The sequence below is a fragment of the Burkholderia sp. MSHR3999 genome, from assembly GCF_000833595.1.
Classification (GTDB): domain Bacteria; phylum Pseudomonadota; class Gammaproteobacteria; order Burkholderiales; family Burkholderiaceae; genus Burkholderia; species Burkholderia ubonensis.
Genome location: NZ_JRFO01000006.1, coordinates 564879 through 622549, shown reverse-complemented (window position 1 = coordinate 622549; position 57671 = coordinate 564879). Strand labels below are relative to the sequence as shown.

At 68.6% G+C, this 57671-nt stretch carries 51 protein-coding genes (2 of these 51 cut by a window edge); 38 read left to right on the top strand and 13 right to left on the bottom strand.

Annotation, left to right across the window (positions count from 1 at the left end; genetic code table 11):
- The 4 genes in view from KY49_RS20085 to KY49_RS20070 are tightly spaced (at most 58 nt apart) and all read right to left on the bottom strand, a layout consistent with a single transcriptional unit that may run on beyond the window.
- On the bottom strand, positions 1-470 hold the 5' portion of the coding sequence (locus KY49_RS20085) for a LolA-related protein (RefSeq protein ID WP_042586311.1). 139 nt of this gene lie to the left of the window's left edge; only the first 470 of its 609 coding nucleotides appear in the window; the start codon lies at positions 468-470; its stop codon lies off the left edge, out of view.
- Positions 471-473: 3 nt separating this feature from the next.
- The gene (locus KY49_RS20080) at positions 474-1448 is read right to left on the bottom strand and encodes an LpxL/LpxP family acyltransferase (protein WP_042586310.1); all 975 of its coding nucleotides are present in this window, start codon (positions 1446-1448) and stop codon (positions 474-476) included.
- Positions 1445-3193, bottom strand: coding sequence for an AMP-binding protein (locus KY49_RS20075; RefSeq protein WP_042586309.1), 1749 nt, complete (start codon positions 3191-3193; stop codon positions 1445-1447). The genes KY49_RS20080 and KY49_RS20075 overlap by 4 nt, the downstream gene beginning before the upstream one ends.
- 58 nt (positions 3194-3251) lie before the next feature.
- Positions 3252-3908, bottom strand: coding sequence for a membrane protein (locus KY49_RS20070; protein ID WP_042586308.1), 657 nt, complete (start codon positions 3906-3908; stop codon positions 3252-3254).
- Positions 3909-4477: 569 nt separating this feature from the next.
- Here KY49_RS20070 and KY49_RS20065 point away from each other — a divergent pair.
- The 8 genes from KY49_RS20065 (at position 4478) to KY49_RS20030 (ending at position 11642) form a co-directional block, all read left to right on the top strand.
- Positions 4478-4762 (top strand): phosphopantetheine-binding protein, encoded by a 285-nt coding sequence (locus KY49_RS20065; RefSeq protein WP_197083591.1) that lies wholly within the window; start codon positions 4478-4480, stop codon positions 4760-4762.
- A gap of 116 nt (positions 4763-4878) precedes the next feature.
- Positions 4879-5595 carry a 3-oxoacyl-ACP reductase FabG gene (fabG, locus tag KY49_RS20060; RefSeq protein WP_042586307.1) on the top strand — a complete coding sequence of 239 codons (717 nt, stop codon included), beginning with the start codon at positions 4879-4881 and terminating at the stop codon, positions 5593-5595.
- Positions 5596-5684: 89 nt separating this feature from the next.
- A complete protein-coding gene (locus tag KY49_RS20055; RefSeq protein ID WP_042586306.1) occupies positions 5685-6470 on the top strand; it encodes a glycosyltransferase family 2 protein in 786 nt (261 codons plus the stop codon).
- Between the two features lie 143 nt (positions 6471-6613).
- Positions 6614-6904 (top strand): GYD domain-containing protein, encoded by a 291-nt coding sequence (locus KY49_RS20050; RefSeq protein ID WP_010090063.1) that lies wholly within the window; start codon positions 6614-6616, stop codon positions 6902-6904.
- A gap of 321 nt (positions 6905-7225) precedes the next feature.
- Entirely contained in the window at positions 7226-8314 is a 1089-nt protein-coding gene (gene pdhA, locus KY49_RS20045) for a pyruvate dehydrogenase (acetyl-transferring) E1 component subunit alpha (RefSeq protein ID WP_042586305.1), read from the top strand.
- Positions 8307-9287 (top strand): alpha-ketoacid dehydrogenase subunit beta, encoded by a 981-nt coding sequence (locus KY49_RS20040; RefSeq protein WP_042586304.1) that lies wholly within the window; start codon positions 8307-8309, stop codon positions 9285-9287. The genes pdhA and KY49_RS20040 overlap by 8 nt, the downstream gene beginning before the upstream one ends.
- Positions 9288-9289: 2 nt before the next feature.
- Positions 9290-10414, top strand: a complete 1125-nt coding sequence (locus KY49_RS20035) for a dihydrolipoamide acetyltransferase family protein (protein WP_042586303.1) — start codon at positions 9290-9292, stop codon at positions 10412-10414.
- 466 nt (positions 10415-10880) lie between these two features.
- Entirely contained in the window at positions 10881-11642 is a 762-nt protein-coding gene (locus KY49_RS20030) for a M48 family metallopeptidase (RefSeq protein ID WP_042586302.1), read from the top strand.
- Positions 11643-11722: 80 nt separating this feature from the next.
- Here KY49_RS20030 and KY49_RS20025 read toward each other — a convergent pair whose 3' ends face one another.
- Genes KY49_RS20025 through KY49_RS20010 form a run of 4 tightly spaced genes read right to left on the bottom strand, consistent with a single transcriptional unit; the run spans position 11723 to position 16459 of the window.
- On the bottom strand, positions 11723-13432 hold the full coding sequence (locus KY49_RS20025; protein WP_042586878.1) for a lactate permease LctP family transporter: 1710 nt from the start codon (positions 13430-13432) through the stop codon (positions 11723-11725).
- A 56-nt stretch (positions 13433-13488) separates the two neighbouring features.
- Positions 13489-14934 carry a LutB/LldF family L-lactate oxidation iron-sulfur protein gene (locus KY49_RS20020; protein ID WP_042586301.1) on the bottom strand — a complete coding sequence of 482 codons (1446 nt, stop codon included), beginning with the start codon at positions 14932-14934 and terminating at the stop codon, positions 13489-13491.
- The gene (locus KY49_RS20015; protein WP_042586300.1) at positions 14931-15662 is read right to left on the bottom strand and encodes a LutC/YkgG family protein; all 732 of its coding nucleotides are present in this window, start codon (positions 15660-15662) and stop codon (positions 14931-14933) included. The genes KY49_RS20020 and KY49_RS20015 overlap by 4 nt, the downstream gene beginning before the upstream one ends.
- Entirely contained in the window at positions 15659-16459 is an 801-nt protein-coding gene (locus tag KY49_RS20010) for a (Fe-S)-binding protein (protein ID WP_042586299.1), read from the bottom strand. The genes KY49_RS20015 and KY49_RS20010 overlap by 4 nt, the downstream gene beginning before the upstream one ends.
- 123 nt (positions 16460-16582) lie before the next feature.
- On the opposite strand from KY49_RS20010, the gene KY49_RS20005 reads away from it, so the two are divergent.
- The 4 genes from KY49_RS20005 to KY49_RS19990 all read left to right on the top strand — a co-directional run bounded on the left by KY49_RS20005 (position 16583) and on the right by KY49_RS19990 (position 20758).
- The gene (locus KY49_RS20005; RefSeq protein ID WP_042586298.1) at positions 16583-17299 is read left to right on the top strand and encodes a FadR/GntR family transcriptional regulator; all 717 of its coding nucleotides are present in this window, start codon (positions 16583-16585) and stop codon (positions 17297-17299) included.
- A gap of 180 nt (positions 17300-17479) precedes the next feature.
- On the top strand, positions 17480-19099 hold the full coding sequence (locus KY49_RS20000) for a phospholipase D family protein (protein WP_042586297.1): 1620 nt from the start codon (positions 17480-17482) through the stop codon (positions 19097-19099).
- Positions 19100-19243: 144 nt separating this feature from the next.
- On the top strand, positions 19244-20017 hold the full coding sequence (locus tag KY49_RS19995; protein ID WP_042586296.1) for a class II aldolase/adducin family protein: 774 nt from the start codon (positions 19244-19246) through the stop codon (positions 20015-20017).
- Positions 20018-20323: 306 nt separating this feature from the next.
- On the top strand, positions 20324-20758 hold the full coding sequence (locus KY49_RS19990) for a CHRD domain-containing protein (protein WP_042586877.1): 435 nt from the start codon (positions 20324-20326) through the stop codon (positions 20756-20758).
- Positions 20759-20897: 139 nt separating this feature from the next.
- Here KY49_RS19990 and KY49_RS19985 read toward each other — a convergent pair whose 3' ends face one another.
- Positions 20898-21752, bottom strand: a complete 855-nt coding sequence (locus tag KY49_RS19985) for an EcsC family protein (RefSeq protein ID WP_042586295.1) — start codon at positions 21750-21752, stop codon at positions 20898-20900.
- Between the two features lie 106 nt (positions 21753-21858).
- On the opposite strand from KY49_RS19985, the gene KY49_RS19980 reads away from it, so the two are divergent.
- Together KY49_RS19980 and KY49_RS19975 are read left to right on the top strand one after the other, a co-directional pair.
- Positions 21859-23454, top strand: coding sequence for an MDR family MFS transporter (locus KY49_RS19980; protein ID WP_042586294.1), 1596 nt, complete (start codon positions 21859-21861; stop codon positions 23452-23454).
- A 36-nt stretch (positions 23455-23490) separates the two neighbouring features.
- The gene (locus tag KY49_RS19975; RefSeq protein WP_042586293.1) at positions 23491-23937 is read left to right on the top strand and encodes a MarR family winged helix-turn-helix transcriptional regulator; all 447 of its coding nucleotides are present in this window, start codon (positions 23491-23493) and stop codon (positions 23935-23937) included.
- 31 nt (positions 23938-23968) lie between these two features.
- Here the strand turns inward: KY49_RS19975 and KY49_RS19970 are convergent, their stop codons facing one another.
- Together KY49_RS19970 and KY49_RS19965 are read right to left on the bottom strand one after the other, a co-directional pair.
- Positions 23969-24550, bottom strand: coding sequence for a DJ-1/PfpI family protein (locus tag KY49_RS19970; protein ID WP_042586292.1), 582 nt, complete (start codon positions 24548-24550; stop codon positions 23969-23971).
- Positions 24551-24697: 147 nt separating this feature from the next.
- Positions 24698-25978, bottom strand: coding sequence for an amino acid deaminase (locus KY49_RS19965; protein ID WP_042586291.1), 1281 nt, complete (start codon positions 25976-25978; stop codon positions 24698-24700).
- A 119-nt stretch (positions 25979-26097) separates the two neighbouring features.
- On the opposite strand from KY49_RS19965, the gene KY49_RS19960 reads away from it, so the two are divergent.
- The 3 genes from KY49_RS19960 (at position 26098) to KY49_RS19950 (ending at position 28964) form a co-directional block, all read left to right on the top strand.
- Positions 26098-27027, top strand: a complete 930-nt coding sequence (locus KY49_RS19960; protein WP_042586290.1) for a MurR/RpiR family transcriptional regulator — start codon at positions 26098-26100, stop codon at positions 27025-27027.
- 2 nt (positions 27028-27029) lie between these two features.
- Positions 27030-28511, top strand: coding sequence for an N-acyl-D-amino-acid deacylase family protein (locus tag KY49_RS19955; RefSeq protein WP_042586289.1), 1482 nt, complete (start codon positions 27030-27032; stop codon positions 28509-28511).
- Between the two features lie 66 nt (positions 28512-28577).
- Positions 28578-28964, top strand: coding sequence for a RidA family protein (locus tag KY49_RS19950; RefSeq protein WP_010090694.1), 387 nt, complete (start codon positions 28578-28580; stop codon positions 28962-28964).
- 108 nt (positions 28965-29072) lie between these two features.
- Here the strand turns inward: KY49_RS19950 and queF are convergent, their stop codons facing one another.
- Positions 29073-29897 (bottom strand): NADPH-dependent 7-cyano-7-deazaguanine reductase QueF, encoded by an 825-nt coding sequence (queF, locus tag KY49_RS19945; protein ID WP_042586288.1) that lies wholly within the window; start codon positions 29895-29897, stop codon positions 29073-29075.
- An 11-nt stretch (positions 29898-29908) separates the two neighbouring features.
- Positions 29909-31432, bottom strand: coding sequence for a threonine ammonia-lyase, biosynthetic (ilvA, locus tag KY49_RS19940; protein ID WP_042586287.1), 1524 nt, complete (start codon positions 31430-31432; stop codon positions 29909-29911).
- A 500-nt stretch (positions 31433-31932) separates the two neighbouring features.
- On the opposite strand from ilvA, the gene KY49_RS19935 reads away from it, so the two are divergent.
- The 21 genes from KY49_RS19935 to cyoC form a co-directional block, all read left to right on the top strand.
- Positions 31933-35952, top strand: coding sequence for a DUF3683 domain-containing protein (locus KY49_RS19935; protein WP_042586286.1), 4020 nt, complete (start codon positions 31933-31935; stop codon positions 35950-35952).
- A gap of 34 nt (positions 35953-35986) precedes the next feature.
- On the top strand, positions 35987-36430 hold the full coding sequence (locus KY49_RS19930; RefSeq protein WP_042586876.1) for an HIT family protein: 444 nt from the start codon (positions 35987-35989) through the stop codon (positions 36428-36430).
- Positions 36427-36840, top strand: coding sequence for a gamma-butyrobetaine hydroxylase-like domain-containing protein (locus tag KY49_RS19925; RefSeq protein ID WP_010090705.1), 414 nt, complete (start codon positions 36427-36429; stop codon positions 36838-36840). The genes KY49_RS19930 and KY49_RS19925 overlap by 4 nt, the downstream gene beginning before the upstream one ends.
- A gap of 52 nt (positions 36841-36892) precedes the next feature.
- Positions 36893-37624: a bifunctional demethylmenaquinone methyltransferase/2-methoxy-6-polyprenyl-1,4-benzoquinol methylase UbiE gene (gene ubiE / locus KY49_RS19920; protein ID WP_010090706.1), complete on the top strand. Its 732-nt coding sequence runs from the start codon at positions 36893-36895 to the stop codon at positions 37622-37624.
- Between the two features lie 41 nt (positions 37625-37665).
- Positions 37666-38670, top strand: coding sequence for a Tim44 domain-containing protein (locus tag KY49_RS19915; protein ID WP_042586875.1), 1005 nt, complete (start codon positions 37666-37668; stop codon positions 38668-38670).
- 135 nt (positions 38671-38805) lie between these two features.
- Positions 38806-39432 (top strand): ubiquinone biosynthesis accessory factor UbiJ, encoded by a 627-nt coding sequence (locus KY49_RS19910; RefSeq protein ID WP_042586285.1) that lies wholly within the window; start codon positions 38806-38808, stop codon positions 39430-39432.
- Positions 39433-39444: 12 nt separating this feature from the next.
- Entirely contained in the window at positions 39445-41022 is a 1578-nt protein-coding gene (gene ubiB, locus KY49_RS19905) for a ubiquinone biosynthesis regulatory protein kinase UbiB (protein WP_042586284.1), read from the top strand.
- 21 nt (positions 41023-41043) lie between these two features.
- The gene (locus KY49_RS19900) at positions 41044-41679 is read left to right on the top strand and encodes a methyltransferase domain-containing protein (protein ID WP_042586283.1); all 636 of its coding nucleotides are present in this window, start codon (positions 41044-41046) and stop codon (positions 41677-41679) included.
- Positions 41680-41786: 107 nt separating this feature from the next.
- Positions 41787-42113, top strand: coding sequence for an FmdB family zinc ribbon protein (locus tag KY49_RS19895; protein ID WP_042586282.1), 327 nt, complete (start codon positions 41787-41789; stop codon positions 42111-42113).
- A gap of 61 nt (positions 42114-42174) precedes the next feature.
- Positions 42175-42825 (top strand): DUF502 domain-containing protein, encoded by a 651-nt coding sequence (locus KY49_RS19890; protein WP_010090712.1) that lies wholly within the window; start codon positions 42175-42177, stop codon positions 42823-42825.
- A gap of 60 nt (positions 42826-42885) precedes the next feature.
- Positions 42886-44688, top strand: coding sequence for an aspartate--tRNA ligase (aspS, locus tag KY49_RS19885; protein ID WP_042586281.1), 1803 nt, complete (start codon positions 42886-42888; stop codon positions 44686-44688).
- 156 nt (positions 44689-44844) lie between these two features.
- Entirely contained in the window at positions 44845-45372 is a 528-nt protein-coding gene (gene nudB, locus KY49_RS19880; protein WP_042586280.1) for a dihydroneopterin triphosphate diphosphatase, read from the top strand.
- A complete protein-coding gene (gene clsB / locus KY49_RS19875; RefSeq protein ID WP_042586279.1) occupies positions 45369-46658 on the top strand; it encodes a cardiolipin synthase ClsB in 1290 nt (429 codons plus the stop codon). The genes nudB and clsB overlap by 4 nt, the downstream gene beginning before the upstream one ends.
- Before the next feature lie 187 nt (positions 46659-46845).
- Positions 46846-47445 (top strand): TetR/AcrR family transcriptional regulator, encoded by a 600-nt coding sequence (locus KY49_RS19870; protein ID WP_042586278.1) that lies wholly within the window; start codon positions 46846-46848, stop codon positions 47443-47445.
- 57 nt (positions 47446-47502) lie between these two features.
- The gene (locus KY49_RS19865) at positions 47503-49290 is read left to right on the top strand and encodes an acyl-CoA dehydrogenase C-terminal domain-containing protein (protein WP_042586277.1); all 1788 of its coding nucleotides are present in this window, start codon (positions 47503-47505) and stop codon (positions 49288-49290) included.
- Positions 49291-49404: 114 nt separating this feature from the next.
- Positions 49405-51840 carry a 3-hydroxyacyl-CoA dehydrogenase/enoyl-CoA hydratase family protein gene (locus KY49_RS19860; RefSeq protein ID WP_042586276.1) on the top strand — a complete coding sequence of 812 codons (2436 nt, stop codon included), beginning with the start codon at positions 49405-49407 and terminating at the stop codon, positions 51838-51840.
- 22 nt (positions 51841-51862) lie between these two features.
- Entirely contained in the window at positions 51863-53062 is a 1200-nt protein-coding gene (locus KY49_RS19855; protein WP_042586275.1) for an acetyl-CoA C-acyltransferase, read from the top strand.
- Positions 53063-53151: 89 nt separating this feature from the next.
- Entirely contained in the window at positions 53152-53919 is a 768-nt protein-coding gene (locus tag KY49_RS19850; RefSeq protein ID WP_042586874.1) for an enoyl-CoA hydratase, read from the top strand.
- A gap of 339 nt (positions 53920-54258) precedes the next feature.
- A complete protein-coding gene (gene cyoA, locus KY49_RS19845; RefSeq protein WP_042586274.1) occupies positions 54259-55149 on the top strand; it encodes a ubiquinol oxidase subunit II in 891 nt (296 codons plus the stop codon).
- Positions 55150-55152: 3 nt separating this feature from the next.
- Complete coding sequence (gene cyoB / locus KY49_RS19840) at positions 55153-57159, top strand: cytochrome o ubiquinol oxidase subunit I (protein ID WP_042586273.1); 2007 nt, start codon at positions 55153-55155, stop codon at positions 57157-57159.
- Positions 57159-57671: the 5' portion of a cytochrome o ubiquinol oxidase subunit III gene (cyoC, locus tag KY49_RS19835; RefSeq protein ID WP_042586272.1), read on the top strand. 99 nt of this gene lie beyond the right edge of the window; only the first 513 of its 612 coding nucleotides appear in the window; its start codon is at positions 57159-57161; the stop codon falls past the right edge of the window. Before cyoB ends, cyoC begins: the two co-directional genes overlap by 1 nt.

Here is a 57671-nt window from a genome sequence, read left to right as displayed (position 1 = left end):
GTGAGCGTCAGCGTCCAGTCGTCGCCGCGCCCGGACAGCGCGACCTTGTAGACCCGCTCGAGCGCGAAGCGGTTGCCGGAGAGCGTCGCGCGAATGCTGTCGATGAACGCGCCGAGCTCCGGATAGCGGTCGAGCGCGAGCGTGTATGTGCGGTTGTTGCGCTCGACGGTCAGCATGCCGCCGTCGACGACGAGGTGTTCGGGCTTCGGGCTCAGCGTGTGCTTTTCGAGATGATCCGGCGCGACGAACACGAGCTCGCCGGACGACTCGACCGGCTGCGCGGCGATCGACAGGTTTTTCGTCTCGGTGAACGTCGCGCGGCCGGACTTGTGCTGCGCGAGCGTCGACATCAGCCGGTCGAGGCTCCATGGCGCGCCGGCGTCCGCCGCGCGCGCGGGCGCGGCCAGTGCGATAGCGGCGGCGAGCGCGGCTGCGGCGATGGTGAACGGGAAACGGCGGAAGGCGGCCATGCGTCAGGAATCCCTCGTGGCGGGCAGGCCGGCGGCGTGCACCGGCGCGTCGTCGCGACGCGCGGCGGGGGCGTTGCCGTCCTGCCAGAAGTCGAAGAAGTTGAACCAGTTGTACGGCGCGGCGCGGCAGTGCTCGTCGAGCAGCGCGACGTAGCGCGCGAGCGCCGCGTCGACGGCGGCCGCGCGCGCGTCGCGGCGCACGCCGGAGAAATCGGCGAGCGGCTCGAAGTGGACGTCGTAGCGGTTGCCGTCGCGATAGAGGCCGGTCATGAAGATCACCGGGCGCCCGAGCATCGCGGCCATGTACAGCGGCCCGAGCGGGAACGCGGCCGGCGCGCCGAGCAGGTCGAGCCGCCGGGTCGATGCGGCGGCGTCGTCGCGCAGCGTGCGGTCGGCGAGCATGCCGACCATGCAGTTCGCGTCGAGGCGCTCGCGCACCTTCAGCATCGAATCGACCTGCCCGAGGGGAATCACGTCCGGCTTCGCGGCGGGATTCACGGCGGCGAGCGTCGCGTTGATCTTGCGCGCGTTTTCTTCGTACATCGTGACGACGACGCGCAGGCCCGGCTGGGTGCGGCCGAGCGCGCGCACGATCTCGAAGCTGCCGAGGTGTGCGCCGATCAGGAACGCGCCGCGTCCGCCCGCGAGCGCGGCGCGCACGTGCGCCTCGCCGTGCAGGCGCACGTCGAACAGGTCGACGCGCTCGTTCATCAGGTACACGCGGTCGTGGATCGTCGACGCGAACGTGAACACGTGCCGGTACACGTCGCGCCAGCGCGCGGGCCGGCCGAGCGCGCGGCGCAGGTAGCCGCGCGACGCCGCGCACGCGCACGGCGAGAACAGCACGAACCAGGCCGCGACGAGATGCAGCACGACGCGCGCGGCGCGCCGCCCGAAGCGCAGCGAGATCCACGTCATCGCGCGCAGCAGCGGCGTGTTGCTGCGCTCCCGGCGCCGGGCCCATGCGGTGCGCTTCATGCGGGCGTCGCCTCCCGCGCGGCCGGCGGCGCGGACAGCACGCCGGTCGCGACGTCGCGGCGTCCGGCGCGCACGGTGAAGCGGATCGCGCCGCTCGCCGCCGCGTCGAACGCGAGGTCGAGCGGCTCGCCGGGCGCGGCCGGGCTCAGGAATTTCGCGGAGCCGAGCCGCCACGCGTGCAACGGGCGGTTCAGCGCCGCGCCGATCGCGGTGATCGCGTGATCGAGCAGCACGACGCCCGGCACGATCGGGTGGCCGGGGAAATGGCCGGGCAGCGCCGGATGGTCGGCGGGGATCGTGAAGGCGAGCGTGTTCGCCGCGTCGGCGCCGCGATCGGGCGTGGACGACGCAGCGGCGCGCGTATGCCGGGCGGCCAGCGCCGCGAGCACGTCGCGCGGCAGCTTGCCGGTGTCGTTGCGCGGCAGCGCGTCGACGAACACGAGCGGGCGCGGCATGAACGCTGGATCGATCCGCTCGCGCAGCGCGCGTTGCAGGTCGGCGGCCGCCAGCGTCGGCGCGACGACGAGCGCGACGAGGCGCGTGACGGGTTCGACGCCCGCAGTGCGGCCGGCGTGCGTCGCGTCGTCGGGCATGAAGAACACGCCGTCGATGACGCCGGGGATCGCATTGAGCTGATGGTTCAGGTACGCGAGCGACGTGCGCTTGCCGGCGATGTTGACGAGGTCCGCCTTGCGGCCGTGCAGCAGGAAGCGGCCGTCGCCGAGCAGTTCGAGCACGTCGCCCATCGGCACGGGCGCGTCGACATGCGCGCCCGACACCCACATGGTCGGCCCGCCGTCGTCGTCCGCGCTTTCGCGCGCATCGACGCGGATGCCCGGAAACAGTTGCCAGGCCGTGTCCTGCGCGGTGCGGCGCGTCGCGATCTGGCCGGTCTCGGTGCTGCCGTAGATCTCGACGAGCGGCGCGCCGAGCGCGGCCTCGGCTTCGCGCGCGAGCGATGCCGCGAGCGGCGCGGTCGCCGACAGCACGAGCGCGGCGCGCGGCAGCGCGTGCGCGGACGACAGCAGTGCGCGCAGGTGGATCGGCGACGCGACGAGCACGCGCGGTTGCGGCACCGCATCGAGCGCCGCGCGGATGTCGAGCGGGTAGAACGGCAGGCGGTTGCTGAACGCGAGCCCGCCGACCAGCGCGAGCAGCACCGTCGCTTCGAAGCCGTACATGTGCTGCGCGGGCACGGTGCCGACCAGCGTGTACGCGCGGCCGTCGAGCAGCCCGAGGCGCCCGGCCGATGCGCGCAGGCAGCCGACCAGGCTGCCCCAGGTCTTGCGGTGCGGCACCGGCGCGCCGGTCGAGCCGGACGTGAACACATAGGCCATGAGCCGCGATGCGTCGATCTGCGGGACGACGAACGGCGCATCGCCCGAGTCGACCACACCGTCCGCCGGCGCGGCGTCGGGATACGCGAAGCGCGGCAGCTCGATCGCGCAGCCGGGCGCGTCGTGCAGGCAGAACGCATCGGGCGCGAACGATGCGAGCCGGCGGACCGTGTCCGGCGTCTGCGTGGACGGCAGCAGGCTGACCTTGCCGGCGACGAGCGCCGCGCACAGGCCGACGGCGAAGCGGTAGCGATCGCGGCACACGTTGAACACGTGGCCGCCCGCGGGCAGCGCGGCGGCCACGCGCGCGACGTCGGCGAGGAACGTGCGCACGGTCACGCGCGCGCCGTCGCGCCATGCGATCGTCTGCTCCGGGGACGAATGGAAAACCAGCGGATAAGTCGGCATAAATCAGCGAAAACGAAAGCGGGGCCGGCGCGGCCGCCACGCGGCGCCGGCCGTGAATTCAGCGCGCATGGCTGGCGCGGGCCCCGGTCGCCTGCCGGTACGCGCGCACCGCGTCGAGCATGCGCGAGCGCGGCTCGTGCGGCAGCGCGAAGCGCCGGCACGCATGCTCGGCGGCGAACATCACGGCGACGAGCGGCAGCGACAGGTAGTTCGCGAACGTCGACCACGCGACGATCGGCGCGGTCGCGAACAGCAGCGTCGACACGGCGGCGATCGCGACGAAGAACAGCGTCCACGCGATCGTGATCTGCCGCGTGTAGCGCGCGATGGCCGGCGTGACCGCGCCGTGGACCATTGCCGCGAAGCGCGTGCAGAGCGGCGTCTGCCCGGCCGCCAGCGTGCGGCCGAACAGCAGCGCCATCGCGAGGTTGAAGCTCGCGTGCTCCAGATACAGGCCCCAGCCGAAATGCCGCGCGAGCGGTTCGCGCGCGGCCCACAGCGCGGCGGCGGCGAGCGCCCATGCCGGCACGAGCCGCGCGCGCCGCGGCGAGCGCAGCGCCGCGCCGAGCGCGAGCAGCAGCGGCGGCACGAGCGCCATCGCGAGTCCGAAGCCATGCGCGCCGGGCGTCGCGGCCGCGTAATGCGCGCCGGCCTGGTAGGCGACCACCGCGCCGACGGCGAGCGCGCCGCGCGCGATGCGCGCCGGCGTGCTCATTGCGCGGCTCCGCGCGCATGGCGTGCGCCGCCGGTGCGCGTGACACGAGCGGCACGCGCGGCGGCAGTGCGGCAGCGGACGGCGGGAGGCGCGAAAGCGCGGCGAACGGACGGACGCGGCATGGCTGGATGCATCGATGGGGGTCGGGGGCGCGACGCGGTCGTCGGGCCGTCAATCATCATATGAATGGCGGCCGGAGCCGAAGCCCGGCCACCTCTCGTGGCACGCACATTTTAGGGTGCCTGCCGCGCGTCTTTCGGGCATGCGCGTGGGGCTTTTGTAACCGAATGTATGGCGCCGCGCGCAGCCCGTCGCGCGGCCGATCCATTTCCATCCAAAGCGGCTCAAGCATCCCGTGGGTTCGCGTCCCGAAATGCGGGCGGCGCGCGCCCGCACGTCTGTAACCCTTTCACCGTATACGCCCCGATACCCGTCGACTAGAATCCGCGTAACTTTTACCAAACGATCCCCAAAAACACGGGCGGGGTGGACGGCGGATGCCGGAGGAATGGACAGACGCACGCGGCGACGCGTGCGCGAGACGGCCGTTTCGGTGCGCTCCCGCTGCCGTGTGCCGCCTGTTTGCAAGCATGATGAACGCACTGGAACAAGAGCTCGCCGCGCTGATCATCGGCGAACTGAATCTCGAAGACGTGTCGCTCGACGCAGTGACCGCCGACACCCCGCTCTATGGGGAAGGATTCGGGCTCGACTCCATCGACATCCTGGAAATCGCGCTGCTGATCTCGAAGAAGTATGGCTTCGAGCTGCGCTCGGACAATCCGGATAACGAAAGGATCTTCGCGACGCTCGGCGCGCTCGCCGCCTACGTCGCCGCGCATCGCACGAAATGACGGCGCGCGCCGCCACGGCGCGAAATTGGTGACAACGGCACGCGGCCGGGTGCGGAGCATGCGCTTCGCGGCCGCCGCGTCGATCGGAGTGGAACGCACATGAAAGGAGACGGTCGATGCGCGCGCTCGTGACGGGCGGCAGCGGTGCGCTCGGGCAGGCAATCTGCGAAGCGCTGGCGCTGGCCGGCCATGAAGTCTGGGTGCACGCGAACCGCCATCTCGCGCAGGCGGAAGCGGTCGCGCAGCGGATCGTCGCGGCCGGCGGCGCCGCGCACGCGATCGCGTTCGACGTGACCGACGCCGACGCGGTCGACGCCGCGCTCGCGCGGCTCGTCGACGACGCGCCGGTGCAGATCCTCGTCAACAACGCGGGCATCCACGCCGACGCGCCGATGGCCGGCATGTCGCGGCAGCAATGGCGCAGCGTGATCGACGTGACGCTCAACGGTTTCTTCAACGTCACGCAGCCGCTGCTGCTGCCGATGATCCGCACGCGTCGGGGGCGGATCGTCAACATCGCGTCGGTCGCGGGCGTGACCGGCAACCGCGGGCAGGTCAATTACGCGGCCGCGAAGGCCGGGCTGATCGGCGCGACGAAGTCGCTGTCGCTCGAGCTCGCGTCGCGCGGCATCACCGTGAACGCGGTCGCGCCCGGCATCATCGCGTCGCCGATGGCCGACGACGCATTTCCCGCCGAGCGCATCAGGCAGCTCGTGCCCGCGCAGCGCGCGGGCCGCCCCGAAGAAGTCGCGGGCATGGTCGCGTATCTCGTGTCCGATGCGGCCGCCTACGTGACGGGGCAGGTGCTGTCGGTCAACGGCGGTCTCGCATGACGATGCCCGACGTGGAAACCCGATGCCGCGGGTCGTCGGCAGGTCATAAAATTCCGTCAGGATTCCCGTCTTCGACCTTGGCCGTGCCCATGTCCTCGCCGCGCGCTTCGTCCACCCATCTCGTGCTGATTCCGAGCTACAACCCGGGCATCCGGGTCGATGCGACCGTGCGCAGCGCCCGCGCGCAGTGGAATCCGGTGTGGGTCGTCGTGGACGGCAGCACCGACGGCAGCGCCGAGCGCCTGCAGGCGCTGGCCGAGCGCGATCCGGGGCTGCACGTGATCGTGCTGCCGGAGAACCGCGGCAAGGGCGCGGCGGTGCTCGCCGGGCTCGACGCGGCTGCCGCGCGCGGCTTCACGCACGTGCTGACGATGGACTCCGACGGCCAGCATCCGGCCCACCTGATTCCCGCGTTCATGGCCGCGTCGCAGGCCGCGCCCGACGCGATGGTGCTCGGGATGCCGAAGTTCGACGCCGACGCGCCGCCGTTGCGCGTGCAGGGGCGGCGGCTGTCGAACGTGTGGGCCGACGTCGAGACGCTGTGGGCCGGCATTGGCGATTCGCTGTACGGCTTTCGCGTGTATCCGGTCGCGCCGCTCGCGGCGATCATGCACCGGCAGATGTGGATGCGCGGCTTCGACTTCGATCCCGAAGCGGCGGTGCGGCTGTGCTGGGCCGGCGTGCGCCCGATCCGCATCGACGCGCCCGTGCGCTATTTCCGCGAGAACGAGGGCGGCGTGTCGCACTTCCATTACGGGCGCGACAACGCGCTGCTCACGTGGATGCACCTGCGGCTGATCGCGGGCTTCGTGCTGCGGCTGCCGCTGCTGGTCGCGCGCCGGCTTACGCGGCGTCTGCCTCCGCGCCGCGGTTGATCCAGATCGTCTTTCATCCTCGATCCCGCTGCCTAGAATCCAGTTACGCGCGACGCGGCGCCGCCGGCGCAGTCGCACCATCGTGGGCGAAACCGCTCGCGCGCAGGCAATCCCGACACGGTTCAATCGTAAGGGGAATCGTCATGGCGACTTACGTGGTTCTCGCAAACTTCACCGATCAGGGCATCCGCACGATCAAGAGCACGCGGCAGCGTGCGGGGCAGGTCGCGGAAATGGCCCGCACGTTCGGCTGCAACATGAAGGAGGTGTACTGGACGCTCGGCGCGTTCGACATCGTCACCATCATCGACGCGCCGGACGAGCAAAGCCTCACCGCGTTCGGCTTCGCGCTCGGCTCGGCGGGCAACGTCCGCACGCAGACGCTGCGCGCATTCGACAGCACCGAGGTCGGTGAAATCATCGCGAAGATGTAGTGCCGGCGCGGCCATCATGCTTTCTTTTTTCTTCCTCCGTCACGCAGCGTGGCGCCTGCGATGCCGCACCGCGTCACGCTTTGCGTGCGTACAGTTCCGACTTGCTTTCACCCGATAACTGACTAAGGTTGAAGGACGGTCAAAGGGCCGGAAGGGGCGCAGCCCGCATGTGTGCGATCTGCGTACCCCGCAACGGCGGCGCGTTTTCCGCCGGCGGCGCGATCCGTCGCCGAGCCGGACGCGCGCGCCTCGGCGGCATCACTTCACCGAGCCGCGCCGCATCGACGCACGCCTGGCTTCGCACCCGCACGGAGGCGAGTCATGAGCACGGTCGCGCGCTTTCATGTCGACTACACGCAGTATCTGGGGCCCGACGGCGAGCCGGTGCAGCCGTTGCCCGAGTTCGCGCAGGACCCCGCGGCGCTGCTGCCGCTCTATCGCGCGATGGTGCTGACGCGCGCGTTCGATGCGAAGGCCATCGCGCTGCAGCGCACCGGCAAGCTCGGCACGTTCGCGTCGTCGGTCGGGCAGGAGGCGATCGGCGTCGGCGTCGCGAGCGCGATGCAGACCGACGACGTGCTGTTCCCGTCGTATCGCGACCATGCGGCGCAATTGCTGCGCGGCGTCACGATGGCGGAAAGCCTGCTGTACTGGGGCGGCGACGAGCGCGGCAGCGATTTCAGCGCGGCGCGCCACGACTTCCCGAACTGCGTGCCGATCGGCACCCAGGTGTGCCATGCGGCGGGCGCGGCCTATGCGTTCATGCTGCGCCGCGAGCCGCGCGTCGCGGTGACGATCTTCGGCGACGGCGGCACGTCGAAGGGCGACTTCTACGAAGCGATGAACATGGCCGGCGCATGGCAGGCGCCGCTCGTGCTCGTCGTCAACGACAACCAGTGGGCGATCTCGGTGCCGCGCACCCGGCAGACCGCCGCGCAGACGCTCGCGCAGAAGGCGATCGCGGCCGGCATCGAGGGCCGGCAGGTCGACGGCAACGACGTGATCGCGGTGCGGCAGGTCGTGTCGGAAGCGCTCGACAAGGCGCGCCGCGGCGGCGGCCCGACGCTCGTCGAAGCGCTCAGCTACCGGCTCGGCGATCACACGACCGCCGACGACGCGACGCGCTATCGCGACGCCGACACCGTCGCGAAGCAATGGGAGCACGAGCCGCTGATCCGGCTGCGCACGTACCTGATGCGCATGAACGCATGGGACAAGGCGCGGGACACCGAGCTCGGCAAGGCCTGCTACGCGCAGGTCGACGCAGCCGTGCAGGAATACCTGGCGGTCGCGCCGCCCGGCACGTCCGCGATGTTCGACCATCTGTACGCGACGCTGCCGCGCGCGCTGCGCGAACAGCTCGACACGGCGCTCGCGTTCGCACCGCCTGCGGGGAACCATCGTGGCTGACCTGAACCTGGTGGAAGCGGTCAATCGTGCGCTTGCCTACGAACTCGCGAACGATCCGGCGGTGGTCCTGCTCGGCGAGGACATCGGCGTCAACGGCGGCGTGTTCCGCGCGACCGTCGACCTGCAGTCGCGCTTCGGCGCCGAGCGCGTGATCGACACGCCGCTCGCGGAATCGGGAATCGCGGGCGCCGCGATCGGCATGGCGGCGATGGGGCTGCGGCCGGTCGCCGAGATCCAGTTCACCGGGTTCATCTATCCGGCCATCGATCACATCCTCAATCACGCGGCGCGGCTGCGGCACCGCACGCGCGGCCGGCTGTCTTGCCCGCTCGTGCTCCGCTCGCCGTGCGGCGGCGGCATCCACGCGCCCGAGCATCACTCCGAAAGCCCCGAGGCGCTGTTCGCGCATATCCCCGGGCTGCGCGTCGTGATGCCGTCGTCGCCGGCGCGCGCATACGGGCTGCTGCTCGCCGCGATCCGCGATCCGGACCCGGTGATCTTCCTCGAGCCGACGCGACTGTACCGGCTGTTCCGGCAGCCGGTCGAGGACGATGGCGAGGCGCTGCCGCTCGACACCTGCTTCACGCTGCGCGACGGCGCCGACGTCACGCTGGTGAGCTGGGGCGCGGCACTGCAGGAAGTGCAGGCGGCCGCCGACCAACTCGCGCAGGACGGCGTGATGGCCGAGGTGATCGACGTCGCGACGCTCAAGCCGCTCGACGTCGACACGATCCTCGCGTCGGTCGCGAAGACGGGCCGCTGCGTGATCGTCCACGAGGCGCCGCGCACCGCGGGGCTCGGCGCGGAGATCGCCGCGGTCATCGCCGAGCGCGGGCTGTATTCGCTGCTCGCGCCGGTGCAGCGCGTGACGGGCTATGACGTGGTCGTGCCGTTGTTCCGGCTTGAAAGCCAATATCTGCCGAGCGTCGAGCGGATCGTCGACGCCGCGCGCAAGACGCTGGAGGCCTCCTGACCATGAAGATCTTCAAGCTGCCGGACCTCGGCGAAGGGCTGCAGGAAGCGGAAATCGTCGAATGGCGCGTGAAGGCGGGCGACACGGTCGCGGCCGACCAGCCGCTGCTGTCGGTCGAGACCGCGAAGGCGATCGTCGACATCCCGTCCCCGCAGGCGGGCCGCATCGCGAAGCTGTTCGGGCAGGCGGGCGACCTCGTGCATCTCGGCGCGCCGCTCGTCGCGTTCGAAGGCGTGGGCGACGACGCGGATGCCGGCACCGTGGTCGGCAAGGTCGAGGTGGGCGCGCAGGTCGTGCACGACGCGCCGGCGGCGCTCGGCGGCGGGATCGGTGGTGCGCTCGGCGGCGCGGGCGCGATCAAGGCGATGCCCGCGGTGCGCGCGCTCGCGCGCAAGCTCGACGTCGATCTCGCGATGGTCACGCCGTCGGGCGCGGACGGCGTGATCACCGCGGCGGACGTGCAGCGGGTCGCGAAGGTGCTCGCCGAGGTCGGGCCGGCGGAAGTGCTGCGCGGCGTGCGGCGCGCGATGGCGCAGAACATGGCGCGCGCGCAGAGCGAGGTGGCCGCGGCGACGGTGATCGACGACGCCGACATCCACGCATGGGCGCCGCGCACCGACGTGACGATCCGGCTGATCCGCGCGCTGGTCGCGGGCTGCCGCGCCGAGCCGGGGCTCAACGCGTGGTACGAGGGGCACACCGGGCGGCGGCACGTGCTCGCGAAGATCGACGTCGGCATCGCGGTCGACCTGCCCGACGGCCTGTTCGTGCCGGTGCTGCGCGACGTCGCGCAGCGCGACGCCGCCGGCCTGCGGGCCGGCTTGGACCGGATGCGCGACGACATCCGCGCGCGCCGGATTCCGCCGGAGGAACTGCGCGGCAATACGATCACGCTGTCGAACTTCGGGATGATCGCCGGTAAATATGCGGCGCCCGTCGTGGTGCCGCCGACGGTCGCGATCCTCGGCGCGGGCCGCATCCACGACGCCGTGGTGGCGGTCGGCGGCGCGGCCGCCGTGCACCGGCTCCTGCCGCTCAGCCTGACGTTCGACCATCGGGTCGTCACGGGCGGCGAGGCGGCGCGCTTTCTCGCGGCGGCGATCGCCGACCTGCAGGCGGCGGACTAGGGCCTGTTCCCGCTAATAACGGGCTTGCGAACGTGCGTTGCCGGTCGCAGTGCAAGGAGCACGGAGCGCCGTTTGGCCGAGCCAAACAAGCGACGCGCGACGCCGCAATGCGGCCGGCAACGCACGTTCCCCTGATCTTGAAAATTCATTCGTGGGGCTGGCCGCCAGAAGGGCCGATCGCCGCGTCATGCTCCTTGCGAATACGTCCAGTATTCGCTGCGTCGCATTCCTCGCGCTCGGCCCTTCTGGCGGCCAGCGCAAGCCCGTTATTAGCGTGAACAGGCCCTAGATTCGCGCGCGCCGCGCAACCTTTTTCAACATTTTTGCAGCGCAATGACGGCCGCTACGCGCCGATTGCGTCTTTTTGTACGATTAATCTACCTGTCACTTGATGTAAACAACTGGTAATTTTCTGCCGTTTTATGCAAAATCGCCGCTTCGAAATACAACTACCGAGGGTACACACATGCAGTTGAAAAAAGCGGTTGCAGCTTGTGGCGTGGCGTTCCTGCTGAGCGCGTGCGGCGGCGTGCAGGGTCTCGACGCGAACGGCCTCGCGTCGGCCGGCTCGAACATGCTCAAGGCGGCGACGCTGTCGGACGCCGACATCGCCGCGCTGTCGAACGACTCGTGCAAGTCGAGCGACGCCCAGTCGAAGATCGCCGCGCCGGGCAGCGCGTACGCGAAGCGGCTGACGAAGGTGATGGCGGGCTTCGGCGACATGACGCTGAACGGCCAGAAGATCAACTACAAGGTCTACATGACCAAGGACGTCAACGCGTGGGCGATGGGCAACGGCTGCGTGCGCGTGTACAGCGGCCTGATGGACATGATGAACGACGACGAGCTGCGCGGCGTGATCGGCCACGAAATGGGCCACGTCGCGCTCGGCCACTCGAAGAAGGCGATGCAGACCGCCTACGCGGTGAGCGCGGCGCGCAGCGCGGCCGGCGCGGCGTCGCCGGGCGTGGCGGCGCTGACCAACTCGCAGCTCGGCGACATCACCGAGAAGTTCATCAACGCGCAGTTCTCGCAGTCGCAGGAAAGCGCGGCCGACGACTACTCGTTCGACCTGCTCAAGCAGAAGGGCATGAACCAGAAGGGTCTCGTCACGTCGTTCCAGAAGCTCGCGAAGCTGGACGGCGGCAAGAGCTCGATGATGGATTCGCACCCGTCGTCGGCTAGCCGTGCGCAGCACATCCAGGATCGCCTCGCGAAGGGCAACTGATCAAAGCGCCGGCAAGGCCGGCGCTTCAGCCTGCAGACGAACCCCGCGTTCTCCGGAGCGCGGGGTTTTGTTTTTTCAGGTCACGGCACCATCCCCGGCAGCACGTACGCCTGCACGAGCGTGATCAGCCCGACGATCACCGCGAAGAACAGGCTGTGCCGGACCGTGAAGCGGAACAGCTCCGCTTCCTTGCCGACGAGGCCCGTCGCCGCGCACGCGACCGCGATCGACTGCGGCGAGATCATCTTCGCGGTCACGCCGCCCGTCGTGTTCGCGGCGACGGCGAGCGTGTCCGGCAGGCCGAGCTGGTGCGCGGTCGCCTGCTGCAGCGAGCAGAAGAGGGCATTCGACGACGTGTCCGAGCCGGTCAGGAACACGCCGAGCCAGCCGAGGAACGGCGAAAAGAACGGGAACGCGGCGCCGGTGCCGGCGAGCAGCAGCGCGAGCGTCGACGACATCCCCGAATAGTTCGCGACGAACGCGAACGCGAGCACGAAGCCGATCGACAGGATCGGGCGCGCGAGCTCCTTCAGCGTTTCGCCGAACGTGACGAGCGCGTCGCGCGGCTTCATCCGCAGCAGCACGATCGAGATCAGCGCGGTCACGAGGATCGCGCTGCCGACGGCCGACACCAGGTCGATCTTCAGCACCGCGTCGAGCGCCTTCGGCGTCGCGACGATCGGCGCGGTCTTGACGACGAGCTGGTCGAGCGCCGGCACCTTGAACTTCAGCACGGTCGCGGCGAGCGCGCCGTGCGGGGCGAACAGCGCCTTGAACGGCGCGAGGCTCCACACGGTGACGACGCCCGTCAGGATCAGGAACGGCGACCACGCGCGCAGCGTCTGCGCGAACGTGTACGGCGACGCCTCGCGGCTCGTCGACGAACCGAAGCCGCCGAAGCCGGCGAGCGCCGCTGCGCCGCCGCCCGACGCGACCGTGCCGCCGGCCGCCCCGCGGGCCGTCTGACGGGCGCTGCTCGGCTGCCACACCTTCAGGAACGCGGCGAGCGCGACGAGGCTGACGAGCGACGACGTGATGTCCGGCAGCTCGGGCCCGAGGTGATTCGACGTGAAGTACTGCGTGATCGCGAAGCTGCCGCCGGCGACGAGCGCGGCCGGCCACGTCTGCCGCACGCCGCGCAGCCCGTCCATCATGAACACGAGCCAGAACGGCACCGCGAGCGACAGCAGCGGCAACTGGCGACCGGCCATCGCGCCGATGTGGAACGCGTCGATGCCGGTGACCTGCCCCGCGACGATGATCGGGATGCCCATCGCGCCGAATGCGACCGGCGCGGTGTTCGCGATCAGGCACAGCCCGGCCGCGTGCAGCGGGCGGAAGCCGAGGCCGACGAGCAGCGCGGCGGTGATCGCGACCGGCGCGCCGAAGCCGGCCGCGCCTTCGAGGAACGCGCCGAACGAGAAGCCGATCAGCAGCATCTGCAGCCGCTGGTCGTCGGTGATCGACAGCACCGACGCGCGGATGACGTCGAACTGGCCGGTCTTGACGACGATCCTGTACAGGAACACCGCGGCGACGATGATCCACGCGATCGGCCAGAGGCCGTACGCGAAGCCGAAGCCGGCTGCCGCGAGCGCCTGCGGCGCGGGCATCCGGTACGCGAGGATCGCGACGCCGAGCGACAGCAGCAGCGTGATCGCGGCCGCGACGTGCCCTTTCAGCCGCAAGCCGGCGAGCGCGACGAAAAAGAAGATGATCGGGATCGCGGCGACGAACGCCGACAGCCCGAGGCTGCCGAGCGGGGTATAGATCTGATGCCAGGCCTGCATGGTTGTCTCCTCCATATGTCTCTATAGGTCTATCGGTACGGCTCGGAAAGCGGGTGCTACTCGGGCTGGCCACGCGCGCGCAGCAGGTCGGACAGGCTGCGCGGCGCCGGTTCGAGCGGCGTGCGGTGCTGCGTCCAGCCCATCTGCTGCGCAGGCGCGAGCGCGCGCAGGCGCGTCGCCGCCCAGCGGAACGCGCGGTACGCGCGCGGATGCGCGAACGCGCCGGACCAGAAGCGCCACACGAGGTCTTCCGCGCGGCTGTAGTTCGCGCCCTGGCCGCGCAGCGGATGCGCGACCGGCTCGTCGGGCTTGCGGTTCGCCTCGGTGCGCAGCCGCACCAGCAGCTGCGGGATCGGAATCCGCACCGGGCAGACCTCGCCGCACGCGCCGCACAGCGTCGACGCGGTCGGCAGGTCGGCGGTTGCGTTCAGGCCGAGCAGGTGCGGCGAGATGATCTTGCCGATCGGCCCCGGATACGTTGTGCCGTATGCATGGCCGCCGATCCGCGTATAGACGGGGCAGTGGTTCATGCACGCGCCGCAGCGGATGCATTGCAGCGTCGCGCGCAGCTGTTCGTCCGCGTAGGCCTGCGTGCGGCCGTTGTCGAGCAGCACGAGGTGCAGCTCGCGCGGGCCGTCGCGTTCGCCGTCGCGGCGCGCGCCGGTGATCAGGTTGAAGTAGGTCGTGATCGCCTGGCCGGTCGCCGAGCGCGTGAGCAGGCTCGACAGCGGCACGACGTGCTCGAGCTTCGCGACGACCTTCTCGATCCCCATGATCGCGATGTGCGTGTCGGGCACCGTGGTCGACAGGCGGCCGTTGCCCTCGTTCTCGACGAGCCACAGCGTGCCCGTGTCGGCCGCTGCGAAGTTCACGCCCGACAGGCCGACGTCCGCATCGACGAACGCCTGGCGCAGCGCGCGGCGGCCGGTCTGGATCAGCTCGTCGACGTCTTCCGTGTAATGCGCGTCCGGAATGTGCGCCTCGAACAGTTCGGCGATGTCGCCGCGCGTCTTGTGGATCGCGGGCATCACGATGTGCGACGGCTTCTCGCCGGCGAGCTGGACGATGTATTCGCCCATGTCGGATTCGATGCAGTCGACGCCGCGCTCGGCGAGGTAATGGTTCAGCTCGATTTCCTCGCTCGCCATCGACTTGCCCTTGATCACGCGGCGCGCCTGCTTCGCCTGCACGATGCCGAGCACGATCGCGTTCGCTTCGTCGGCCGTCTCGGCCCAGTGCACGCGCACGCCGGCCTCGGTGAGCTTCGCCTCGAGCCGTTCGAGCAGCGCCGGCAGGTGCGCGAGCGCATGCTGCCGGATCGCCTCGCCGAGATCGCGCAGCTGCTGCAGCTCGGCGTCGTCGGGGAACTGCGTCGCGCGTTTGCCTTGCAGGAAATCCATCGCGCCGCGAAAGCTGCGGCGCAGCTTCGGATCGTCGAGCGCCTGGCGCGCGCGGGCCTTGAAGTCGCCCGGGGCGACGAACTGCATCGGGTGGTCGCTCATCGCGCAGCTCCTTGGCGATCACGCGGGGCCGCGGCGCCGGCCGGCTCGGTGACGATCACGACCCACAGACGGCGCGGGCCGTGCGCGCCGTACGCGAGCGTCTGCTGGATGTCGGAGGTCTTCGACGGTCCCGACACCAGCACGAGATTGGTCGGCATGCCCGCCTGCCAGCGCTCGGCGTGCACGGTCGCATGGAGGTCGGCGTGCAGCGTGCGCGCATGGACGAGCGCGACGTGCAGCGGCGGCACCAGCGACACGGTGCGCGGCGTGCCGGCGTCGGGCGCGAGCACGAGCGTGCCGGTCGCTGCGATGCCCGAGCGCGCGACCGTGAAGCCCGCGTCGATCGTGTCGAACAGCTCGGCCTTCCATGCGTCGATCGGCCGGTCGAACGGCACCGTCGAGACGGTGTCTGGCAGCGCGCGGGCCAGCGCCGCCGATTCCGCGCGGGCCGGGTCGAGCAGCAGGCGGCGCACGCCGGCCGCGGCGAGGCGCGCGGCGAGCTGCGCGGGCCACGCGGCCGCGTCCGCGCACCAGACGTCGGCGTGCGACGCGGCGAGCGCGGCCTGCAGTGCCTGCGCGAGCGCGTGCGGATCGGCCGGGGCGGCGGCGCGCCGGGCCGCGTAGTGGCGGTCGATGCGGGCGTCGAGGGGGGCGGCGTCAGCGGCGGCGGATGCGGCGGCGGGCGCTGCCGTGCGCAGCCGCGCGAGGATGGCTTCGCGCGCGCTCATCGGTCGTCTCCGCGTAGCGACGCCGCGCCGGCCGTGCGGCGCCACAGGAAGCTCGCGAGGTGCTCGACCGGCAGCGGTGCGCCGGCCTTCGCCGCCGCGTGGCCGATGTTCAGCAGGCAGCCGCAGTCGGCGGACACGAGCCGGTCGCAGCCGGTTGCGCACGCCGCCGCGACCTTGTCGCGCACCATCGCGCCGGAGATGTCGGGATGCTTCAGCGAGAACGTGCCGCCGAAGCCGCAGCATTCGGATTCGCGTTCGTGTTCGATGCGGGTCACGCCGGGCAGCGCGTCGACGAGCGCGATGCCATGCGCACGCGTGCCCATTTCGCGCCGCGCCGCGCACGACGTATGCAGGACCACGCGCTCGTCCGGCGCAGCAGCAGGGGCGAGCACGTCGAGCCGCACGCCGAGCACATGAACGATGAATTCGGCGAATTCGTACACGCGTTCGGCGATCGCGCGTGCCTTCGCGCCGTTCACGGGATCGTCGGCGAACAGCGCCGGCCAATGGTGCCGCATCATGCCCGCGCACGAGCCGGACGGGACGATCACGGGCCACGGCTCGGCGAACAGGTCGAGCTGCGCGGCGGCGACGCGGCGCGCGTCGTCGGGATTGCCGCTGCTGTAGGCGGGCTGTCCGCAGCAGCTCTGGCCCCGCGGATAGTGGACGGTCAGGCCCTCGCGCTCCAGCAGCCGCACCGCGTCGAGCCCCGCGTCGGGGACGAACAGGTCGACCAGGCAGGTCGCGAACAGATAGACGTCCGCGGGCGCGGCCGGGGGGTAGTGCCTTTCGTTCATGTCTCGCTCCATGGGACGGCGGCCCGGCACGCGGGCCGGCTTTCGCTGCATAATTCCCGCGACGGCGCGTGGGTTCAAATTGGTTGGGCCAGTCGCGTCGCCCAGCATTCTGGAGACCCGACGATGGCAGGCATGGCGGCCCGTGGCCGGACCGAAGTGGTGATGCGCAAGATCGAGACGGCGCTGCTCGACGGCACGTGGCCGGCCGGCGCCCGGCTGCCGGCGGAGCGGGTGCTCGCGGAGCAGTACGGCGTCGCGCGCAACACGATCCGCGAGGCGATCCAGCGGCTCGTCGCGCGCGGCCTGCTGCAGAGCCGGCGCGGCGCGGGCGTGTACGTGACGGACCAGCTGCGCGCCGGCATCGCGTCGCCGTGGGGGCAGCTCGTCGCCGACCATCCGGCGCTGCGCGACGACATCCTCGAGTTCCGCCGCGTGCTGGAGGGCGCGACCGCGTATTTCGCCGCGCTGCGCGCCGACGCGGGCGACCGCCGCCGAATCCGCGCGCTGATGCGCGAGCTCGAAGCCGCGCACGCGAACGACGACCGCGCGGTCGAGGCGGCGACCGATTCGAAGCTGCACGAGGCGATCGCGCTCGCGTCGCACAACACGATGTTCCTGCACCTGCATACGAGCGTGATCGGCATGCTGCGCGAGCACATCACGGTCAACGCGACCGGGATGAGCGAGCAGGACGCGGGCGCGGCGGAGCAACTGCTGCGGCAGCACCGGGTCGTCTGCGACGCGATCTGCGCGCAGCGGCCCGAGGAGGCGCGCACCGCGATGCAGACGCACATCGACTATGTGCGCAGTCACTTCGAGCGGCGCGGGGACGCGCCCTGAGATTGGTTGGACCACTCGCCCGGCATCGCACCCGCGCCGACGGCTGCGGCCCCGCTCATTCAAGCGTGCGTGCGCCGGACGCGCGCGATTGACCGCGTCATCCGGCGCCACTTAGAATCGTTCGTCAGCCGCGCGCGGCAGCGTGTGCGGAATGGTTGATCCGCCTGTCGAGAAAGCCCCGTGCTCATGTCCGTCATCCGGCGCGCGCCGGCCGCCCGCGCGTGGCGCGCCACCTGTCGCTCGGCCCGCGCGCTGGCCGTCTGCGCGCTGCTGTCGCTCGTCGCCGCGTGCGCGACGCATCCGAGCGCCACCACGCTCGAGCGCACGGTGTCGCACGCGTTGCCCGCCGATGCCGCGACGCCGCTGCGCGACGCGCTCGCCGCGCCCGTGGCCGCGCGTCCGGGCGAATCGGGCTTCCGCCTGCTCGCGGACGGTGCCGCCGCGCTGCAGATGCGCATCGCGCTCGCCCGCGCGGCGACCCGCACGCTCGACATGCAGTACTACATCGCAACTGAGGACACGACCGGCAAGCTGCTGCTCGGCGCCGCGCTGTACGCGGCCGATCGCGGCGTGCGGGTGCGGATGCTGGTCGACGACCTGAACTTCCGCGACATCGACCGCGTGATGGCCGCGCTGAACACGCACCCGAACATCGAGATCCGCGTGTTCAATCCGTTCGGCGCGTCGCAGCGGGACGTGATGCAGCGCACGACGATTTTCTTCACACGGATCGACCGCTTCACGCGCCGGATGCACAACAAGGCGATGATCGCCGACAACCAGATTGCGATCGTCGGCGGCCGCAATCTCGGCGACGAATATTTCAGCGCGAGCCCGACGCTGCAGTTCCGCGATCTCGACGTGCTCGCGGCCGGCCCGGTGACGCACGACATCTCCGCGAGCTTCGATGCGTACTGGGCGAGCGGCAGCAGCTATCCGCTGCGGGTGCTGAATCATCAGACGTTCGACCCGAAGGATCTCGACGCGATGCGCGACGAGTTGCGCGCGCACTGGCGCGAGAACGCGGAGCCGTACAACGCGAAGCCGCTGAACGCGACGCCGCTCGCGCAGCAGATCGCGCGCGGCGAGCTCGGCCTCGTCTGGGCGCCGGCCGAGTTCGAGGCCGACGCGCCGGACAAGGTCGCGCAGCCTACCGACGGCTACGTGAGCCCGCCGATGCGGCGCCTCGCCGAGCTGATCCGCGCCGCGCAGCACGAATTCCTCGCGTTTTCGCCGTATTTCGTGCCGCATGACGCGGGCGTGAAGATCCTCGGCGACACCACCGCGCGCGGCGTGCGCGTCGCGATCCTGACGAACTCGCTCGCGGCGACCGACGCGGTGGCCGTGCAGGCCGGCTACGGCCCGTACCGCGTGCCGCTGCTGCGGCACGGCGTCGAGCTCTACGAATACAAGGCGCGGCCCGGCCGGCCGCGGCTGTTAGGCTCGCGCTCGCGTGCGAGCCTGCACGCGAAGGCCTACGTGATCGACCGGGAGATCCTCGTGATCGGCTCGATGAACCTCGATCCGCGCTCCACACACCTCAATACCGAGCTGGCGCTCGTGATCCACAGCCCGGCGCTCGCGCAGCAGGTCGCGACGATCTTCGCGCGGGCGACGCAGCCTGACGAAAGCTACCGCGTGCAGCTCGCGGCGCTGTCGGGGCCCGGCGCGTCCGAGCTGACATGGACCGGCACCGACGAAGGCGTGCTGCGCACCTATCACGTCGATCCGTATGCGGGGCTGCTGCGCAACGTGCTGACCGGCGTGTTCATGCTGCTGCCGGTCGACGACCAGCTATAAGGGCCGGTCCGCAGCCGCTGTTCCGATGCGCGCCGAAAGGTGATATGGTTGCATGCGCAACGATCAGGGGGTCGTGAAGGTGCTGCCGGAATCGCCGCACATCGCGTGCGGCCCGGCACGCGCCTGCCCAACAGGAGCACTCGCATGCATCACGTGCCGAACCAGCCGTTTGCCCGTCCCGCCCGCTTTTCCGACGCCGAATGGCAGGCGCGCGTGCAGCTTGCGGCCGCTTACCGCATCTTCGATCAGCTCGGCTGGACCGAGCTGATCTACAACCATATCTCGCTGCGCGTGCCGGATGCCGACGGGCACTTCCTGATCAATCCGTTCGGCCTGCACTACCGCGAGGTGTGCGCGTCGAATCTCGTCAAGGTCGACATCGACGGCAACGTGATCGGCCATTCCGACTGGCCGATCAATCCGGCGGGCTTCACGTTCCACGGCGCGATCCATGCCGCGCTGCCGGACGCGCATTGCGTGATGCACGTGCACACGACGCCCGCGATGGGCGTGTGCAGTTCGCGCGGCGGCCTGTCGTTCTCGAACTTCTACGCGGCGCAGCTGTACGGCAAGGTCGCGTATCACGACTTCGAAGGCATCACGGTGCACCTCGACGAAGGCCGGCGCATCGTCGCGAGCGCCGGCGGGCGGCCCGTCCTGCTGCTGAGGAATCACGGGCCGGTCACGATCGGGCGCACGCTTGCCGAGGCGTTCTCGCTGATGTGGCTGCTCAATCGCGCATGCGAAGTGCAGGTCGCGACGCACGCGATCGGCGACCCGCTGCCGATCGCGCCGCCGGTGCTCGAGGCGTGCGTGCGCGACTCGCTGAACTTCGACCCGAAGCACGGCGCGGGGCAGGATGCGTTCGACGCGCTGCAGCGTATCGTCGATCGCATCGATCCGGGGTATCGCGGCTGACGCGCCGGCCGTGCGACGTCCGGCAGCGAGGCAGGGCGACGCCGTGTCCCCATGTCCGTCGAGCAGGCAAAAAAAACGCGGCCGGGTGGCCGCGCAAATACTCGCAGACTCCTTCGGACGAAGGAAACAAGCAACTGTGAAACGAAGTGTAGCGAAACGCTGCGCGCGGATTCAGGCGTCCGGCTGAAAAGGTCTGTTCCAGGATGCGTCAGGCTGGCCGATGCACTCACGCAGCGGCGCCGATCGACTAAGATTGGCGGGACGTCATCCGTCCGGATGGCGCACACCGTCGTACAAGGAGATTCCATGCCGAAGCTGCGTTTCCTCCAGGTGGCGTTACTCGCGGGCGTGCTGGCTGCCGGCAGCGCCGCCGCCGAAACGGTTCGCCTGGTAGCCGACCTTCAGCCGTCGAGCGAGGTGCCGCCCACCACCAGCCACGGTTCGGGCAACGTCGACGCGACTTACGACACGGCCACCCGCACGTTGCAATGGACGATCACCTACAAGGACCTGACCGGCCCGGCCGCCGCTGCGCATTTCCACGGGCCGGCGTCCGTCGGGCAGAACGCCGGCGTCCAGGTGCCGATTCCGAAGGACGGCCTCGCGAGCCCGATCAGGGGTTCGAAGGAACTGAACGATGCGCAGGTGACCGAACTGATGGCCGGCAAGTGGTACTTCAACATCCATACGAAGGAGCATCCGTCCGGCGAGATCCGCGGGCAGGTGCTGCCGGCCGGCTGAGCGGCGGCGCTTGACGTAGAGCCGCTCCTTGAACGACACGCCGTGCCCGATCCCGCGCGCCCGGCGCTTCAGGGAATTGCGGATGCGCGGGCGCCGCCGGCAACGCGAAGGCGGCCGGCGTTGCGTTCGAGCGGGCGGTTCAGCGCGTGGGCGGCGCGTCGATCGCCTGATAGGCGGCCTCGACGGCCGCGGCGCCGTACTTGCGCTCGAGCCGGCGCACGGTGAAGTGGCCGTGCGCCATCTGCTGGAAGTGATCGATGAACAGCGTGTTGACGGTCGCGCCGAGCACCGCGCCGATCGCCGGGATCGACTTCGCCGCCATCTGCTCGGTCACCTGCACCGAGAAACGCGACGCGATGGTCTGCACGAGCCTGAACAACGCGGCCGAGCCATGCGCGCCGATGCCCTTCGACGTGATGTCCGACGACGCCTTCGAGATCGCCTGCGCGAGCGCGCCGCGCAGCACGAAGTAGCCGAGATCGGCGTCTTCTTCTTTCTTGTCCGGGTTGCCGCCCATCCCGAGCACGGCGAGGCACTGCAGTTGCGCGTCCACCGACGACAGGTCCTCGCCTTCGCTGCGCGCGATGTCGCAGACCGAGCGGAAGATCAGCGTCGTCGTGACCGGCAGCTCGACCGGCAGCGCGACGAAGCCGAACGCGCCGCCGGCGGCGCCCGTCGTCGCGACCGCGAGCTTGTGCAGCAGGTTGCTCGGCCTGTCGTGCATGTCGGGCGCGTCGGCGTCGGGCGCCGGCGGCTTGCCGAGCGTGCGCAGCGCGAGGTTCAGGCACTTGCGCAGCGCGAGCTGGGTCGCGTCGTTGATCTTGCCGGTCGCGAAATCCGGCAGCCTGCCGATCATCTTCTCGATCGGCGCGCCGAGCAGGCCCGTCAGCTTCATCGTCAGCGACGGGCTTTCCAGCACCTGCTTCGCGCGCCGCAGCGCATCCCGATCGTCCGCCGACAGCGTCGTCGCCACTTCGCTTGAAATCGGTTCCATCTTTCTCCCTCGCAACCCCGGCCCAAATGCGGCCGCCAGCTAGGTTATCGCACCAATGATAGAATTTTGAGATTCTTTGACTCGTCAAAAGTTGCGAAGACAAAAAATGGCCGTCCACACCGCCGCCCACCATTCGAGCGGGCAAGTGCTGCCGTTCCGCGAATCGCTGCTCGCGATGATCGGCATCTCGTTCGTGACGATGCTCGTCGCGCTCGACCAGACCGTCGTCGGCACCGCGCTGCCGACCATCGTCGCCGAACTGAAGGGATTCGACCTGTATGCGTGGGTCGCGACGTCGTACCTGCTCAGCTCGGTGATCACCGTGCCGATCTTCGGGCGGCTCGGCGACTACTACGGGCGCAAGCCCTTCGTGATCGCGTCGATCGTCGTGTTCACGGGCGCGTCGGTGCTGTGCGGGATGGCCAACGACATGCTCTACCTGGTGCTCGCGCGCGGCCTGCAGGGCATCGGCGGCGGGATGCTGGTCGGCACCGCGTTCGCGTGCATTCCCGATCTGTTCCCCGATTCCGTCGTGCGGCTGCGCTGGCAGGTGATGATGAGTTCCGCGTTCGGCATCGCGAACGCGATCGGGCCGTCGCTCGGCGGCGTGCTGACCCAGTCGCTGGGCTGGCGTGCGGTGTTCTACGTGAACCTGCCGGTCGGCCTGCTGTCGCTGCTGTTCGTGTGGCGCTACCTGCCGCACCTGCGGCACGTCGAGCATGACCGGAAGATGCGGCTCGACTGGCCGGGCGCGCTCTTGATCGCGCTGTCGCTCGGCGCGCTGCAGCTGTTCGTCGAGTGGCTGCCGAAGCACGGCGTCGCCGGCTGGCCGACGCTGCTGCTCGGCGTCGCGCTCGCCGCCGGCATCGGGCTGTGGCGCTGGGAGAAGCGTTGCGCGCAGCCGATTTTGCCGTTCGACATGTTCGGCAATCGCGCGCTGTCCGCGCTGTTCGTGCTCGCGATCCTCGCCGGCTTCTCGATGTTCTCGCTGCTGTTCTACGCGCCGCTGCTGTTCCAGGGCGGGTTCGGCATGTCGCCGAAGGAAGCGGGGCTCGTCATCACGCCGCTCGTCGTGTTCATCACGATCGGCAGCATCATGAACGGCCGCGTCGTCACCCGCATCCGCCACCCGAACGCGATGCTGCACGTCGGCTTCGCGCTGTTCGCGATCACGTGCGCCGGCGTCGTCGTGTCGACGCATGCGACGCCCCGCTGGCTGCTGATGGCGCTGATGGTCGCGGGCGGCGTCGGCCTCGGCTTCGTGCTGCCGAACCTGACGGTGTTCGCGCAGCAGACCGCCGGACGCGAGCACCTCGGCATCGCCACCGCGCTGCTGCAGTCGCTGCGGATGGTCGGCGGGATGGCCGGCACCGCGCTGACGGGCACGCTCGTCAGCCAGATGTATGCGGGCGGCGTGCGCGACGCGCTCGGCGCCGACCACGCGCTGCAATGGCACGCGCAGCTCGCCGACCCGCAGATCCTGATCGACCGCGCGGCGCAGGCCGGCCTCGTCGGCGAGTTGACGCGCGCCGGGCATAATGGCGCGCTGCTGCTGGAAGCCGCCCGCGAATCGCTCGTCAGCGCGATTCACGTGGGCGTCGCGGTGGCGGCGGTGGTGGCCGTGTATGCGGTGTGGCAGTGCCGCCGCGTGCCGCCCGTCACGCTGCGGCGCAAGATCGAACCGCATGTCGCGGCCGATTGACTCCGATCAACCGATTGAACGAACCGAACTGAACGCATGGAAGAACAGGACCGCGTCGCGATCTTGCAGCAATTCGGACGGACCTATCGCGCGTTCTTGACCGCGTTCGAGGCGCACGTCGGCCAGCCGATGCCGCGCTGGCGCATCATGGTCGCGCTGCACTCGCTGGGTGGGGAATCGTCGCAGAAGCGGCTCGTCGAGATTCTGCGGATCGACCCGGGCGCGCTCACGCGCCAGTTGAAGTCGCTCGACGCGCTCGGCTGGGTCGAGCGCGAATCCGACGAGCGCGACAACCGCGTGACGAACGTGAAGCTGACCGCCGACGGGCGCGTGGCGTTCGAGGCGAGCCTGCCGCGCCGCCGCGCGTTTCTCGACAAGACGGTCGCGCGGCTGCCGGACGACGTGCTGACGGCGCTGTCCGGCGCGCTGGCGATGCTCGAGGAGCGGATCGCCGAAGTCGGCACGCCGCCGCCGGCGCACTGAGCGGGCAGCGGCGCGCGGCCGGCGTGCCGGGTTACAGCTCGATGCGCGTGCCGAGCAGCGCGAGGAATTGCGCGAGCCACGCCGGATGCGCGGGCCACGCGGGCGCGGTGACGAACGGCGCGTCGGTGACCGCCGCGTCGACCGGAATGTCCGCATATTCGCCGCCCGCGAGCTTCACTTCGGGCGCGCAGGCCGGGTAGGCCGAGATGCGCTTGCCGCGGATCACGTCGGCGGCGGCGAGCAATTGCGCCGCATGGCAGATCGCGGCGATCGGCTTGGCCGCGGCCGCGAACGCGCGCACGAGCGCGATCACCTTCGGATCGAGCCGCAGATATTCCGGCGCGCGGCCGCCCGCGATCGCGAGCGCGTCGTAGCGCGCGGCGTCGACGTCGTCGAACGACGCGTTCAGCGTGAACTGGTGGCCGGGCTTTTCGGTGTAGGTCTGGTCGCCCTCGAAGTCGTGGATCGCGGTCTTGATCCTGTCGCCCGAGCGCTTGCCCGGGCAGACCGCGTCGACGTGGTGGCCGACGGCCTGCAGTGCCTGGAACGGCACCATCGTTTCGTAGTCTTCGGCGAAATCGCCGGTGAGGAACAGGATCTTCTTCGCGGCCATGGCTTTCTCCCGGGTTCCATGCAAAGTTGAGCGGGGCGAGAGCGCGCCCCGGGACGAAAGCGCAGTGTACTCCGGCGGCCTGAAACCGGTATGACGCAAGGCCGCCCCGTCGCGCGACGGGGCGGCCGGATCACGTCGGAAGGACGGTCAGAAGAACGTTTCGACCACTTCCGTCACGCGGAACTGCGGATCGAGCACGAGCAGCTGGCGCCACTTGTCGAACGTCAGGCACGGGTGCGAGATGTCGAACGCGATCATGTCGCCGACCTTCACGTCCGCGCCGGGCGGGATCTGCAGGTACGCGTGCTGGTCCATCAGGCCGGTGATCGCCCAGCCTTCGGCTGCTGCAACGTCGCGCGGCGCGCTGTCGCGGCCCGGGCGGAAATGCCGGGCCGGCTCGGGCAGGCCCGCGTCGAACGCCGAGTCGCGCTTGCCGAGCGCGACGATCGCGCGGTTCGGTTCCGGCACCGACTGCACGTACGCCCACAGCTGCAGCGCCGGCAGCAGCCCTTCGCCCATCTTGCGCGCGGTCGGGTTGCGCGCGAACACGTCGGTCTGCGCCTTCTTGTAGATGCCGACGTCGTGCGTCAGGTAGCAGCCCGGGCGCAGCACGACTTCCGCGAAGCCGGCGCCGGACGCCTTCGCGAATTCCTCCGCGACCACGTCGTACCACGCCGAACCCGCGCCGGACAGGATCGCCGGCGTGCGCGCGAAGCGGCCGGCGGCGGCGAGCTCGCGCGTCAGCGCGACCGCGCCCTGCAGGAACGCGCGGATCTCGCCTTCCTCCTTCAGCACGCCTTCGTAGAGTTCGATCCCGGCCAGCTTCAGCGTGTCCGGATAGCGGGCGAGCGCCGCGAGCACCGCGTCGCGCTGCGCGGCGTCGCGCACGCCGGTGCGCCCGCCCGGCACGCCGAGCTCGAGCAGCACGTTGAGCGACTTCTTCGCGTTGCCGAAGAACTGGCCGAGCTGGTCGACGCCGTCGGCGGAATCGACGAGGCAGAAGAACTCGAAATCGGGATCCGACAGCAGCCCCGCGATGATCGTCATGTTCTGGCGGCCGACCAGCTGGTTCGCGAGCAGCACGCGCCGCACGCCGCCGTGATACGCGGCCTGCGTCTGGTGCGCAGTCGCGAGCGTGATGCCCCACGCGCCGGCGTCGAGCTGGCGGCGGAACAACTGCGGCGCCATCGTCGTCTTGCCGTGCGGCGCGAACTTGACGCCGTATTCCTCGACGAACGCCTGCATCCACTTCAGGTTGTGCTCGATGCGGTCCTCGTACAGCACCGCGGCCGGCAGGCTGACGTCCTCCGCGAGCAGGTTCCACTCGAGGCGGCCCGCGTCGCCGAGCGGCACGCTCGCGCTCGGCACATTGCCGAGGCCCTTGCCGAACGGATCGATCGTTGCATCCTGATAGTTTGTAACTTTCATGTCATCCCGCTCCATCATTGATATGCATTGCACTGAAGTTGACATGCCGATGGTACAGAAAGTAGCATCGGCGCGGTAATGTTATTTAGTAACATGGTGCGCCGCACCCATTCCCGCAGATGAATTCGTCCGCCACTTCGTCTTCCGTACCGCCGGCTGCCGGCGCTGCCGCCCAGCCGGCCGTCGACATCGTCGCCCGGATCGCCGAATGCGCGCCCGAGCTGCGCGACGCCGAGCGCAAGGTGGCCGCGTTCATCCTCGCCGATCTCGCGCGCGCCGCGCATGCGAGCATCGGCACGCTCGCGCGCGACGCCGACGTGAGCGTCGCGACGGTCACGCGCTTCGCGAAGGCGGTCGGCTGCCGCGACGTGCGCGAGCTGAAGCTGCTCGTCGCGCAGGCGGCGGCGGTCGGCCAGCGCTTTCTCGCGCCGTCCGACGGCGCGGGCGAGGATGACGCGAATCCCGCGTCGGTCGTCTACGACGAGATCCAGGTCGCACTCGCGCACAACCACCAGCTGCTGCGCCAGACGTCGTTCGACGCGGCCGCCGACCTGCTCGCCGGCGCGAAGATGGTCTACGTGTACGGGCAGGGCGGCGGCTCGACCGCGCTCGCCGACGAGCTGCGCTTTCGTCTCGTGCGCTTCGGCCGGCCGGTCGCGAGCTATCAGGACAGCGTGCTGCAGCGGATGGTCGCGGCGACGGCGTCGCGCGATTCCGTCGTGGTCGCGCTGTCGGTGAGCGGGCGCGTGCCGGAGCTGCTGGAAAGCTGCGCGCTCGCGAAGCGCTACGGCGCGCCGCTGATCGCGGTGACCGCGCCGGCGTCGCCGCTCGCGCAGCTTGCCGACCACCTGATTCCGGTCGTCGCGTTCGAAACCGATTTCATCTACAAGCCGTCGACGTCGCGCTACGCGATGATGATGGCCATCGACGTGCTCGTCACCGAGGTCGCGCTGCGGCTCGGCGACGCGTGCCGCGAATCGCTGCGCCGCGTCAAGCATGCGCTCGATGCGCACCGCGGCGGCGGAGACCGCCAACCGCTAGGAGACTGACCATGCATTCGCATCCCGAAGCCGCCGATACGCTGATCGTCGGCGCGCAGCTGTACGACGGCACCGGCGCGCCGCCCGTCGAGCGCGACGTCGCGATCCGCAACGGCGCGATCGTCGCGATCGGCAACCTGTCGAACTGGCTGGCCGAGGAGGTCGTCGAAGCGAACGGCCGCGCGCTGGCGCCGGGCTTCGTCGACGTGCATACGCACGACGACACGCACGTGATCCGCTCGCCGCAGATGCTGCCGAAGATCACGCAGGGCGTGACGACCGTGATCGTCGGCAACTGCGGGATCAGCGCGTCGCCGGTGACGCTCGCGGGCGATCCGCCCGACCCGATGAACCTGCTCGGCGAGCGCGGCGCGTTCCGGTACCCGACCTTCGCCGACTACGTCGCGGCGGTGAACGACGCGCGGCCGGCCGTCAACGTCGCCGCGCTCGTCGGCCACACCGCGCTGCGCAACAACCAGATGGACCGCCTCGACCGCGCGGCCACCGATGCGGAAATCGCCGGCATGCGCGCGCAGCTCGAGGAGGCGCTCGCGCACGGCGCGCTCGGGCTGTCGTCGGGGCTCGCGTACGGCTCCGCGTTCGCGGCGCCGCCGGAGGAAGTGATGGCGCTCGCCGAGCCGCTCGCGAACGCGGGCGCGCTGTACACGACGCACATGCGCACCGAGTTCGACGCGATCCTCGACGCGATGGACGAGGCGTATCGCGTCGGCCGCCACGCGCGGGTGCCGGTCGTGATCTCGCACCTGAAATGCGCGGGCCCGTCGAACTGGGGCCGCAGCACCGAGGTGCTCGCGTCGCTCGAAGGCGCGCGCCGCTACCAGCCGGTCGGCTGCGACTGCTATCCGTACAGCCGCAGCTCGTCGACGCTCGACCTGAAGCAGGTGACGGGCGACATCGACATCACGATCACGTGGTCGGAGCCGCATCCGGAAGTGGCGGGCAAGCTGCTGAAGGCGATCGCGGCCGACTGGGGCGTGACCGAGCAGGAGGCCGCGCAGCGGATCCGGCCGGCGGGCGCCGTGTACCACAACATGTCCGAGGACGACGTGCGGCGGATTCTGTCGCATCCGGCGACGATGGTCGGCTCGGACGGCCTGCCGAACGATCCGCTGCCGCATCCGCGGCTGTGGGGTGCGTTCCCGCGCGTGCTCGGGCATTACGCGCGCGACACCGGCCTGCTGCCGCTCGAGGAGGCGATCCGCAAGATGACGTCGCTGTCCGCACGCCGCTTCGGGCTCGCGGGGCGCGGCGAGGTGCGCGTGGGCTTCCACGCGGATCTCGTGCTGTTCGATCCAGCGCGCGTGATCGACGCGGCGACCTTCGACAAGCCGCAGCAGCCCGCGCACGGCATCGACGCGGTGTGGGTCAACGGCGTGCTGACCTACCGCGACGGCCAGCCGACCGGCGAACGTGCGGGCGGCTTCGTCGCGCGCGGCGCGCGAGCGCAGGCGAGCGCCGATGCAGTGTTCTGACAGGGGCAATTTCCGCGCGCGCCGCGTTGGGCGCGCGCATCCGTAACCAGGAACAGGAGTGAAACGATGAAGCGATATGGCGTAGGCGAAGCGAAGGGCACGGGCGGGCAGGTGATGCCGTTTGCGCGTGCGGTCGAGGCCGACGGCTGGCTGTACGTGTCGGGCCAGACGCCGATGGTGAACGGCGAGGTGGTCGAAGGCGGGATCGTCACGCAGTCGAAGCAGGCGATCGAGAACGTGATCGCGATCCTGAAGGAAGCCGGCTACGGCCTCGAGCACGTCGTGCGCTGCGGCGTGTGGCTCGACGACGCGCGCGATTTCGCGTCGTTCAACAAGGTGTTCATCTCGTACTTCGGCGAGCATCCGCCGGCGCGCGCGTGCGTGCAGTCGAGCATGGTGATCGACTGCAAGGTCGAGGTCGATTGCATCGCGTACAAGGCGCCGGTGAAGTAACGCCCGAAGTTGCTCCACACGCGCATCTGTCGAATGAAAAAACACCCCGATCGGCGCAAGCCGGTCGGGGTGTTTTATTTCGCGGCGCCGGCGGACGGCCGCGCCGCGTCACTGCCGCGCCGTCCGCGCGTTATCCGGCATCGGCTGGTTGTAGTTCGTGCGGAACGGGTTGATATCGAGCCCGCCGCGGCGCGTATAGCGCGCATACACCGCGAGTTTTACCGGTTTGCACGCATGCAGGATGTCGAGGAAGATCCGCTCGACGCACTGCTCGTGAAAGCCGGTGTGATTGCGGAACGAGATGATGTAGCGCAGCAGGCCCGCATGGTCGATCTGCGGCCCGACGTAGTGGATCTGCACGCTGCCCCAGTCCGGCTGGCCGGTGACCGGGCAGTTCGATCTCAGCAGGTCCGACACGAGCGTTTCCTCGACCGGCGCCTCGTCGTGCGCGGCGGTGAGCAGCGACGGATCGGGCTCGTAGATGTCGGTGTCGAGATCGAGCCGGTCGAGCGACAGCCCGTCGAGCTCGTCCATCTCGAGCTTGCCGAAGTCGTGCGGCGACACGAGCTGCACGGAAACGCTCGCGCCGCACGCGGCCGACACGTCGCGCTTCAGCGCGTCGCGCACCGCGTCGATCGAATCGAACTTCGTCTGCGCGAACGAGCCGAGATACAGCTTGAACGACTTCGATTCGATGATGTTAGGCGATTCGGCCGGCACGTAGAACGTCGCGACCGCGACCTGCGGCTTGCCGCGCGCGTTGAGCCACGACAGCTCGTACGCGTTCCAGATGTCGGTGCCGAAGAACGGCAGCGCCGACGTGATGCCGATCTGCGCGCGCGCGCCGGCGCGCGGGATCGGGAACAGCAGCGACGCGTCGTACTGGTTCGCGTAGACGGTTGCCTTGCCGAGCGGGGAGTGTTCGGGATTCATGATGGGCTCGCTCAGGACAGGAACAGGCGATAGGCCGGATTGCCGCTTTCCTCGACGTACGGATAGCCGAGCGTCGCGAGGAAGCGTTCGAACTCCGCATGGTCGGCGGGCGGCACCTGCAGGCCGACGAGGATCGAACTGTAGTCCGCGCCCTGGTTGCGGTAGTGGAACAGGCTGATGTTCCAGTCGGGCGCCATCGACGACAGGAACTTCATCAGCGCGCCCGGGCGCTCCGGGAATTCGAAGCGGAACAGCCGCTCGTCGAGCGCGAGCGGCGAGTGGCCGCCGACCATGTAGCGGATGTGCTCCTTCGACAGCTCGTCGTGCGTCAGGTCGACGGTCTGGAAGCCGTGCGACTCGAAGTTCGCGGCGATCTCCGCGGATTCGCCGCGGCGCTTGATCTGCACGCCGACGAAGATGTGCGCGGCCCGCGCATCGGCGATCCGGTAGTTGAACTCGGTGACGTTGCGGTCGCCGACGAGCGAGCAGAAGCGCTTGAAGCTGCCGCGCTCCTCGGGGATCGTCACCGCGAACACCGCTTCGCGCGCCTCGCCGACCTCGGCGCGCTCGGCGACGAAGCGCATCCGGTCGAAGTTCATGTTCGCGCCCGACGTGATCGCGACGAGCGTCTGGTTTTCGATGCCTTCGCGTTCCGCGTAGAGCTTCGCGCCCGCGACCGCCAGCGCGCCGGAGGGTTCGAGCACGCTGCGGGTGTCCTGGAACACATCCTTGATCGCCGCGCACAGCGCGTCGGTGTTGACCGTCAGGACGCCGTCGAGGTGTTCGCTGCAGAGCCGGAAGGTCTCCTCGCCGACGAGCTTCACCGCGGTGCCGTCCGCGAACAGGCCGACCTCGGCAAGCTCGATGCGGCGGCCGGCGTCGATCGACTGCGCCATCGCGCACGAATCCTCGGTCTGCACGCCGATCACCTTGATCTCCGGGCGCACGGCCTTCACGTACGCGACGATGCCCGCGGCGAGCCCGCCGCCGCCGATCGGCACGAAGATCGCGTGGATCGGGCCCTGGTGCTGGCGCAGGATCTCCATCGCGACGGTGCCCTGGCCCGCGATCACGTACGGATCGTCGAACGGGTGGACGAACGTGAGGCCGCGCTCTTCCTGCACCGTCAGCGCATGCTTGTACGCGTCGCTGTACGACTCGCCCGCCTGGATCACCTCGACCGACGGGCCGCCGTGCGCGCGCACCGCGTCGACCTTCACCTGCGGCGTCGTGACCGGCACGACGATCACGGCCTTGATGCCCATCCGGGCCGCCGAGAACGCGACGCCCTGCGCGTGGTTGCCCGCCGACGCGGTAATCACGCCGCGCGCGAGCGCATCGGCCGGAATGTGCGCCATCTTGTTGTACGCGCCCCGCAGCTTGAACGAGAACACCGGCTGGTTGTCCTCGCGCTTCAGGTAGACGGGGTTGCGCAGCCGGGCCGACAGGTTGCGGGCCGGTTCGAGCTCTGTCTCGATCGCGACGTCGTAGACGCGCGCGGTGAGGATTTTCTTCAGATAATCGTGGGATGCCATGGGCGCTCGCGTGCAGTGCGGATGCAGACGTAAAGGATCAATGATAGCGCCTGGGGTCTGTTTCGATACGGTTTGCATGTGCGTCGCGACCGTTTGCGGCGGTGCGACGCCGATCCGGCGGGCTTAACCGGCCGGTTACCGACCGGACGGACGGCGAATGGCGGCCCGAAACCGCTTCGGGCCACGGCCGGCGGGCCTTCCGCCGATATCCCCACGGCCGGTCCGAGGTCTCACGCGAGGCTCGATCATGGGTTAGAATTCCGTTTTGAATCAAGGATCGGAAGATGCAGAGGCACCCTCGGATCGCCCCTTTGAAGCCGTCGCCGCGCGCAGCCAGCCCCGCGGCGCAACGGCATGCGCGCCGCGCGCGATCGTGCTGATGGCTCCGAGTGCCGCCAGGCCGTGTCGCGCCTGGTACTAGAACAGATTTCCCCAAGATTGCGCCCACGCGCTTGCCGACGCCCGTTGCCCGGTGTTTCGGCCCTCCGAGTCGTCCGAACATGAACGCACCACAAGTTTTCGATCCGCATGGCGCGGCCGCCGCCGTCGCCGCCGACCCCGCACCTCGTCTGCGCGAGATCCCGTACAACTACACCTCGTTCTCCGACCGCGAGATCGTGATCCGCCTGCTGGGCGAGGAAGCCTGGGCCGTGCTCGACGAGCTGCGCGCCGAGCGCCGCACCGGCCGCTCGGCGCGGATGCTGTACGAAGTGCTCGGCGACATCTGGGTCGTGCGCCGCAACCCGTACCTGCAGGACGACCTGCTCGACAACCCGAAGCGCCGCGCGCTGCTGATCGAGGCGCTGAACCACCGCCTCGGCGAGATCGAGAAGCGCCGCCACGCCGACCTGAGCGCACACCAGGACGACGCGGGCCGCGAGCGTGCGGTGCGCGTCGGGATGCTCGAGGCCGCCGCGCAGCGCGCGGTCGACGAGTTCGCGGAGGAATTCGACAAGATGGCCGAGCTGCGCCGCCGCGCGACCAAGGCGCTCGGCCGCTGCACGCAGAAGGACAACATCCGCTTCGACGGGCTGTCGCGCGTGTCCCACGTGACCGATGCGACCGACTGGCGTGTCGAGTACCCGTTCGTCGTGCTGACCCCGGACACCGAAGCGGAGATCGCGGGCCTGATCAAGGCCTGCTTCGAGCTCGGCCTGACGGTGATCCCGCGCGGCGGCGGCACCGGCTACACGGGCGGCGCGGTGCCGCTCACGCCGTTCTCGGCGGTGATCAACACCGAAAAGCTGGAGCAGCTCGGCGCGGTCGAGCTGACCGAGCTGCCGGGCGTCGCGCACAAGGTGCCGACGATCTTCTCCGGCGCGGGCGTCGTCACGCGCCGCGTGACCGAGGCGGCGGAGGCGGCCGGCTACGTGTTCGCGGTCGATCCGACCTCGCTCGACGCGTCCTGCATCGGCGGCAACGTCGCGATGAACGCGGGCGGCAAGAAGGCCGTGCTGTGGGGCACCGCGCTCGACAACCTGGCCTGGTGGCGGATGGTCGACCCGGACGGCAACTGGCTCGAAGTCACGCGCCACGAGCACAACCAGGGCAAGATCCACGACATCCCGGTCGCGCGCTTCGAGCTGAAGTGGTTCGACGGCGCGTATGCGCCGGGCGAGAAGCTGCTCAAGAGCGAGATGCTCGAGATCGAGGGCCGCCGGTTCCGCAAGGAGGGGCTCGGCAAGGACGTCACCGACAAGTTCCTCGCCGGCCTGCCGGGCGTGCAGAAGGAAGGCTGCGACGGCCTGATCACGTCCGCGCGCTGGGTGCTGCACAAGATGCCCGCGCACACGCGCACCGTCTGCCTCGAATTCTTCGGCCAGGCGCGCGAGGCGATCCCGAGCATCGTCGAGATCAAGGACTACCTGTTCGAGACGTCGAAGCAGGGCGGCGCGATCCTCGCCGGCCTCGAGCATCTCGACGAGCGCTACCTGCGCGCGGTCGGCTATGCGACGAAGAGCAAGCGCAACGCGTTCCCGAAGATGGTGCTGATCGGCGACATCGTCGGCGACGACGCCGATGCGGTCGCGCACGCGACGTCCGAGGTCGTGCGGATGGCCAACGGCAAGAGCGGCGAAGGCTTCGTCGCGGTCAGCGCCGAGGCGCGCAAGCGCTTCTGGCTCGACCGCAGCCGCACCGCCGCGATCGCGAAGCACACCAACGCGTTCAAGATCAACGAGGACGTCGTCATCCCGCTGAACCGGATGGGCGAGTACACCGACGGCATCGAGCGCATCAACATCGAGCTGTCGCTGAAGAACAAGCTGCAGCTCGTCGATGCGCTGGAGGCGTTCTTCACGAGCGGCAACCTGCCGCTCGGCAAGACCGACGACGCGAACGAGATCCCGAGCGCCGAGCTGCTGGAAGACCGCGTGCAGCAGGCGCTGGAGCTGCTCAAGCGCGTGCGTGCGCGCTGGGAGTTCGTGCGCGACCGGCTCGACCAGCCGCTGCGCGAGGCGCAGCACTACCTCGTGCAGCTCGGCTACGAGGCGCTCGCGGAGAAGTTCGCGGACCGCGTCGACCAGCAGCCGGGCGTGAACGTGTTCCACATCACGCAGGACCGCACGGTGCGGATCTCGTGGAAGCAGGAGATCCGCGCGGAACTGCGTGCGATCTTCAACGGCGGCGCGTTCAAGCCGATCCTCGACGAAGCGCAGGCGATCCACAAGCAGGTGCTGCGCGGCCGCGTGTTCGTCGCGCTGCACATGCACGCGGGCGACGGCAACGTCCACACGAACATCCCGGTCAACTCCGACAACTACGAGATGCTGCAGGACGCCCACGCGGCGGTCGCGCGCATCATGACGCTCGCGCGCTCGCTCGACGGCGTGATTTCCGGCGAGCACGGGATCGGCATCACGAAGCTCGAGTTCCTGACCGACGACGAGATCGCCGAATTCCGCGCGTACAAGCAGCGCGTCGACCCGAACGGCCGCTTCAACAAGGGCAAGCTGCTCGACGGCGCCGATCTTCGCAACGCGTACACGCCGAGCTTCGGGCTGATGGGCTACGAGTCGCTGATCATGCAGCAGTCCGACATCGGCGCGATCGCCGATTCGGTGAAGGACTGCCTGCGCTGCGGCAAGTGCAAGCCGGTGTGCGCGACCCACGTGCCGCGCGCGAACCTGCTGTACAGCCCGCGCAACAAGATCCTCGCGACGTCGCTGCTGGTCGAGGCGTTCCTGTACGAGGAGCAGACCCGCCGCGGCGTGTCGATCAAGCACTGGGACGAGTTCAACGACGTGGCCGACCACTGCACGGTCTGCCACAAGTGCGCGACGCCGTGCCCGGTGAAGATCGACTTCGGCGACGTGACGATGAACATGCGCAACCTGCTGCGCAAGATGGGCAAGAAGAAGTTCAACCCGGGCAGCGCGGCGGGCATGTTCTTCCTGAACGCGACCAATCCGCAGACGATCAACGCCGCGCGCAGCGTGATGATGGGCGTCGGCTACAAGGTGCAGCGCTTCGCGAACGACATGTTGAAGAACGTCGTGAAGAAGCAGACGCAGCACCCGCCGGCGACCGTCGGCAAGCCGCCCGTCGTCGAGCAGGTGATCCACTTCGTCAACAAGAAGATGCCGGGCAACCTGCCGAAGAAGACGGCGCGCGCGCTGCTCGACATCGAGGACAACAAGATCGTGCCGATCATCCGCAACCCGAAATCGACGACCGTCGATTCGGAAGCGGTGTTCTACTTCCCGGGCTGCGGCTCCGAGCGCCTGTTCTCGCAGGTCGGGCTGGCCACGCAGGCGATGCTGTGGGAAGCGGGCGTGCAGACCGTGCTGCCGCCGGGCTACCTGTGCTGCGGCTATCCGCAGCGCGGCGCGGGGCAGTACGACAAGGCCGAGAAGATCGTCACCGACAACCGCGTGCTGTTCCACCGGGTCGCGAACACGCTGAACTACCTCGACATCAAGACGGTGGTCGTGTCGTGCGGCACCTGCTACGACCAGCTCGCGGGCTATGAATTCGACAAGATCTTCCCGGGCTGCCGGATCATCGACATCCACGAGTTCCTGCTCGAGAAGGGGATGAAGCTCGACGGCGTGAAGGGCACGCGCTACATGTATCACGACCCGTGCCACACGCCGATCAAGACGATGGACCCGGTCAAGCTCGTCAACGAGCTGATGGGCTCGGACAAGGACGGCTACAAGATCGAGAAGAACGAGCGCTGCTGCGGCGAGTCGGGCACGCTCGCGGTCACGCGCCCGGACGTGTCGACGCAGGTCCGCTTCCGCAAGGAAGAGGAGATCCGCAAGGGTGCGGCGAAGCTGCGCAGCATCCCGGTCGTGGCCGGCGACGCGCCGGCCCCGGCCGTGAACGGCGGCGCGGACGTGAAGATCCTGACGAGCTGCCCGTCGTGCCTGCAGGGCCTGTCGCGCTACAACGAGGACGCGAACATCGAGGCCGACTACATCGTCGTCGAGATCGCGCGCCAGGTGCTCGGCGAGAACTGGATGGCCGACTACGTCGCACGCGCAAACCATGGCGGGATCGAGCGCGTGCTGGTCTAATGCGGGCATGACGACCGCACGACTGGGGGCGACGATGAAATGCGTGTTTTGCCGTGAAGACGGCGGCGAGGTGCTCTGGCAGGACGACACGCTGCGTGTCGTCCTCGCGACGGGCGAGCACGACTACCCGGGCTTCTGCCGGGTGATCTGGGGCGCGCACGTCGCCGAGTTCTCCGATCTCGGCGACGTCGACCGCGCCCGCGTGATGGACGTCGTCTGCGCGGTCGAGCGCGCGGTGCGGCGCGTGATGCAGCCGAACAAGGTGAACCTCGCGAGCCTCGGCAACATGGTGCCGCACGTGCACTGGCACGTGATTCCGCGCTTCTCGAACGACGCGCATTTCCCGCAGCCCGTCTGGGCGCCGCGGCAGCGCAGCGTGTCGGAGGCGCTGCTGCGCTCGCGCGCCGCGCAGGCCACGCTGTTGCACAATGCGGTGCGTGAAGAGATTCAACGAATGACCGATTCGAGGCAGCCATGAGCGGTTTGACTTCCACGACCCCGATTCCGTCGGGCGTCGTCGTGCACGCGGTGTCGCGCGTGCTCGAATTGCAGTATCCGAGCGGCGAGAACTACCGGATCCCGTTCGAGCTGATGCGCGTCTATTCGCCGTCGGCGGAGGTGCGCGGCCACGGGCCCGGCCAGGAAACCCTGCAGACCGGCAAGCGCGAAGTGACGATCACCGCGCTCGAGGGCGTCGGCAACTACGCGCTGCAGCCGACCTTCTCCGACGGTCATTCGACCGGCATCTATTCGTGGGACTTGCTGTATCAGCTTGCGACGCAGCAGGATGCGCTCTGGCGCGACTATTTCGACAAACTGAAGGCGGCGGGCGTCGATCGCGACGCCCCGATGCCGGCGGCGGGCACGCCGCACGGCCACTGCCACTGAGCGACGGCGCCGGCACTCGGCGCCGTCTTGCCATTTACTGAGGATCAACGCGATGAGCAAAACCCACTTCGGCTTCGAAAGCGTCGAGGAAAACGATAAAGCGAAGAAAGTGGCGGGCGTGTTCCATTCGGTCGCGAGCAACTACGATCTGATGAACGACCTGATGTCGGCGGGCATGCACCGCGCGTGGAAGGCCTTCACGATCGCGCAGGCGAACGTCCGCCCGGGCTACAAGGTGCTCGACATCGCGGCCGGCACGGGCGACCTGACCAAGGCGTTCGCGAAGGCCGCCGGGCCGACCGGCGAGGTCTGGCACACGGACATCAACGAATCGATGCTGCGGGTCGGCCGCGACCGGCTGCTCGACAAGGGCATCGTGACGCCATCGCTGTTGTGCGACGCCGAAAAGATTCCCTTTCCGGACAACTACTTCGACGTGGTCACGGTCGCGTTCGGGCTGCGCAACATGACGCACAAGGATGCCGCGCTCGCCGAGATGCGCCGCGTCGCGAAGCCGGGCGGCCGCGTGATGGTGCTCGAATTCTCGAAAGTGTGGGAGCCGCTGAAAAAGGCGTACGACCTGTATTCTTTCAAAGTATTACCGTGGCTTGGCGACAAGTTCGCGAAAGATGCCGACAGTTACCGGTATCTTGCCGAGTCTATCCGGATGCATCCCGATCAGGACACGCTGAAGACGATGATGGAGCAAGCGGGCCTCGATGCAGTCAAATATTACAATTTGTCAGGTGGCGTGGTAGCTTTACACCTTGGAACCAAGTATTAAGGGGTTCTTTCCATACGTTTGCCTTACATCTGGAGATGCTGATGTCCCAATCGCGTTCGTTGTTCAACCGTAGCAAGCCGTCGAAGCCGTGGGCTCGACGGGTCGGCACGCTGCTGATGGTCGGCCTGCTCACGGCCGGCACGTTCGCATCGCTCGACGCCGAAGCCAGGCGCATGGGCGGCGGGCGCAGCATCGGCCGCCAGAACTCCACCGTCACGCAGCGCCAGGCGACGCCGCCTGCGCAGCAGCCGATGCAGCAGGCCGCGCCTTCGCAGGCGCAGCGCGCGAACCCGGCCGCGCCTACGCCCGCCGCGCAGCCGAACCGCTCGCGCTGGCTCGGGCCGATCGCCGGCCTCGCGGCCGGTCTCGGCATCGCGGCGCTGCTGTCGCACTTCGGCCTCGGCGGCGCATTCGCGAGCATGATGTCGAACCTGATCGTGATCGCGCTGCTCGCGGCGATCGGCATCTGGCTGATCCGCAAGTTCATGAATCGCCGCCGTTCGAACGAGCCGGCATACTCGGTCGGCGGCTCGGCGTCGGCATCGGGCAGCTATTCGCAAGGTCCGTCGTTCCAGGCCGGCAGCGGCAGCAGCTACGCGAACGAAGCGCAGGGCGTGTTCGGCGGCGGCACGGCTGGTGCGGCGGCAGGCGCTGCTGCGGCGCCGTTGCAGGTTCCGGCCGGCTTCGACACCGAAGCGTTCCTGCGCAGCGCGAAGGTCTACTTCGTGCGCCTGCAGGCCGCGTGGGACCAGGGCAACCTGGCCGACATCCGCGAGTTCACGACGCCCGAGATGTTCGCCGAGATCAAGATCGACCTCGATTCGCGCGGCAACGAAGCGAACCAGACCGACGTCGTGCAGCTCGACGCCGAGCTGGTCGCGATCGAGGATCGCGGCATCGAGCAGTCGGCGAGCGTGCGCTTCCACGGCCTGATCCGCGAGGCGGCGAACGCGCCGGCCGCGCCGTTCGACGAAGTGTGGAACCTGGCGAAGTCGGGTAGCCAGGGCTGGTTGCTCGCGGGCATCCAGCAGCTCAACACGCACTGAGCGCTGGCGGGCGGCCCGCCGCTGCGACCGCTTGCCGCTCAGGCTTGCGGTCGGACACGGGTCTTGCCCGATCCGACGTTACAATAGAAACCCGCGTGGACGTCCGGTCCGCGCGGGTTTTTCTTTCCCAGCCCGATGACCTTTGCCGCCAAGCCTTTTGCTGCTGCTGTCAATCACCTGCTCGCGCGCGAATCCTGGGCGCGTGACCGCCTGATTCCCTACGCGGGCAAGACCGCCCGCTTCGACGTGCCGCCCGTCACGCTCACGCTGCTGGTGCAGCCCGACGGCTATCTGTCCGCGGTCGATGCGCAGGACGCGCAGCACGTCGACGTGTCGATCGCGCTGGCTGGCGACGCCGTGGCCGCGTTCCTGCAGGGCGGGCAGGCGGCCGTGATGAAGCACGTGAAGATCGAGGGCGACGCGGAGTTCGCGACGCAGATCGCGAAGCTGGCCGAGCACCTGCGCTGGGAACCGGAAGAAGATCTCGCGAAGCTGGTCGGCGACGCGGCGGCGCACCGGATCGCGACGGTCGTGCGCGACGCCGGCGCGCGCGCGCGCCGCACCGGCCGCAATGTGCTCGATTCTGTCGTCGAATATTGGCTCGACGAGAAACCGCAAGTTGTCCGGCGTGCGTCGCTCGCGGACCTCGACGCCGAACTGGCGCGCGCGCGGGACGCGCTCGCCCGGGTCGAGAAGCGGGTCGAGCGACTCGAACAAAAAATCGGCGCGCGCACGGGCGGCAGCCCGCGCGGCGCGCACTGAGGGCCGCCGGGCATGCGCATTTTCCGTTTCATCAAGATTCTCTACACCGTCATCCGCTTCGGCCTCGACGAGGTGATGCTGTCCCGGATCGAGGACCGGCGCGTGAAGCTGCTGCTGCGGATCACGACGATCGGCCGCCGCTATTCCGATCCGCCGGCGGTGCGGCTGCGCCGCGCGCTCGAAAGCCTAGGCCCGATCTTCGTGAAATTCGGCCAGGTGCTGTCGACGCGCCGCGACCTGCTGTCGGTCGATTTCGCGAATGAGCTTGCCAAGCTCCAGGATCAGGTGCCGCCGTTCGACTCGTCGGTCGCGATCGGGCTCATCGAGAAGGCGCTCGGCGCGCCGGTCGACGAGCTGTTCGACGAATTCGAGCGCGAGCCGGTCGCGAGCGCGTCGATCGCGCAGGTGCATTTCGCGAAGCTCAAGCAGGGCGTGCACGCGGGCAAGGCGGTCGCGGTGAAGGTGCTGCGCCCGAACATGCTGCCCGTCATCGATTCCGACCTCGCGCTGATGCGCGACATCGCGACGTGGACCGAGCGCATGTGGGCCGACGGCCGGCGCCTGAAGCCGCGCGAGGTCGTCGCCGAATTCGACAAGTACCTGCACGACGAACTGGACCTGATGCGCGAGGCGGCGAACGGCAGCCAGCTGCGCCGCAACTTCGCGGGCCTCGACCTGCTGCTCGTGCCGGAAATGTTCTGGGATTTCTCGACGTCGACCGTGCTCGTGATGGAGCGCATGTCCGGCGTGCCGATCAGCCAGGTCGAGACGCTGCGCACGGCGGGCGTCGACATCAAGAAGCTCGCGCGCGAGGGCGTCGAGATCTTCTTCACGCAGGTGTTCCGCGACGGCTTTTTCCACGCGGACATGCACCCCGGCAACATCCAGGTGAGCCTCGACCCGAAGACCTTCGGCCGCTATGTCGCGCTCGACTTCGGGATCGTCGGCGCGCTGTCCGATTTCGACAAGAACTACCTCGCGCAGAACTTCCTCGCGTTCTTCAAGCGCGACTACCACCGCGTCGCGACGCTTCACCTCGAGTCGGGCTGGGTGCCGCCGGACACGCGCGTCGAGGAGCTCGAAAGCGCGATCCGCGCGGTGTGCGAGCCGTATTTCGACCGCGCACTGAAGGACATCTCGCTCGGCCAGGTGCTGATGCGCCTGTTCTCGACGTCGCGCCGCTTCAACGTCGAGATCCAGCCGCAGCTCGTGCTGCTGCAGAAGACGATGCTGAACGTCGAGGGGCTCGGCCGCTCGCTCGATCCCGAGCTTGACCTGTGGAAAACCGCGAAGCCGTACCTCGAGCGCTGGATGACCGAGCAGATCGGCCTGCGCGGCTGGTACGAGCGCTTCAAGGTCGAGGCGCCGCAATGGAGCAAGACGCTGCCGCAACTGCCGCGCCTGATCCACCATGCGATCGCCGCGCGCCACGACGCGCCGCGCGCCGCGAGCGAAGACCTGATGCGGCAGATCCTCGTCGAGCAGAAGCGCACCAACCGGCTGCTGCAGGCGCTGCTGATCTTCGGGCTGGCCGTGGGCGTCGGCGCGCTCGTCGCGCGGGTGCTGCTCGCGCTCGCGTACAGCGCCTGACACCCGCCTGGAGACCATCCGATGTCCGACCCGATCCGCGAAACCCCGCCCGCCGCGCCGCGCGCCGCGGAATTCTCGTCGCGCGACCCGGGCGACGCGTCGTTCTGGGACGAGCGCTTCGCGCGCGGCATGACGCCGTGGGAATTCGGCGGCGTGCCCGACGGCTTTCGCGCGTTTGCGAGCCGCCACGCGCCGTGCGCCGTGCTGATTCCCGGCTGCGGCAGCGCGCAGGAAGCGGGATGGCTCGCGCAGGCCGGGTGGCCCGTCAGGGCAATCGATTTCGCCGAGCAGGCGGTCGCCGCCGCGAAGGCGCAGCTCGGCGCGCACGCGGACGTCGTCGAGCAGGCGGACTTCTTTGCGTATGCGCCGCCGTTCGACGTGCAATGGGTCTACGAGCGCGCATTCCTGTGCGCGCTGCCGCGCGACCGGCGCGCCGCCTACGCGGCGCGAATGGCCGCGCTGCTGCCGGCCGGCGGGCTGCTGGCCGGCTACTTCTTTGTCGGCGCGACGCCGAAGGGGCCGCCGTTCGGCATCGACCGGGAGGAACTCGACGCGCTGCTCGGCCCGCACTTCGAGCTGGTCGAGGATCTGCCGGTCGCCGATTCGCTGCCCGTGTTCGAAGGGCGCGAGCGCTGGCTCACGTGGCGCCGCCGCTGATGCCGGCGCTTACCCGGGCGCGTCCGGCCGTTGCCGGGGTGCGCCAGGGTTTCGGCTATAATTCAAGGTTTTGCAAGCCGTTTCCAGTTTCTGCGGGAAAAAATACCATGCCGATCTACGCCTATCGATGCGAAGCGTGCGGTTTCGCGAAGGACGTGCTCCAGAAGATGAGCGACGCGCCGCTGTCGCAGTGTCCCGAATGCGGGAAGGATGCGTTTCGCAAGCAGTTGACCGCTGCGGGCTTTCAGCTGAAGGGCTCGGGCTGGTACGTCACCGATTTCCGCGGCGGCTCGGGCGGCACGAGCGCGCCGGCGGCGGCGTCCGGTTCGGGCGATGCGGCGCCGGCAGCCGCCGCGCCCGCGTCCGGCTCGGACAGTGCGGCGAGCGCCGCGCCGGCGCCCGCGCCGGCTGCGACGCCTGCGGCCGGCAGTTGACTGTCGCGGCCCCGCCGGGCCGCGCCCATTCCGCGCCGCCGGTGCGACTATTTGACGGCAGATGATGAAAAAGACGACCCTGAAATCGGTGTTTCTGACCGGCCTGCTGGTTCTCGTCCCGCTCGCGATCACGCTGTGGGTGCTCGGCCTCATCATCGGCACGATGGACCAGACGCTGCTGCTGCTGCCGGAATCGTGGCAGCCGGAGCGGATGTTCGGTTTCCGCGTGCCGGGGATCGGCGCGGTGCTGACGCTCGCGTTCATCTTCATCGTCGGGCTCGCGACGCAGAACTTCATCGGCCAGAAGCTCGTCACGTGGTGGAATGCGGTCGTGCGCCACATTCCGGTCGTCGGGCCGATCTACACGAGCGTCAAGCAGGTGTCGGACACGCTGCTGTCGAGCAGCGGCAATGCGTTCCGCAAGGCGCTGCTGATCGAATATCCGCGCCGCGGGTCGTATACGATCGCATTTCTGACCGGCACGCCCGGCGGCGACGTGCTCAATCATCTGACGGAAGAATACGTGAGCGTGTACATCCCGACGACGCCGAACCCGACGTCGGGCTTCTTCCTGATGCTGCCGAAGAGCGAAGTCATCGAACTCGACATGTCGGTCGATGCCGCGCTGAAGTACATCGTCTCGATGGGCGTGGTGGCGCCCCCGGCGCCGGCACCGGCGCCCGCCCGCCGTCCCGTCGAGCCGCCGCTGTAAATCATTGCCCGGGCCGCGCGTTGCGGCGCCCGTTGATCAAACCGAACGAAAGCAAACATCATGTCGATGCGAACTGAATACTGCGGTCTCGTGACCGAACACCTGCTGGGCCAAACCGTGTCGCTGTGCGGCTGGGTGCAGCGCCGCCGCGATCACGGCGGTGTGATCTTCATCGACCTGCGCGATCGTGAAGGCCTCGTGCAGGTGGTCTGCGACCCGGACCGCGCGGAGATGTTCGCGACCGCCGAAGGCGTGCGCAACGAGTTCTGCGTCCAGGTGAAGGGCCTCGTGCGCAACCGTCCGGAAGGCACGGTCAACGCGGGCCTGAAGAGCGGCAAGATCGAAGTGCTGTGCCACGAGCTGACCGTGCTGAACGCGTCGGTCACGCCGCCGTTCCAGCTCGACGACGACAACCTGTCGGAAACGACGCGCCTCACGCACCGCGTGCTCGACCTGCGCCGTCCGCAGATGCAGCACAACCTGCGCCTGCGCTACCGCGTCGCGATCGAGGCACGCAAGTACCTCGACGAGCAGGGCTTCATCGACATCGAGACGCCGATGCTGACGAAGAGCACGCCGGAAGGCGCGCGCGACTACCTCGTGCCGTCGCGCGTGAACGCGGGCCAGTTCTTCGCGCTGCCGCAGTCGCCGCAGCTGTTCAAGCAGCTGCTGATGGTCGCGAACTTCGACCGCTACTACCAGATCACCAAGTGCTTCCGCGACGAGGACCTGCGCGCCGACCGTCAGCCGGAATTCACGCAGATCGACTGCGAGACGTCGTTCCTCGGCGAACAGGAAATCCGCGACCTGTTCGAGAACATGATCCGTCACATCTTCAAGACGACGATCGACGTCGAGCTGGATGCGACGTTCCCGGTGATGCCGTACTCGGAAGCGATGGCGCGCTTCGGCTCGGACAAGCCTGACCTGCGCGTGAAGCTCGAGTTCACCGAGCTGACCGACGCGATGAAGGACGTCGAGTTCAAGGTGTTCAGCACGCCGGCCAACGCGAAGGACGGCCGTGTCGCGGCGCTGCGCGTGCCGAAGGGCGGCGAGCTGTCGCGCGGCGACATCGACGGCTACACCGAGTTCGTGCGCATCTACGGCGCGAAGGGCCTCGCGTGGATCAAGGTCAACGAGAAGGCGAAGGGCCGCGACGGCCTGCAGAGCCCGATCGTCAAGAACCTGCACGACGCGTCGATCGCGGCGATCCTCGAGCGCACCGGCGCCGAAGACGGCGACATCATCTTCTTCGCGGCCGACCGCGCGAAGGTCGTCAACGACAGCCTCGGCGCGCTGCGCCTGAAGATCGGCCACTCGGAATTCGGCAAGGCGAACGGCCTCGTCGAGGCGGGCTGGAAGCCGCTGTGGGTCGTCGACTTCCCGATGTTCGAATACGACGACGAGGACGCGCGCTACGTCGCCGCGCACCATCCGTTCACGAGCCCGAAGGACGAGCATCTCGAGTACCTCGAGACCGACCCGGGCCGCTGCCTCGCGAAGGCGTACGACATGGTGCTGAACGGCTGGGAAATCGGCGGCGGCTCGGTGCGTATCCACCGCGAGGAAGTGCAGAGCAAGGTGTTCCGCGCGCTGAAGATCGGCGCGGAAGAGGCGCAGCTGAAGTTCGGCTTCCTGCTGGACGCGCTCCAGTACGGCGCGCCGCCGCACGGCGGCATCGCGTTCGGTCTCGACCGCATCGTCACGATGATGGCCGGCGCCGATTCGATCCGCGACGTGATCGCGTTCCCGAAGACCCAGCGCGCGCAGTGTCTGCTCACGCAGGCGCCGAGCCCGGTCGACGAGCGCCAGCTGCGCGAGCTGCACATCCGCCTGCGTCAGCCGGAGCAGCCGAAGGCGTAATGCACGCTCGACCCTGAACGCGCGCATGGCGACACGCGCGCCGCACGACGAAAAAGGCGCAACGGTGCGCCTTTTTCGTTTTTTGCGGTACAGTCGCAGCACCCGCCGCGCAGCCTGGCCCAACCGGCGCGCGGCCTCGCGCCGTATGAAACGAACATGACGAAGCCGCCGAAAATTCCCGAATCCGTTCTCGTCGTGATCTACACGCCCGACCTCGACGTACTGGTGATCAAGCGCGCCGACCAGCCCGATTTCTGGCAATCGGTCACCGGGTCGAAGGATGCGATCGACGAGCCGCTCGCCGTCACCGCCGCGCGCGAAGTGGCCGAGGAAACCGGCATCGTGGTCGGTACGCCGGAGGTGCCGGCCAGCGCGCTCGTCGACTGGCATCACCGGATCGAATACGCGATCTATCCGCAGTACCTGCACCGCTATGCGCCCGGCGTCACGCGCAACACCGAGCACTGGTTCGGCCTGTGCGTGCCGCGTCGCGTCGACGTGACGCTGTCGCCGCGCGAGCACGTCGACCATGCGTGGCTGCCGTATCGCGAGGCGGCCGCGCGCTGCTTTTCGCCGTCGAATGCCGAGGCGATCCTGCAATTGTCCGCGCGCGCGGTACGGCCTCCGGAATACCGCCCCCCGGAAGGCCGGACCCCGGAAGGCCGGCCCCCCGGATCCGCATGAACGGGGGAGGCGGCCTTCCGGAGGCCCGCAGGCGATTCGCGCAACTGCGGCAGATGTTCCTGCAGGAGCGGGGCTCCGCATCGCGGCTCGCCTTCACGTCGGGCAACGCCGTGCGGCTGTGCCAGGGCGGCGAGGCTTTCTTCAGCGCGCTGATCGAACGGATCGACGCCGCACGCGAGCAGGTGCTGCTCGAAACCTACATTTTCTGCGACGACGCGGCGGGGCGGCCGGTGTCGGACGCGCTGCTGCGAGCCGTGCGGCGCGGCGTGCGCGTGCGCGTGATCACGGACGGCATCGGCACGGCGCGCCTGCCGCTGTTCGACGCGTGGGCCGGGGCGGGCATCGAGCACTGCGTGTACAACCGCTACCTGTTCGGCCGCTTCGGCTTCTCGCGCACGCACCGCAAGCTTGCGGTCGTCGATCACGCGTATGCGTATTGCGGCGGCATCAACATCGTCGACGACTACGCGCAGAACGGCACGACGCTGCCGTACCCGCGCTGGGATTTCAGCGTCGAGATGACGGGGCCCGTCGTGTCCGACGTGCGCGCCGCGTTCGAGCTGCAATGGCACCGCATCCGCTTCGGCCACAAGCCGTATGCGCAATACGCGGCGGGGCTCGCCGGCGGCGACGCGTTCCCGGACATGTTCCGCCGCTGGATGCGCAGCCACCGCTGGATCAAGGCCGGGGCGCTCAGGATCGTGACCGAGCCGAGCGTCGCGTTCGTCGCGCGCGACAACGTCGTGAACCGCCGCGCGATCGAGAAGGCGTACCTGGCCGCGATCGGCCAGGCCCGGCAGCGGATCCTGCTCGCGAATCCGTACTTCATGCCGGGCCGCAAGCTGCGCCGCGCGCTGACGGGCGCCGCGCGGCGCGGCGTCGACGTGCGGATCCTGCTCGGCCGCAACGAGTTCGCGGCGCTCGACACCGCGGTGCCGTTCCTCTACCACGCGCTGCTGCGCGCCGGCGTGCGCGTTGCCGAATATGACAAGACGATGCTGCACGGCAAGGTGGCCGTGATCGACGACAATTGGGCGACGGTCGGCTCGTCGAATCTGGACGCGCTGAGCCTGATGCTGAACAATGAGGCCAACGTCGTGCTGGTGCGGCACGATACGGTCACGAACGAGCTGCGCGACGCGATCGCCGCGGCGTTCGCCGACGGCCGCGAGATCGACCCGGCGCGCTATGCGCGGCGCCCGCTCGGCGAGCGCGTGCTGAACTGGCTGGCCTACACGGTCTACCGCGCCGCGATGAAGGTGCTGACGGTCGGCGACTACGACTAAGCGCCCGCTTAAATCATTTCTGCACGCCCGTGCGGAAAACCGCTTCCAATGCGGCCCGAATCGCGCAAAATAGCGACTCGGTTAGACACCGGTTTCTAATAATTTCCTTGTTTCGCGGGCGGTCGCACTCAATAATAGTACGGCCGTTCGATTTTATTTGAACCCCCGAACGGTTACAGAAATAGCTATGCGAAAAGGCGAACAGACGCGTGCCGCGATACTCGAAGCTGCATTGGACCTCGCCAGCCGTGACGGGCTGGAGGGGTTGACGATCGGCCTGCTGGCCGAGCGCATGCAGATGAGCAAGAGCGGCGTGTTCGCGCACTTCGGATCGCGCGAGGATTTGCAGGTGGAAGTCGTGCGCGAGTATCACCATCGTTTCGAGAACGAGGTGTTCTTTCCGAGCCTGCGCGAACCGCGCGGTCTGCCGCGTCTGCGGGCGATGCTGGCGCGCTGGATCGAGAAGCGCATCCAGGAGGTGACGACCGGGTGCATCTACATCAGCGGAGCCGTCGAGTACGACGACCGGCCGGACAGCCCCGTGCGCGAGCAACTGGTCGCGAGCGTGACGGCGTGGCGTGCCGCGCTGCTGCGCGCCATTTCGCAGGCGAAGGAGGAGGGGCATCTGCGCCCGGACGGCGATCCGGACCTGATGCTCTTCGAGCTGTACAGCTTCACGCTCGGCCTGCATCACGACGCACGCTTCCTGCATTCGCCGGATGCGGTGCGCCTCACGTGGGCCGCGCTGGAAAAGACGATTATTTCGTATCAGAGCGAGAGCCGTTAGCGGCGCGTGATCCGCCCGCCAGAAGCTCGAGCCGATTGCCCTACTTTGGAGAGAGTCATGGGACAGTACGCCGCGCCGCTGCGCGACATGCAATTCGTGTTGCACGAGCTTCTGAACGTCGAAGCCGAAGTCAAGCAAATGCCCAAGCATGCGGACCTCGATGCCGACACGATCAACCAGGTCCTCGAAGAAGCGGGCAAGTTCTGCTCCGAGGTGCTGTTCCCGCTGAACCAGGTCGGCGACCGCGAAGGCTGCACGTACGTCGGTGACGGCGTCGTGAAGACCCCGACCGGCTTCAAGGAGGCCTACCAGCAATACGTCGAGGCCGGTTGGCCGGCGCTCGGCTGCGATCCCGACTACGGCGGCCAGGGGCTGCCCGCGTTCGTGAACAACGCACTCTACGAAATGCTGAACTCGGCGAACCAGGCGTGGACGATGTATCCGGGCCTGTCGCACGGCGCCTACGAATGCCTGCATGCGCACGGCGCGCCGGAACTCCAGAAGCAGTATCTGCCGAAGCTCGTGTCGGGCGAATGGACGGGCACGATGTGCCTGACCGAGCCGCACTGCGGCACCGACCTCGGCATCCTGCGCACCAAGGCCGAACCGAACGGCGACGGCTCGTACTCGATCAGCGGCACGAAGATCTTCATCTCGAGCGGCGAGCACGACATGTCGAAGAACATCGTCCACCTCGTGCTCGCGCGCCTGCCGGACGCGCCGCAAGGCACGAAGGGGATCTCGCTGTTCATCGTGCCGAAGTTCATCCCCGATGCGGCGGGCGAGCCGGGCGAGCGCAACGGCGTCAAGTGCGGCTCGATCGAGCACAAGATGGGCATCCACGGCAACTCGACCTGCGTGATGAACCTCGACAACGCGAAGGGCTGGATGGTCGGCGAGCCGAACAAGGGCCTCAACGCGATGTTCGTGATGATGAATGCCGCGCGCCTCGGTGTCGGCATGCAGGGCCTCGGCCTCACGGAAGTCGCTTACCAGAACTCGCTGACGTACGCGAAGGAGCGCCTGCAGATGCGCTCGCTGACGGGCCCGAAGGCGCCGGACAAGCCGGCCGACCCGATCATCGTCCACCCGGACGTGCGCCGCATGCTGCTCACGCAGAAGGCCTACGCGGAAGGCGCGCGCGCGTTCACGTACTGGTCGGCGCTGCAGATCGACAAGGAGCTGTCGCACGCCGATGAGGCGGTGCGCAAGGAAGCGGCCGACCTCGTCGCGCTGCTCACGCCGATCATCAAGGCGTTCCTGACCGACAACGCGTTCGAGTGCACGAACCACGCGATGCAGATCTACGGCGGCCACGGCTTCATCTCCGAGTGGGGCATGGAGCAGTACGTGCGCGACGCGCGGATCAACATGATCTACGAAGGCACGAACTCGATCCAGTCGCTCGACCTGCTGGGCCGCAAGGTGCTCGGCGACATGGGCGCGAAGCTGAAGAAGTTCGGCAAGCTCGTGTCGGATTTCGTCGAGGCGGAAGGCGTGAAGCCGGAGATGGGCGAGTTCATCAACCCGCTCGCGGACATCGGCGAGAAGGTGCAGAAGCTGACGATGGAAATCGGCATGAAGGCGATGCAGAACCCGGACGAAGTCGGCGCTGCCGCCGTGCCGTACCTGCGCACCGTCGGCCACCTGGTGTTCTCGTACTTCTGGGCCCGCATGGCGCGCCTCGCGCTCGACAACGAAGCGTCGGGCGATCCGTTCTACAAGTCGAAACTCGCGACGGCGCGCTTCTATTTCGCGCGCCTGCTGCCGGAAACGGCCGCGACGATCCGCGCCGCGCGCGCCGGCTCGAAGACGATGATGGAAGTCGACGAGTCGCTGTTCTGATGCGGCATCGGGCGGGGCGCGCCGCGCTCCGCCCGGACGATGCGGTTGCAGAACCTCACTACGCTGCGTAGCCCTCACCATCCCGCGCTACGCGACACTATCCGGAGACATCCCGTGAGCAATTTCATCATTCGCAAGGTGGCCGTGCTGGGCGCCGGCGTGATGGGCGCGCAGATCGCCGCGCACCTCGTCAACGCACGCGTGCCGGTGCTGCTGTTCGACCTGCCGGCCAAGGAAGGCCCGAAGAATGCGATCGCGCTGAAGGCGATCGAAAACCTGAAGAAGCTGTCGCCCGCGCCGTTCGGCGTGAAGGACGACGCGAAATACCTCGAAGCCGCGAACTACGAGGACGACATCGCGAAGCTCGCCGAGTGCGACGTCGTGATCGAGGCGATCGCCGAGCGCATGGACTGGAAGCACGACCTGTACAAGAAGGTCGCGCCGCACCTCGCTTCGCACGCGATCTTCGCGACCAACACGTCGGGCCTGTCGATCACGACGCTGTCGGACGGCTTCTCCGACGAGCTGAAGGCGCGCTTCTGCGGCGTGCACTTCTTCAACCCGCCGCGCTACATGCACCTCGTCGAGCTGATCCCGACCGCGCATACGCGCCCGGAAATCCTCGACCAGCTCGAGACGTTCCTGACGAGCGTCGTCGGCAAGGGCGTCGTGCGCGCGAAGGACACGCCGAACTTCATCGCGAACCGCGTCGGCATCTTCTCGATCCTCGCGGTGATCACCGAGGCCGCGAAGTTCGGCCTGCGCTTCGACGAAGTCGACGACCTGACCGGCAGCCGCCTCGGCCGCGCGAAGTCGGCGACGTTCCGCACCGCGGACGTGGTCGGCCTCGACACGATGGCGCACGTGATCAAGACGATGCAGGACAATCTCGCCGACGATCCGTTCTTCCCGGTCTACCAGACGCCTGCCGTGCTCGCCGAGCTGGTGAAGCAGGGCGCGCTCGGCCAGAAGACGGGCGGCGGCTTCTACAAGAAGGAAGGCAAGGCGATCAAGGTGCTCGACGCGAAGACCGGCGCCTACGTCGATTCGGGCGCGAAGGCCGACGAGACCGTCGCGCGCATCCTGAAGCGCCCGCCGGCCGAGCGCCTGAAGCTGCTGCGCGAGACGGACCATCCGCACGCGCAGTTCCTGTGGTCGATCTTCCGCGACGTGTTCCACTACATCGGCGTGCATCTGGAGTCGATCGCCGACAACGCGCGCGACGTCGATCTCGCGATCCGCTGGGGCTTCGGCTGGAACGAAGGCCCGTTCGAAGGCTGGCAGGCCGCCGGCTGGAAGCAGGTCGCCGAGTGGGTGCAGGAAGACATCGCCGCGGGCAAGGCGCTCGCGAACGCGCCGCTGCCGGCGTGGGTGCTCGAAGGCCCGGTTGCCGAGCAGGGCGGTGTGCACACGGCCGAAGGCTCGTGGGCGCCGGCGTCGAAGCGCTTCGTGCCGCGTTCGGACCTCGCCGTCTACAACAAGCAGGTGTTCCGCGCGCCGCTGCTGGGCGAAGCCGGCGCCGATCCGAAGACCTACGGCAAGACGCTGTTCGAGACCGACTCGGTGCGCGCGTGGGTCGATGACCGCGCGGGCGAGGACGACGTCGTGATCGTGTCGTTCAAGTCGAAGATGAACACGATCGGACCGAGCGTGATCGACGGCCTCGTGCAGGCGATCGAGCTCGCGGAGAAGGACTACAAGGGCGTCGTGATCTGGCAGCCGACGTCGCTGAAGCTCGGCGCGCCGGGCGGCCCGTTCTCGGCGGGCGCGAACCTCGAAGAGGCGATGCCCGCGTTCATGATGGGCGGCGCGAAGGGCATCGAGCCGTTCGTGAAGAAGTTCCAGGACGGGATGATGCGCGTGAAGTACGCGAACGTGCCGGTCGTCGCGGCCGTGTCGGGCATCGCGCTCGGCGGCGGATGCGAGCTGATGCTGCACAGCGCGAAGCGCGTCGTGCACGTCGAGAGCTACATCGGCCTCGTCGAAGTGGGCGTCGGCCTCGTGCCGGCCGGCGGCGGCCTGAAGGAAGCGGCGCTGCGTGCGGCGGACGCGGCTACCGCCGCGAACGCGACCACCGAGATCCTGAAGTTCGTCACGAAGTCGTTCGAGAATGCGGCGATGGCGAAAGTGTCGGCCTCCGCGCACGACGCACGCGCGATGGGCTACGTGAAGCCGTCCGACACGATCGTGTTCAACGTGTTCGAGCTGCTCGACACCGCGAAGAAGGAAGCGCGCGCGCTCGCCGACACCGGCTACCGCGCGCCGCTGAAGGCGAAGGACGTGCCGGTCGCGGGCCGCTCGGCGATCGCGACGATCAAGGCGTCGCTCGTCAACATGCGCGACGGCCGCTTCATCAGCGACCACGACTTCCTGATCGCGAGCCGCATCGCGGAAGCGGTGTGCGGCGGCGACGTCGAGGCGGGCAGCCTCGTCGACGAGGAATGGCTGCTGGCGCTCGAGCGCCGCGCGTTCGTCGAGCTGCTCGGCACGCAGAAGACGCAGGAACGGATCATGGGCATGTTGCAGACCGGCAAGCCGGTGCGTAACTGAGCGAGCGCAAAAGGAGTCTGAAATGAGCAAACAATTGCAAGACGCATACATCGTCGCCGCCAGCCGCACGCCGATCGGCAAGGCACCGCGCGGTGTCTTCAAGAACACGCGCCCGGACGAGCTGCTGGTTCACGCGATCAAGTCGGCGGTCGCGCAGGTGCCCGGCTTCGACACGAAGCTGATCGAGGACGCGATCATCGGCTGCGCGATTCCGGAAGCCGAGCAGGGCCTGAACGTCGCGCGGATGGGCGCGCTGCTCGCGGGCCTGCCGCAGACGGTCGGCGGCGTGACGGTCAACCGCTTCTGCGCATCGGGCATCACCGCGCTGGCGATGGCGGCGGACCGCATCCGCGTCGGCGAATCGGACGCGCTGCTCGCGGGCGGCTGCGAATCGATGAGCATGGTGCCGATGATGGGCAACAAGCCGTCGATGTCGCCGCACATCTTCGATCGCAGCGAGGACTTCGGCATCGCGTACGGGATGGGCCTGACCGCCGAGCGCGTGGCCGAGCAGTGGAAGGTGAGCCGCGAGGACCAGGACGCGTTCTCGGTCGAATCGCACAAGAAGGCGCTCGCCGCGCAGCAGGCCGGCGAGTTCGGCGACGAGATCGCGCCGTACACGATCACCGAACGCTTCCCGAACCTCGCGACGGGCGAGATCGACGTGAAGACGCGCGAGATCGCGCTCGACGAAGGCCCGCGCGCGGACACGTCGCTCGAGGGCCTCGCGAAGCTGCGCACGGTGTTCGCGAACAAGGGGTCGGTCACGGCCGGCAACAGCTCGCAGACGTCGGACGGCGCGGGCGCGCTGCTCGTCGTGTCGGAGAAGGTGCTCAAGCAGTTCAACCTGACGCCGCTCGCGCGCTTCGTGAGCTTCGCGGTGCGCGGCGTGCCGCCGGAAATCATGGGCATCGGCCCGAAGGAAGCGATTCCGGCCGCGCTGAAGGCGGCGGGCCTGAAGCAGGACGATCTCGACTGGATCGAGCTGAACGAAGCGTTCGCCGCGCAATCGCTGGCGGTGATCCGCGACCTCGGCCTCGACCCGTCGAAGGTCAACCCGGTGGGCGGCGCGATCGCGCTCGGCCACCCGCTCGGCGCGACCGGCGCGATCCGCGCCGCGACCGTCGTGCACGGCCTGCGCCGCCGCAACCTGAAGTACGGGATGGTGACGATGTGCGTCGGCACCGGCATGGGCGCCGCGGGCATCATCGAACGCCTGTAAGCGAGGCGAACCAGCAGCACGACGGTGCGCGGGCCACGAGCTCGCGCACCGTTTTTTCATTCGGAATGGATACAGCCAAGGAGACGCTTGTGACGGACATCCAGGTGGAACGCGCCGACGGCGTGATGACGATAACCATTGCACGGCCGGCGAAAAAGAACGCGCTGACGGCCGCGATGTACCAGACGATGGCCGACGCGCTCGGCGAAGCGCAGGAGGACAAGGCGGTTCGCGCGATCCTGCTGCGCGGCAGCGACGGCATCTTCAGCGCGGGCAACGATCTCGAGGATTTCATGAAGGCGCCGCCGAAGGACGACAGCGCGCCGGTGTTCCAGTTTCTCGCGCGGATCAGCAGCGCGTCGAAACCGATCGTCGCCGCGGTGCCGGGCGTCGCGGTCGGCGTCGGCGTGACGATGCTGCTGCATTGCGACCTCGTCTACGCAGCCGACACGGCGTCGTTCTCGCTGCCGTTCGTGCAGCTCGGGGTGTGCCCGGAGGCCGCGTCGAGCCTGCTGCTGCCGCGTCTCGCGGGGCATCAGGTCGCGGCCGAGAAGCTGCTGCTCGGCGAGCCGTTCGACGCGCTCGAGGCGCACCGGATCGGCATCGTCAACCGCGTGCTGCCGGCGGCCGAGCTCGACGCGTTCGCGGCGAAGCAGGCGGCGAAGCTCGTCGCGCTGCCGGCCGCGTCGCTGCGCGTGACGAAGGCCTTGCTGAAGAACACCGGCGGCGTGTCGATCGCCGACCGGATGGCGGAAGAGGGGCAGCAGTTCGGCGCGATGCTGCGCGGGCCGGAAGCCCGCGAGGCGATGGCGGCGTTCTTCGAGAAGCGCAAGCCGGACTTCCGTTCGCTGTCGTAACGCGCGGCCGGCGCGCGGTTCGACGCGCCGGCGCCTGCCATGCTGCGGCGCATCGTCGCAGCATTTCCCCTCTTTGAGGTCATTTCCCCGATATCCGCGCGCCTTGCGCTGAAGGCGCGCGGCCTTTCCCCGTCTACCGTTGCCGGCCGTCACGCGTGCCGGCATCGCGTCCGTCCCCGGCCGGGTTTCGCTCGATTCGGCGAAGTTTGTTCGTCGTCAAGATGCGGTGCGGCAATTTTCCGTACAGTTCGCGCGGCAGGCTGCCGTGGTCATCACGCGTCGCGCATCGGCGGCGCGCGGCCCGGCAGTCCTTCTCAACGACACTCAGGCAAACGAACCATGATCAGACGAATCACCGGCGGTGCGCGGGCGGCCCCCGTCATCGCGATACTGGCGGGACTGGCCGGATGCAGCGACCTTCACGTGCTCGACCCAAAGGGCGCGGTGGGCGTCGCGGAGAAATCGCTGATCGCGACCGCCACGTGGACGATGCTGATCGTCGTCGTGCCGGTGATCCTGCTGACGCTGTTCTTCGCGTGGCGCTACCGCGCGTCGAACCGCAGCGCGACCTATGCGCCGGACTGGTCGCATTCGACGGCGATCGAGGTCGTGATCTGGACCGTGCCGACGCTGATCATCCTCTATCTCGGCATCCTCACGTGGAAGACCACGCATGAGCTCGACCCGTACAAGCCGCTCCAGTCGTCGGTCAAGCCGATCGACGTCGAAGTCGTCGCGCTCGACTGGAAGTGGCTGTTCATCTATCCGGAGTTCGGCATCGCGTCGGTGAACCAGCTCGCGATTCCGGTCGGCACGCCGGTGAATTTCCGCATCACGTCGGATTCGGTGATGAACTCGTTCTTCATCCCGCAGCTCGGCACCCAGGTCTACGCGATGGCCGGCATGCAGACGCGCCTGCACCTGATCGCCGACGAAGCGGGCGACTACGCGGGCGTGTCCGCCAACTACAGCGGCCGCGGCTTCTCCGACATGAAATTCCGCACGCTCGCCGAGCCGCGCGAGCAGTTCGACGCGTGGGTGCAGAAGGTCAAGGCGTCGTCCGACCGGCTCGACATGACCGTGTACGGCACGGTCGCGCAGCCGAGCGAGAAGGCGCCGGTGCGCTATTTCTCGTCGGTCGATCCGAAGCTGTTCCACAACATCATCGCGAAATACAACAACGGCCACGTCCTCGATCTGAAGGACGCCGCCTGTACGACGAAGGGGTAACGCATGTTCGGCAAACTGACACTTTCGGCGATCCCGTTCGACCAGCCCATCATCATGGGGGCGAGCGCCTTCATGGGGCTCGTCGTGCTGGGCATCGTCGTCGCGCTGACGGTCACCGGCCGGTGGAAATGGCTATGGAGCGAATGGCTGACGTCGGTCGATCACAAGAAGATCGGCGTGATGTACCTGGTCGTCGCGGTGCTGATGCTGCTGCGCGGCTTCGCGGACGCGGTCATGATGCGCCTGCAGCTCGCGCTCGCGTACAACGGCCCCGGCTACCTGCCGCCGCATCACTATGACCAGATCTTCACCGCGCACGGCGTGATCATGATCTTCTTCATGGCGATGGCGCTGCTGGTCGCGTTCTTCAACCTGATCGTGCCGCTGCAGATCGGCGCGCGCGACGTCGCGTTCCCGTTCCTGAACTCGCTCTCGTTCTGGATGACGGCGGTCGCCGCGATCCTGATGAACATTTCGCTCGTGATCGGCGAATTCGCGCAGGTGGGCTGGCTCGCGTATCCGCCGCTCTCCGAGCTGCAGTTCAGCCCGGGCGTCGGCGTCGACTACTACCTGTGGGCGCTGCAGATTTCCGGCGTCGGCACGCTGATCACGTCGATCAACTTCTTCGTGACGATCATCAAGATGCGCGCGCCGGGCATGACGCTGATGAAGATGCCGGTGTTCACGTGGACCGCGCTGTGCTCGAACGTGCTGATCATGGCGACGTTCCCGATCCTGGCGGTTGCGCTCGCGCTGCTCGGCCTCGATCGCTACCTCGACATGCACTTCTTCACGAACGATGCCGGCGGCAACGCGATGCTGTATCTGAACCTGATCTGGGCGTGGGGCCATCCGGAGGTGTACATCCTCGTGCTGCCCGCGTTCGGCATCTATTCGGAAGTCATCGCGACGTTCGCGAAGAAGCCGCTGTTCGGCTACAAGACGATGGTGTACGCGTCGTGCGCGATCATGGTGCTGGCGTTCCTCGTGTGGCTGCATCACTTCTTCACGATGGGCTCGGGCGCCGACGTCAACGCGTTCTTCGGGATCATGACGATGATCATCGCGATCCCGACCGGCGTGAAGATCTTCAACTGGCTGTTCACGATGTACCGCGGCCGCGTCGAGTTCACGGTGCCGGTGCTGTGGACGATCGGCTTCATGGTCACGTTCACGCTCGGCGGGATGACCGGCGTGATGCTGGCGATTCCCGGCGCGGACTTCGTGCTGCACAACAGCCTGTTCCTGATCGCGCACTTCCATAACACGATCATCGGCGGCGTCGTGTTCGGCTATTTCGCGGGCGTCCATTTCTGGTTCCCGAAGGTGTTCGGCTTCAAGCTCGACGAGAAGCAAGGCAAGCGCGCGTTCTGGTGCTGGCTCACCGGCTTCTACGTCGCGTTCATGCCGCTCTACGTGCTCGGCTTCATGGGCATGACGCGCCGCCTGAACCACTATGACAACCCGGCGTGGCATCCGTGGCTGCTGGTCGCCGCGTGCGGCGTGGTGCTGATCGCGCTCGGCGTGGTGTTCCAGGTCGCATCGGTTTGGGTCGGCTGGCGCAACCGCGCGCAAGCGCAGTATCGCGACGTGAGCGGCGACCCGTGGAACGGCCGCACGCTCGAATGGGCGACGTCGTCGCCGCCGGCCGTCTACAACTTCGCGGTGATTCCGGACGTGCACGAACTCGACGAGCTCGCGTATCGCAAGGCGAAGGGCCTCGGCCTCGGCAAGAACGTCACGTACCAGGACATCCACATGCCGTCCAACACGAGCGCCGGCCTGTTCGTCGGCGTGTTCAGCCTGCTGCTCGGCTTCGCGCTCGTCTGGCACATCTGGTGGCTCGCGATCGCGTCGCTCGTCGGCATCGTCGCGACGGTGGTGCTGTACAGCGCGCAGGACAACGAAGGCTATTACATTCCGGCGGATACCGTCCGCAAGATCGAGGAACAACGCGCGGGCGTGCGGATGCGCGCGCCGTCGCCGGAAGCCGAACTGGAGGCGAACTGATGTCGTATCAATCTCTCACGGGCGGCGCCCGTCATCCGGCGGCGCACCCTCATCCGCCGTCGCATTCGGTGTTCGGCTTCTGGCTGTACCTGATGACCGACTGCGTGATCTTCGCATCGCTGTTCGCGACCTTCGCGGTGCTCGGCAACCAGTATGCCGGCGGCCCGACCGCGAAGGACCTGTTCGACATCCCGGGCGTCGCGCTCGAGACCGCCGCGCTGCTGCTCTCCAGCATCACGTACGGCTTCGCGATGCTCGGCGCGCAGCGCCGCCGGCGCGGCGCGGTGTTCGTCTGGCTCGCGGTGACGTTCGTGCTCGGCGTCGCGTTCCTCGCGATGGAGCTGCGCGAGTTCTCGCACCTGATCGCGGAAGGCGCGGGGCCGCAGCGCAGCGCGTTCCTGTCGGCGTTCTTCGCGCTGGTCGGCACGCACGGGCTGCACGTGGCCGTCGGCCTGTTGTGGATGGTCGTGCTCGTCGTGCAGATCGCGGGGGGCCCCGGCATGACGGAACGC

Excerpts from the sequence above, each read along its gene's own strand:
- KY49_RS19930 (WP_042586876.1), top strand. The coding sequence starts at position 35,987 with ATGAAATGCGTGTTTTGCCGTGAAGACGGCGGCGAGGTGCTCTGGCAG.
- KY49_RS20075 (WP_042586309.1), bottom strand. The coding sequence starts at position 3,193 with ATGCCGACTTATCCGCTGGTTTTCCATTCGTCCCCGGAGCAGACGATC.
- KY49_RS19935 (WP_042586286.1), top strand. The coding sequence starts at position 31,933 with ATGAACGCACCACAAGTTTTCGATCCGCATGGCGCGGCCGCCGCCGTC.
- KY49_RS20070 (WP_042586308.1), bottom strand. The coding sequence starts at position 3,908 with ATGAGCACGCCGGCGCGCATCGCGCGCGGCGCGCTCGCCGTCGGCGCG.
- KY49_RS20015 (WP_042586300.1), bottom strand. The coding sequence starts at position 15,662 with ATGAGCGCGCGCGAAGCCATCCTCGCGCGGCTGCGCACGGCAGCGCCC.
- clsB (WP_042586279.1), top strand. The coding sequence starts at position 45,369 with ATGAACGGGGGAGGCGGCCTTCCGGAGGCCCGCAGGCGATTCGCGCAA.
- KY49_RS19865 (WP_042586277.1), top strand. The coding sequence starts at position 47,503 with ATGGGACAGTACGCCGCGCCGCTGCGCGACATGCAATTCGTGTTGCAC.
- KY49_RS19985 (WP_042586295.1), bottom strand. The coding sequence starts at position 21,752 with ATGGAACCGATTTCAAGCGAAGTGGCGACGACGCTGTCGGCGGACGAT.
- KY49_RS19925 (WP_010090705.1), top strand. The coding sequence starts at position 36,427 with ATGAGCGGTTTGACTTCCACGACCCCGATTCCGTCGGGCGTCGTCGTG.
- pdhA (WP_042586305.1), top strand. The coding sequence starts at position 7,226 with ATGAGCACGGTCGCGCGCTTTCATGTCGACTACACGCAGTATCTGGGG.
- KY49_RS19995 (WP_042586296.1), top strand. The coding sequence starts at position 19,244 with ATGCATCACGTGCCGAACCAGCCGTTTGCCCGTCCCGCCCGCTTTTCC.
- KY49_RS19970 (WP_042586292.1), bottom strand. The coding sequence starts at position 24,550 with ATGGCCGCGAAGAAGATCCTGTTCCTCACCGGCGATTTCGCCGAAGAC.
- KY49_RS19910 (WP_042586285.1), top strand. The coding sequence starts at position 38,806 with ATGACCTTTGCCGCCAAGCCTTTTGCTGCTGCTGTCAATCACCTGCTC.
- KY49_RS19915 (WP_042586875.1), top strand. The coding sequence starts at position 37,666 with ATGTCCCAATCGCGTTCGTTGTTCAACCGTAGCAAGCCGTCGAAGCCG.
- ubiB (WP_042586284.1), top strand. The coding sequence starts at position 39,445 with ATGCGCATTTTCCGTTTCATCAAGATTCTCTACACCGTCATCCGCTTC.
- KY49_RS20025 (WP_042586878.1), bottom strand. The coding sequence starts at position 13,432 with ATGCAGGCCTGGCATCAGATCTATACCCCGCTCGGCAGCCTCGGGCTG.
- KY49_RS19975 (WP_042586293.1), top strand. The coding sequence starts at position 23,491 with ATGGAAGAACAGGACCGCGTCGCGATCTTGCAGCAATTCGGACGGACC.
- KY49_RS19955 (WP_042586289.1), top strand. The coding sequence starts at position 27,030 with ATGCATTCGCATCCCGAAGCCGCCGATACGCTGATCGTCGGCGCGCAG.
- nudB (WP_042586280.1), top strand. The coding sequence starts at position 44,845 with ATGACGAAGCCGCCGAAAATTCCCGAATCCGTTCTCGTCGTGATCTAC.
- queF (WP_042586288.1), bottom strand. The coding sequence starts at position 29,897 with ATGAATCCCGAACACTCCCCGCTCGGCAAGGCAACCGTCTACGCGAAC.
- KY49_RS19855 (WP_042586275.1), top strand. The coding sequence starts at position 51,863 with ATGAGCAAACAATTGCAAGACGCATACATCGTCGCCGCCAGCCGCACG.
- ubiE (WP_010090706.1), top strand. The coding sequence starts at position 36,893 with ATGAGCAAAACCCACTTCGGCTTCGAAAGCGTCGAGGAAAACGATAAA.
- KY49_RS19870 (WP_042586278.1), top strand. The coding sequence starts at position 46,846 with ATGCGAAAAGGCGAACAGACGCGTGCCGCGATACTCGAAGCTGCATTG.
- KY49_RS19980 (WP_042586294.1), top strand. The coding sequence starts at position 21,859 with ATGGCCGTCCACACCGCCGCCCACCATTCGAGCGGGCAAGTGCTGCCG.
- fabG (WP_042586307.1), top strand. The coding sequence starts at position 4,879 with ATGCGCGCGCTCGTGACGGGCGGCAGCGGTGCGCTCGGGCAGGCAATC.
- KY49_RS19990 (WP_042586877.1), top strand. The coding sequence starts at position 20,324 with ATGCCGAAGCTGCGTTTCCTCCAGGTGGCGTTACTCGCGGGCGTGCTG.
- aspS (WP_042586281.1), top strand. The coding sequence starts at position 42,886 with ATGTCGATGCGAACTGAATACTGCGGTCTCGTGACCGAACACCTGCTG.
- KY49_RS19890 (WP_010090712.1), top strand. The coding sequence starts at position 42,175 with ATGATGAAAAAGACGACCCTGAAATCGGTGTTTCTGACCGGCCTGCTG.
- KY49_RS20080 (WP_042586310.1), bottom strand. The coding sequence starts at position 1,448 with ATGAAGCGCACCGCATGGGCCCGGCGCCGGGAGCGCAGCAACACGCCG.
- ilvA (WP_042586287.1), bottom strand. The coding sequence starts at position 31,432 with ATGGCATCCCACGATTATCTGAAGAAAATCCTCACCGCGCGCGTCTAC.
- KY49_RS19900 (WP_042586283.1), top strand. The coding sequence starts at position 41,044 with ATGTCCGACCCGATCCGCGAAACCCCGCCCGCCGCGCCGCGCGCCGCG.
- KY49_RS19895 (WP_042586282.1), top strand. The coding sequence starts at position 41,787 with ATGCCGATCTACGCCTATCGATGCGAAGCGTGCGGTTTCGCGAAGGAC.
- KY49_RS19965 (WP_042586291.1), bottom strand. The coding sequence starts at position 25,978 with ATGAAAGTTACAAACTATCAGGATGCAACGATCGATCCGTTCGGCAAG.
- KY49_RS20010 (WP_042586299.1), bottom strand. The coding sequence starts at position 16,459 with ATGAACGAAAGGCACTACCCCCCGGCCGCGCCCGCGGACGTCTATCTG.
- KY49_RS20020 (WP_042586301.1), bottom strand. The coding sequence starts at position 14,934 with ATGAGCGACCACCCGATGCAGTTCGTCGCCCCGGGCGACTTCAAGGCC.
- cyoA (WP_042586274.1), top strand. The coding sequence starts at position 54,259 with ATGATCAGACGAATCACCGGCGGTGCGCGGGCGGCCCCCGTCATCGCG.
- KY49_RS19950 (WP_010090694.1), top strand. The coding sequence starts at position 28,578 with ATGAAGCGATATGGCGTAGGCGAAGCGAAGGGCACGGGCGGGCAGGTG.
- KY49_RS20030 (WP_042586302.1), top strand. The coding sequence starts at position 10,881 with ATGCAGTTGAAAAAAGCGGTTGCAGCTTGTGGCGTGGCGTTCCTGCTG.
- KY49_RS20055 (WP_042586306.1), top strand. The coding sequence starts at position 5,685 with ATGTCCTCGCCGCGCGCTTCGTCCACCCATCTCGTGCTGATTCCGAGC.
- KY49_RS20050 (WP_010090063.1), top strand. The coding sequence starts at position 6,614 with ATGGCGACTTACGTGGTTCTCGCAAACTTCACCGATCAGGGCATCCGC.
- KY49_RS19960 (WP_042586290.1), top strand. The coding sequence starts at position 26,098 with ATGAATTCGTCCGCCACTTCGTCTTCCGTACCGCCGGCTGCCGGCGCT.
- KY49_RS20005 (WP_042586298.1), top strand. The coding sequence starts at position 16,583 with ATGGCAGGCATGGCGGCCCGTGGCCGGACCGAAGTGGTGATGCGCAAG.
- cyoB (WP_042586273.1), top strand. The coding sequence starts at position 55,153 with ATGTTCGGCAAACTGACACTTTCGGCGATCCCGTTCGACCAGCCCATC.
- KY49_RS20035 (WP_042586303.1), top strand. The coding sequence starts at position 9,290 with ATGAAGATCTTCAAGCTGCCGGACCTCGGCGAAGGGCTGCAGGAAGCG.